At 50.0% G+C, this 43,445-nt stretch carries 36 protein-coding genes and 1 tRNA gene; 24 read left to right on the top strand and 13 right to left on the bottom strand.

What is annotated here, in order from left to right; translation table 11 throughout:
• Positions 1-296: 296 nt before the first annotated feature.
• The 4 genes from ABUL11_RS05020 (at position 297) to ABUL11_RS05005 (ending at position 5,191) form a co-directional block, all read left to right on the top strand.
• Positions 297-1,094, top strand: a complete 798-nt coding sequence (locus ABUL11_RS05020; protein WP_350282766.1) for a hypothetical protein — start codon at positions 297-299, stop codon at positions 1,092-1,094.
• A gap of 152 nt (positions 1,095-1,246) precedes the next feature.
• Positions 1,247-2,743 carry a DEAD/DEAH box helicase gene (locus ABUL11_RS05015; RefSeq protein ID WP_350282765.1) on the top strand — a complete coding sequence of 499 codons (1,497 nt, stop codon included), beginning with the start codon at positions 1,247-1,249 and terminating at the stop codon, positions 2,741-2,743.
• Positions 2,744-3,225: 482 nt separating this feature from the next.
• A complete protein-coding gene (locus ABUL11_RS05010) occupies positions 3,226-4,740 on the top strand; it encodes a peroxidase family protein (RefSeq protein ID WP_350282764.1) in 1,515 nt (504 codons plus the stop codon).
• A gap of 322 nt (positions 4,741-5,062) precedes the next feature.
• On the top strand, positions 5,063-5,191 hold the full coding sequence (locus ABUL11_RS05005; protein WP_350282763.1) for a hypothetical protein: 129 nt from the start codon (positions 5,063-5,065) through the stop codon (positions 5,189-5,191).
• An 8-nt stretch (positions 5,192-5,199) separates the two neighbouring features.
• Here the strand turns inward: ABUL11_RS05005 and ABUL11_RS05000 are convergent, their stop codons facing one another.
• Positions 5,200-5,421: a hypothetical protein gene (locus tag ABUL11_RS05000; protein ID WP_350282762.1), complete on the bottom strand. Its 222-nt coding sequence runs from the start codon at positions 5,419-5,421 to the stop codon at positions 5,200-5,202.
• Between the two features lie 72 nt (positions 5,422-5,493).
• Here ABUL11_RS05000 and ABUL11_RS04995 point away from each other — a divergent pair, with 72 nt between their 5' ends.
• Both ABUL11_RS04995 and ABUL11_RS04990 read left to right on the top strand, forming a co-directional pair.
• Positions 5,494-6,591, top strand: a complete 1,098-nt coding sequence (locus tag ABUL11_RS04995) for an efflux RND transporter periplasmic adaptor subunit (RefSeq protein ID WP_350282769.1) — start codon at positions 5,494-5,496, stop codon at positions 6,589-6,591.
• Positions 6,588-9,674, top strand: a complete 3,087-nt coding sequence (locus ABUL11_RS04990) for an efflux RND transporter permease subunit (RefSeq protein ID WP_350282761.1) — start codon at positions 6,588-6,590, stop codon at positions 9,672-9,674. The genes ABUL11_RS04995 and ABUL11_RS04990 overlap by 4 nt, the downstream gene beginning before the upstream one ends.
• 76 nt (positions 9,675-9,750) lie before the next feature.
• Here the strand turns inward: ABUL11_RS04990 and yedF are convergent, their stop codons facing one another.
• The 6 genes from yedF to glgC form a co-directional block, all read right to left on the bottom strand.
• A complete protein-coding gene (yedF, locus tag ABUL11_RS04985; protein ID WP_350282760.1) occupies positions 9,751-9,987 on the bottom strand; it encodes a sulfurtransferase-like selenium metabolism protein YedF in 237 nt (78 codons plus the stop codon).
• On the bottom strand, positions 9,897-11,216 hold the full coding sequence (gene yedE / locus ABUL11_RS04980; protein ID WP_350282768.1) for a selenium metabolism membrane protein YedE/FdhT: 1,320 nt from the start codon (positions 11,214-11,216) through the stop codon (positions 9,897-9,899). Before yedE ends, yedF begins: the two co-directional genes overlap by 91 nt.
• Before the next feature lie 202 nt (positions 11,217-11,418).
• Entirely contained in the window at positions 11,419-14,115 is a 2,697-nt protein-coding gene (locus ABUL11_RS04975; protein ID WP_350282759.1) for an MGH1-like glycoside hydrolase domain-containing protein, read from the bottom strand.
• 125 nt (positions 14,116-14,240) lie between these two features.
• Complete coding sequence (locus ABUL11_RS04970) at positions 14,241-16,253, bottom strand: alpha-amylase/4-alpha-glucanotransferase domain-containing protein (protein WP_350282758.1); 2,013 nt, start codon at positions 16,251-16,253, stop codon at positions 14,241-14,243.
• A gap of 70 nt (positions 16,254-16,323) precedes the next feature.
• Positions 16,324-18,045: a glycoside hydrolase family 57 protein gene (locus ABUL11_RS04965; protein WP_350282757.1), complete on the bottom strand. Its 1,722-nt coding sequence runs from the start codon at positions 18,043-18,045 to the stop codon at positions 16,324-16,326.
• A gap of 64 nt (positions 18,046-18,109) precedes the next feature.
• The gene (gene glgC / locus ABUL11_RS04960) at positions 18,110-19,411 is read right to left on the bottom strand and encodes a glucose-1-phosphate adenylyltransferase (protein WP_350282756.1); all 1,302 of its coding nucleotides are present in this window, start codon (positions 19,409-19,411) and stop codon (positions 18,110-18,112) included.
• A 131-nt stretch (positions 19,412-19,542) separates the two neighbouring features.
• On the opposite strand from glgC, the gene glgB reads away from it, so the two are divergent.
• Together glgB and ABUL11_RS04950 are read left to right on the top strand one after the other, a co-directional pair.
• Positions 19,543-21,747, top strand: coding sequence for a 1,4-alpha-glucan branching protein GlgB (glgB, locus tag ABUL11_RS04955; RefSeq protein ID WP_350282755.1), 2,205 nt, complete (start codon positions 19,543-19,545; stop codon positions 21,745-21,747).
• Positions 21,748-22,338: 591 nt separating this feature from the next.
• Positions 22,339-22,626, top strand: a complete 288-nt coding sequence (locus ABUL11_RS04950; protein WP_350282754.1) for a helix-turn-helix domain-containing protein — start codon at positions 22,339-22,341, stop codon at positions 22,624-22,626.
• 28 nt (positions 22,627-22,654) lie between these two features.
• On the opposite strand, the gene ABUL11_RS04945 is transcribed toward ABUL11_RS04950, so the two are convergent.
• Positions 22,655-23,515 carry a radical SAM protein gene (locus tag ABUL11_RS04945; protein ID WP_350282753.1) on the bottom strand — a complete coding sequence of 287 codons (861 nt, stop codon included), beginning with the start codon at positions 23,513-23,515 and terminating at the stop codon, positions 22,655-22,657.
• Positions 23,516-23,531: 16 nt separating this feature from the next.
• Between ABUL11_RS04945 and queD the strand changes: the two genes are divergently transcribed.
• The 3 genes from queD (at position 23,532) to ABUL11_RS04930 (ending at position 25,510) form a co-directional block, all read left to right on the top strand.
• Complete coding sequence (gene queD / locus ABUL11_RS04940; RefSeq protein WP_350282752.1) at positions 23,532-24,014, top strand: 6-carboxytetrahydropterin synthase QueD; 483 nt, start codon at positions 23,532-23,534, stop codon at positions 24,012-24,014.
• Between the two features lie 70 nt (positions 24,015-24,084).
• Entirely contained in the window at positions 24,085-24,849 is a 765-nt protein-coding gene (locus ABUL11_RS04935; RefSeq protein WP_350282751.1) for a TatD family hydrolase, read from the top strand.
• A 1-nt stretch (position 24,850) separates the two neighbouring features.
• Positions 24,851-25,510: an ankyrin repeat domain-containing protein gene (locus tag ABUL11_RS04930; RefSeq protein WP_350282750.1), complete on the top strand. Its 660-nt coding sequence runs from the start codon at positions 24,851-24,853 to the stop codon at positions 25,508-25,510.
• A gap of 67 nt (positions 25,511-25,577) precedes the next feature.
• On the opposite strand, the gene ygfZ is transcribed toward ABUL11_RS04930, so the two are convergent.
• Positions 25,578-26,627 (bottom strand): CAF17-like 4Fe-4S cluster assembly/insertion protein YgfZ, encoded by a 1,050-nt coding sequence (gene ygfZ / locus ABUL11_RS04925; RefSeq protein WP_350282749.1) that lies wholly within the window; start codon positions 26,625-26,627, stop codon positions 25,578-25,580.
• 46 nt (positions 26,628-26,673) lie between these two features.
• Between ygfZ and ABUL11_RS04920 the strand changes: the two genes are divergently transcribed.
• The 3 genes from ABUL11_RS04920 (at position 26,674) to ABUL11_RS04910 (ending at position 29,524) form a co-directional block, all read left to right on the top strand.
• Entirely contained in the window at positions 26,674-27,129 is a 456-nt protein-coding gene (locus ABUL11_RS04920; RefSeq protein ID WP_350282748.1) for a protein YgfX, read from the top strand.
• Between the two features lie 367 nt (positions 27,130-27,496).
• Positions 27,497-28,663 (top strand): UbiH/UbiF family hydroxylase, encoded by a 1,167-nt coding sequence (locus ABUL11_RS04915; RefSeq protein ID WP_350282747.1) that lies wholly within the window; start codon positions 27,497-27,499, stop codon positions 28,661-28,663.
• A 147-nt stretch (positions 28,664-28,810) separates the two neighbouring features.
• Positions 28,811-29,524: a DsbC family protein gene (locus ABUL11_RS04910; RefSeq protein WP_350282746.1), complete on the top strand. Its 714-nt coding sequence runs from the start codon at positions 28,811-28,813 to the stop codon at positions 29,522-29,524.
• Positions 29,525-29,602: 78 nt separating this feature from the next.
• Here the strand turns inward: ABUL11_RS04910 and mltA are convergent, their stop codons facing one another.
• Both mltA and ABUL11_RS04900 read right to left on the bottom strand, forming a co-directional pair.
• On the bottom strand, positions 29,603-30,925 hold the full coding sequence (gene mltA, locus ABUL11_RS04905; protein WP_396956524.1) for a murein transglycosylase A: 1,323 nt from the start codon (positions 30,923-30,925) through the stop codon (positions 29,603-29,605).
• 141 nt (positions 30,926-31,066) lie between these two features.
• Complete coding sequence (locus tag ABUL11_RS04900) at positions 31,067-31,813, bottom strand: Nif3-like dinuclear metal center hexameric protein (protein WP_350282744.1); 747 nt, start codon at positions 31,811-31,813, stop codon at positions 31,067-31,069.
• 37 nt (positions 31,814-31,850) lie between these two features.
• On the opposite strand from ABUL11_RS04900, the gene ABUL11_RS04895 reads away from it, so the two are divergent.
• The 3 genes from ABUL11_RS04895 to ABUL11_RS04885 all read left to right on the top strand — a co-directional run bounded on the left by ABUL11_RS04895 (position 31,851) and on the right by ABUL11_RS04885 (position 35,157).
• On the top strand, positions 31,851-32,984 hold the full coding sequence (locus tag ABUL11_RS04895; protein ID WP_350282743.1) for a Do family serine endopeptidase: 1,134 nt from the start codon (positions 31,851-31,853) through the stop codon (positions 32,982-32,984).
• A 40-nt stretch (positions 32,985-33,024) separates the two neighbouring features.
• Positions 33,025-34,641, top strand: coding sequence for an MFS transporter (locus ABUL11_RS04890; protein WP_350282767.1), 1,617 nt, complete (start codon positions 33,025-33,027; stop codon positions 34,639-34,641).
• A 69-nt stretch (positions 34,642-34,710) separates the two neighbouring features.
• Complete coding sequence (locus ABUL11_RS04885) at positions 34,711-35,157, top strand: universal stress protein (RefSeq protein ID WP_350282742.1); 447 nt, start codon at positions 34,711-34,713, stop codon at positions 35,155-35,157.
• Positions 35,158-35,189: 32 nt separating this feature from the next.
• Here ABUL11_RS04885 and ABUL11_RS04880 read toward each other — a convergent pair whose 3' ends face one another.
• Complete coding sequence (locus tag ABUL11_RS04880) at positions 35,190-37,391, bottom strand: primosomal protein N' (protein ID WP_350282741.1); 2,202 nt, start codon at positions 37,389-37,391, stop codon at positions 35,190-35,192.
• 85 nt (positions 37,392-37,476) lie between these two features.
• On the bottom strand, positions 37,477-38,859 hold the full coding sequence (locus ABUL11_RS04875) for an adhesin (protein ID WP_350282740.1): 1,383 nt from the start codon (positions 38,857-38,859) through the stop codon (positions 37,477-37,479).
• A 347-nt stretch (positions 38,860-39,206) separates the two neighbouring features.
• Between ABUL11_RS04875 and ABUL11_RS04870 the strand changes: the two genes are divergently transcribed.
• The 7 genes from ABUL11_RS04870 (at position 39,207) to ABUL11_RS04840 (ending at position 43,404) form a co-directional block, all read left to right on the top strand.
• Positions 39,207-40,313 (top strand): aromatic ring-hydroxylating oxygenase subunit alpha, encoded by a 1,107-nt coding sequence (locus ABUL11_RS04870; protein ID WP_350282739.1) that lies wholly within the window; start codon positions 39,207-39,209, stop codon positions 40,311-40,313.
• 20 nt (positions 40,314-40,333) lie between these two features.
• Positions 40,334-41,200, top strand: coding sequence for a DMT family transporter (locus ABUL11_RS04865; protein WP_350282738.1), 867 nt, complete (start codon positions 40,334-40,336; stop codon positions 41,198-41,200).
• 90 nt (positions 41,201-41,290) lie between these two features.
• Positions 41,291-41,635 (top strand): SpoIIAA family protein, encoded by a 345-nt coding sequence (locus ABUL11_RS04860; protein WP_350282737.1) that lies wholly within the window; start codon positions 41,291-41,293, stop codon positions 41,633-41,635.
• A gap of 46 nt (positions 41,636-41,681) precedes the next feature.
• A complete protein-coding gene (locus ABUL11_RS04855; protein ID WP_350282736.1) occupies positions 41,682-42,158 on the top strand; it encodes a hypothetical protein in 477 nt (158 codons plus the stop codon).
• A 2-nt stretch (positions 42,159-42,160) separates the two neighbouring features.
• Complete coding sequence (locus tag ABUL11_RS04850) at positions 42,161-42,544, top strand: SirB2 family protein (RefSeq protein WP_350282735.1); 384 nt, start codon at positions 42,161-42,163, stop codon at positions 42,542-42,544.
• A gap of 262 nt (positions 42,545-42,806) precedes the next feature.
• A complete protein-coding gene (locus ABUL11_RS04845; protein WP_350282734.1) occupies positions 42,807-43,037 on the top strand; it encodes a DUF3460 family protein in 231 nt (76 codons plus the stop codon).
• 291 nt (positions 43,038-43,328) lie between these two features.
• Positions 43,329-43,404, top strand: a tRNA-Arg gene (locus ABUL11_RS04840).
• The last annotated feature ends 41 nt before the right edge of the window (positions 43,405-43,445 follow it).

The raw sequence follows: 43,445 nt of genomic DNA, 5'->3' as shown, positions 1-43,445 counted from the left end.
TCAAGTTCCATGATGAATTCCAGGCCAGCGCCAAACCCGCCAAAAAAGGAAAATAATAACTATTTTTCCAAATTTGATTATTACTCTATTCCGGGAGAACAAATGTTTGTTCTCCCGGAATTTTGGTTGGTTTTTTAAGGCTATGAATATTTCGGATATTGTTCAGGCGGATCAACAGATATCTTGGGGTTGTCTACTTGCAGTTACTGACTGTATTTATTTTCAACTTCATAAACAAGACATACCGGGAGTCGGTATTCTCAACCGTCGGAAGAGACGGTTTTTTTATTTTTAATATGTTGAACATATTTCATAGATTCCCGGAAGTAACCGGAGATCCGGTTCACAGGAAACGTGATTATTTCATTGCGGCATTTACCTTCTTTTGTGTCGCAGTCAGCCTTGTGATCGATGCGCATGGGACCTTACTGCTTCAGAATGTGCTGGGTGTCATCGCTTGGATTTTTCTGATTGTATTACTTCGCGGTGAGAACCGGGAAATAAGGATGCAGGTGGTGATTGCAGTTGCTTTTGCAACGGCAGGCGAGCATTTTGCATCTGTTTACATGGGGGGATATACCTACCGTCTGGAAAATGTGCCGTTATACGTGCCCCCGGGCCATGGCATGGTTTATCTGACTGCAGTCGCGCTGGCCCGCTCTGGTTTTTTCCTCCAACACGCACGGAAAATTGCAGCATTCGTGGTGATTTCCTGTGGTTTGTGGTCAGCATGGGGTATCAGCGGGTTACCCGAACATGGTGATCAGGTAGGCGCACTGCTGTATGTGGTATTCCTGATTTATCTGTTCAAGGGCAGATCGCCGATGGTGTATCTGGCTGCGTTTTTCATTACAACCTGGCTGGAATTGATTGGCACCGCCGCCGGGACTTGGCGATGGGCGACGCTTGAACCGATATTCGAGTTGACACAAGGCAACCCGCCGAGCGGAGTTTCTGCCTGGTATTGTTTGGTGGATGCCGTTGCCATTAGTGGAGCACCCGTATTTCTGAATGTCTTCAACAGAATGAGTAGTTTGTTCAAATGGCTTAAAACCAATGGAATCAGTCTCAAAGTGATTTTGAGCAGGAAATGAGTGCGCTCACTTTCTTCTGGAACGCATAACTGTTATGGATTATTCCCAAACAGGTGTTGAAGATCAATGATGATTCAGGGCTCAATTCATTTGTGCGGTGGTAGTAATACCTGTAGATTTTCGTGTTTCATACTTATTGCAAAATATAGACTATGAGTAGTGATGTGACGTTTGCCCAACTGGGCTTGTCCAGTGAAATTCTCCATGCAGTTAATGATGAGGGATATGTGAACCCCACTCCGATCCAGGCCCAGGTCATTCCTTCGATTCTGGCCGGTAAAGATGTGATGGCCAGTGCGCAAACAGGTACCGGCAAGACAGCCGGCTTTACGTTGCCGCTGCTGTATCGTCTGCAAATACATGCCAATACGAGCATGTCTCCCGCACGGCACCCTGTTCGTGCCCTGATCATGGCGCCAACTCGTGAACTGGCAATGCAGATCGATGAAAGTGTCAGGAAATACGGGAAATATCTCGCCCTGAAAACAGCTGTCGTTTTTGGCGGTATCAATATCGATCCTCAAATCGCAGCGCTGCGAGTCGGAGTGGAGATATTGGTGGCTACTCCCGGTCGTCTGTTGGACCTGGTTGAACAAAAGGCAGTCAATTTTTCCAAAACTGAAATTCTGGTACTGGATGAAGCTGATCGTATGCTGGATATGGGTTTTCTGCCGGACATCAAGCGGGTGATGGCGCTGTTACCTCTGCAACGCCAAAGTTTAATGTTTTCTGCGACATTCTCCGGTGAAATCAGGAAACTTGCCGATAGCCTGCTGAAGCAGCCGATCCGGATCGAAGCAACAGTACAAAACACGGTGAATGAATCTATTTCGCATGTCATTCACTGGGTAAGGCCGGACAGCAAATTTGCCTTGCTGTTGCATCTCATCCGGCAGCAAAGCCTGAAGCAGGCACTTATTTTCGTCAAAACGAAACATGGTGCTTCTCACCTGGCGCAGATGCTTTCCCGCCACGAAATCTCGGCGGTTGCTATTCACGGCGATAAGAATCAGCAGCAGCGTACACAGGCGCTCGCTGAATTCAAGCAGGGTGATGTGCAGATACTGGTTGCTACCGATGTTGCCGCGCGCGGTATCGACATCGACAAGCTGTCACATGTCATCAATTATGAATTACCTGGCAACGCGGAAGATTATGTCCATCGGATCGGGCGTACCGGCCGAGCCGGCAGTAAAGGAAAGGCTATTTCGCTGGTCAGCGAACATGAAAAAGAATTGCTGGCCAATATCGAAAAACTACTGAATGCCAAACTGGAAACGGAGCAGATTGCCGGTTTTGATGCAGAACAGTTTGCCCGCAGCCTGCCGGACCGGAAAAACCGGATGGCGACTGGTAACTCCCGCTACGGCAATAAACCAACGGAAAATGGGAGTGAGAAAAGCAAAAGTGAGAAACGCGGTAAACTGCCATCATCTCCGAGACATTCTGGTTCTCGCCGGGGAGGAGCACAAAAATACAGCGATCCTATCTTTACCCAGCCTTACGTGCCACAGGCTAATTCGGCACAGTCAGCAACGCCTAGGCAACCGGAAATCCAATCTCTGTTCCTGACATACCGGCAGGAAAAAAAGACTGTTCCGGCATTGTTTACGGCCTTGTCAAAAAATAAAGCCGGCCAGGAGAGCTGAATACACCCCAATTCCCGGTTTCCCGCCTTTTTAATTCATTACTATCCGTTTCAAAGAATCGGCTATCTTCAGACTGCCCGATTCGTATCACCCAACCCCCTTTTCGTCATGCCGGGAGATTTTTCGGTATCTCAGTGCAGTTACTTTCGGTACCGCAGTAGCACCCCTGCCTGAAATCTGAATACAAGTAACCGCGTTGTGAGATTGATCACAGAGCAACATTGTTGGTGTGGCTATGCTTCCCGCCGTACATCGAGTATTGATGTCCTGTCAGGGATATGTGCGAAACAGGAGTGGTTCGATGACAGAGATGTGTGCGAGGTGATGGAGTGCTCATCCGGTACGCGCACGAAATGACTGTTTTCGGGATCAGGTACTCTCAAATATACGAGGGATCGCATGAAAGATTCAATCGGGAGATTCTGTCAAATAGCCTGATCATTTTTCACCGATCAATGATTCAATTGGAGAACGAATAAAAAATGACATGGCACGGCTCGAATAAATCCGCTGGGTATAACCCCCCGAAATCCACCTCCTATGACGAGGGTAAATTCGGCCGGATGTTTCCCTCCCTTCCACCCCTTGCGCAGGATACCCGGCAAATCAGGGATGCTTTGAAAGAACTTGGCAGGAAGGGCGGTATCATGGATGCCAGAGAAGATACAGATATTGCTGTCAACCCCAATCTTGCCCGCGATCTGATCATTGATCCTGCGTTGAGCCTCATTAATCCGAATAATCCGAATCTTGTGGCGGGTATGACTTTCCTGGGCCAGTTTCTTGATCACGATATCACGTTTGATCCGACCTCCGACCTGGAAAGACAGTCAGATCCGGAATCCATTCGCAATTTCCGCCGGCCTTTGTTTGAACTAGACAGCATGTATGGGGCTGGGCCGGGTACCTCGCCCTATTTATATGACCAAAGTGCTGATGGAGAAGGTATCAAGTTCTATGTTGAGGAGATATCTGGTGCAGCTGCAGTTTCTGCGGGTGGCTTCGTACGTTATGATTTGCCGCGCAACGATCAGGGAACGGCGCTACTGGGTGATGCGCGCAATGATGAGAGTCTGATGATTTCCCAATTACATCTTGCTATGTTGCGTTTTCACAATGCAGTAGTGGATTATGTTAAAGCAGAATCCGGCCTGACGAACCCGGATGAAATATTTATCGAAACACAACGGTTGGTGCGCTGGCATTACCAGTGGATCATCATACATGAGTATCTGGTAAGAACTGTTGGCAAGCCGCTGGTTGACAATATCCTGATCAATGGTCGTAAATTTTATAAATGGCACAACCAGCCTTTCATCCCGGTTGAATTCTCGGTGGCTGCTTATCGTTTCGGCCATTCGCAGGTTCGTCCCTCATATCGTTCCAATTTCGGGCCGATACCTTCTGATATCAATTCGCAAATCTTTAAACTGATTTTCAACAATAATCTGGCAGACGGACCTGATCCTGATGACTTGCGTGGGGGAAAACGTGCTCCATCCCGTTTCATCGACTGGCAGACATTCTTTGATTTTGGTGATGGCAAAGTGCGCCCAAGTAAAAAAATCGATACCAAACTTTCTACTATCCTGTTCGATTTGCCGGGTATGTGTGGAGATATCCAATCTCTCGCACAGCTCAATCTGCTCAGAGGATTGACTTTCAGCCTGCCTTCCGGGCAAAGCGTGGCAAAAGCAATGAATCTGCCGATACTGAATACCACCGACCTTGCAGATCTGGTCGATCTCAAACTGCACCAGCATACGCCACTCTGGTTTTACATTCTGCGTGAGGCGGAAGTGAAGGAGAACGGGGAGCGACTGGGACCGGTGGGTGGACGTATCGTCGCCGAGGTGTTTCTTGGTTTGTTGCAAGGAGATTCTATGTCTTACTTGCGCCAGGATCCGAGATGGATACCCACGCTGCCGAGCGCAATAGAAGGCACTTTCAGGATGACCGATCTGCTCAGGTTTGCTAGTGTGGTAGCTCCGTTATAAGGGCAAACCATCCAGCAATCCATCGATATTATTCGTATCTGGCTGATTGCCGGGTGCCAGTGCTTCAGCCTGCCTTATTAGTCCTGATCGGTGTGGCCGTTGTCACGTCAATTATGGTGAGGATCCATTAATCTGCGCTGTTCTGACGACGTTCAGGAACGGTGGCACAAGCCACGTTATTCTCCATTCCTGTTTATCTGGTCATTTGATAAAGCTCCTGCAATGTTGTCCCCTAATACATTTATTGACATAAATCAATGAAATGTGAGCTGATCGGGTGCATGATTTTCTTGGGTTTTCAAACAAGAAAGGAGTAGCCGAGATGAGCGAAATAGTAAAAGGTAGTGATACTGAAACCTTCAGGAAAATGATGGTTGCTGTCGTACTTATTATGGCAGTATTGGTTTCATTGGTTGTAGTTTCAGCATATTTTTCGCCAGTTGTACACTAAACAGGGCTTTATTGGAGTATTGCTCCCGCCGGTTTTTCTGACTGGTGGGAGTATCCCCTGTAAAATCCCGCAGTAAACGGTTTTTCCAGGGCGTACCTCTTTCCGATACAGTCTTTTTCCCATCCTTCCAATCCTGTTTTCCCAGTTAATTTCATTTGTCGAAAAGGCAGATAGGACATTTGCTTGTTTTTAAGCAGATGGAAGGCAGATTTTGATAATATCTCCGTCATTTGCCTTTGTCCGGAAGAAAGTTCCGGGTTGCCGATTTGTGCATGTGTGTTGCAAGGAGAGGGTCGACTGTGATGTTGAATAATGGAATAGGAAAATTGCTGTGCATGGCTCTGGTGCTATTGCTATCTGCCTGCAGCAAGCAGGAGGAAGCGGTAAGAGCTGCCAGCCCGCCCTCGGTCAGTGTGATTACCGCTGAACAAATCTCGATGGAAATGCGTGAAGAAACCATTGGCTCGCTGGAGGGGATGATGGATCCGACTGTTGCGGCGGAAGTTTCCGGGAGGGTACTCAAGGTGCTGGTGCGTCAGGGTCAGCATGTGAAGAAAGGGCAGGAAATTGCTTTGCTGAACCCGGTCGATTACCAGTTGCAGCGACGGGAAGCACTCAGTGAAGTCGCCCGGCTGGAAGCCTTGCTGGAAAACCAGAAACGTTCGGTTGAGCGTAATGCCCGGCTGGTCGAGCGGAATTTCATTTCCCAGATCGTGCTGGATGATGTCAAGACTCAGGAGATTGCTTTACACCGGCAGCTGGAAGGTGCCAAATCCCGGCTGGCGTCGATCGTGCATAATCAGTCCAAGACACGCCTGCTTTCCCCTGTGGATGGGACGGTTGAATCCCGGCTGGTTGCTGAGGGAGATTATGTCAAGGTGGGTGATCCACTGTTCCAGATCATCAGCAATCAGCGTTTGCGTGCTCATCTGCCATTTCCCGAAAGTATTGCTTCATTAATCAGGCCAGGTCTGGAAGTTAGGCTGAATACGCCTACTTCCAGTGTTGAGATCATCTCTCGCATCAGAGAATTGAAACCTGCCATCGGTGCAGGTAACCGGGCGATAGATGTACTGGCTGATGTGGAGGATCAAGTCGGTTGGCATACGGGTGCCAGTGTTAGTGGTGTGGTCGTGCTCGGCGTGCGCGAGAATGTGGTGGTAGTGCCGGAGCAGAGTGTGGTACTGAGGCCGGCGGGTGAAGTGGTTTATGCCATCAGCCAGGATCAGGCACAAGCTCATCAGCGAGTGGTGCGTACCGGCTTGAGGCAGGATGGTATGGTGGAAATCATCGATGGTATACAAGCGGGTGAGCAGGTCGTGCTCGATGGTGCTGCTTTTCTGACGGATGGTGCCAGAATCTCCATACAGAAAGAAATGTCAGTACAGGCAGATTCATGACACTGCCGGAACTGTCGATCAAACGTCATGTACTGGCGTGGATGGTTTCCGGGTTGCTGGTATTGCTGGGTGTAATCAGTTATCAGCGTATCGGTGTGGATCGCTGGCCATATATCGAATTTCCCATGATTTCGGTGACGACGACTCTGATCGGAGCCAATCCCGATATCGTCGATGCCAGTATTACCAGTATTATCGAGACAGCGATCAACACCATCCCCGGTATCGAGCATGTGCAATCTAGCTCTTCACCGAGTGTTTCGGTCACCACCATTACCTTTAGTCTGGACAAGAACATCGACGTTGCTTACAACGAGGTGCAGGCAAATATCAGTCAGATTTTGCGGCGACTGCCGGATGATACCGAACCGCCGGTCGTGCGCAAGATCGAAACTAACGCTCAGCCGGTGATGTGGCTGTCACTGCAGGGGGATCGCACCCTGCAGCAGCTCAATCTGTATGGTTTCAACGTTATCAAGAAGAAACTGGAAACGATCGATGGTGTCGGGGAGGTTCGTCTTGGCGGGCGTCGTGATCGTACCATTCGTATCAATATCCTGCCTGAACGTATGGCTTCCTACAATCTGGCTGCCAATGATGTCATCAGTGCTTTCCGGCGCGAGCACATTCAGCTGCCCGGTGGTTTTCTGGTGGGCAAGAATACGGAAAGGCTGATCAAGCTCGATCTGGAATTCCATAATTTAAAAGATATGAATAACCTGATCGTGGCTTACCGTGATGGTGCTCCGATCCGGCTGAAGGAAATTGCAGAAATCGAAGATGAACTGGCCGATTATCGCCAGGTGGCACGCTTTAACGGCCAACCTTCTCTGGGAGTGGGAATCGTCAAGGTTTCAAATGCCAACACAGTGGCCATCATCGAGGAAGTCGAACGCAGGTTGAAAGAAGATATCGTTCCCAGCCTGCCACCCGGAATGCGTATCGGTGTTTCCACCAGTGATGCGATCTTTATCAAGGAACTGGTGAATTCACTGCAGGAACATCTGATCGAGGGGACGTTGCTGGCTGCGCTGATCGTCTGGTTGTTCCTGCGTTCGATCCGTTCCACGCTGATCATTGCGACGGCCATTCCGGTATCACTGCTGGGAGCAGTTGCAGTGATGTATTTCTCCGGATTCACCTTCAATACCATGACATTGCTGGCATTGCTGCTGCTGATCGGAGTGGTGGTAGATGATGCCATCGTCGTGCTGGAGAGTATTTTCCGGCACATGAGCCGGGATCAGGCCAAGTATGGCAAGGTGGATACGGCGGCTGCGTCGGTCAGAGGCAGTCAGGAAGTGGTATTTGCCGTGATTGCAGCCACACTGTCACTGGCTTGTATATTTGCACCGGTTATTTTCATGGACGGTATCATCGGCAAATTTTTTAAATCATTTGCGGTCGTCGTCACATTTGGTGTGTTGATTTCCCTGCTGGTTTCCCTGACACTGACGCCCATGCTTTGCTCGCGTTATTTGCGAGTCGATCGTAAACACGGGCGCCTCTATCACTGGCTGGATAACTGGTTTCATCGCATGGATCGGGTATATGGCTCGTTGCTCGAGTTTTCCATCCAACATCGCTGGAAGGTCATCCTGATTACTACCATTACGGTACTGAGCAGCAGTTTCTTTTTTGGCAAGGTGGAAAAGGAACTCTCCCCGGAGGCCGATGAAGGGGTATTCATGATTACTTTCAGAACACCGCTGGGTTCGAGTATCGACTATACCGATTCCCGCCTCAAGTTGATCGAAGGTGTACTGGCTTCCTATCCTTCGGAAGTGATTAGTTATCTTGGCATGATCGGAGCCGGGCAGGATAGCCAGGTTAACAGAGGATTCGTCAATGTTCGTCTATATGACCGCAATGATCGTACTATGACCCAGAAAATGCTGATCCGCGAACTGAGGGAACGTTTCGACAAAATCCCGGGTGTACGGGCATTTCCCGCACCGGTTGCTATCGTGCGCGGCCAGCGCCCGGAGAAATTGCAGTTCAATCTGACCGGCCCCAATCTGCAGGAAGTGGGTCGACTGGCCAAGGAAATGCAGCGACGGCTCGGCGAAATACCGGGAATGGGTAAGGTAGATCTGGATCTTGACCTCGATTTGCCGCAACTGGTGGTGGATCTGGATCGGACACGAGCCGCCAGTCTCGGTATCTCGGCTACTGATGTCGCCATGGCAATCAATATGTTTACCGGTGGGGTGGATGTGGCTCAGTTCAGTGATGAACCAGGGGATGGGCAACGTTACCAGATCAGGATCAAGGGTAAGGAAAGCCGATTCAACCAACTTGAAGATCTGAAAAAGGTTTATTTGAGAAGTGCAGGGAACGAGCTGGTGAGGTTGGATACGGTTGCTAAATTCCGTGATAACCTCGGTGCTGCGGTAATCGGGCGATTCGACCTGCAATATGCAGCAATGTTCTATGCCAACCCGGCATTCTCGCTGGGCAATGCGGCCGATATGGTATTCCAACAGGCCGCCGAGTTCATGCCGGTGGGTTATATGGTGAAAATGACCGGACAGGCAGAAGAGCTGGCCAAAACAATGACGAATACACTGTTCATTTTTACGCTCGCCCTAGTCCTGCTCTATATGGTATTGGCCAGCCAGTTCAATTCCTTTCTGCAGCCGCTCATCGTCATGGTGGCACAGCCATTAGCGATCATTGGTGGTATTTTTGCCTTGTGGCTGACGGGGAACTCACTCAATATATTTTCCATGATCGGTCTGATACTGCTCATCGGTCTGGTGGCAAAAAACTCGATTCTGCTGATCGACCTCACCAATCAACTGCGTGAGCAGGGTAAATCTGTAGATGATGCACTGAGAGAAGCCTGTCCGGTTCGGTTGAGACCAGTATTGATGACCTCACTGACCGTCATTCTGGCATTGTTGCCTGCAGCGATGGGGCTGGGTGCCGGTGCTGAGACCAATCGTCCGCTTTCCGTTGCGGTGATCGGCGGCATGATTTCCTCGACACTGCTGACACTGGTGGTGGTGCCTGCGGTGTATTCTCTGGTGATGCAGGCAGTGGATAAATTACATACATCTATCCCGACACAGACCGGCTGACTGATCTGGGTATGAATTGTTGCTGGCTGAAACGGTATTTATCCTGATTTTCTGATTTGTATCACACTGTGAGTAATTAACCGGGCACGCGGATCAGAAAGCGAAACAGAGGGCCGTGCTGTTCTACTGCCAGGCAATCGTAGCCTTTGGCGCGCGCATCTTCGGGGATGCCGTTGACCGATTGGGCACAGTCGGTGATGACTTCCAGCATCTGGCCAGCTGTCATGTCAGCCAGGGCTTCAAGGGTGGCAATAGCGTTGTACGGGCAATGTTCCCCCCGTAAATCCAGTGACAGATCCGGTTGATCATCCATCGTGCAAGTCCTTCTCTGACAGCAAAACGTCGGGCGTTGAGGTATACCAGCAGCATCGCCAGCATCAGACCGGCCAGACTGAGTAACAGGCCGGTGCCCGCCCCCAGGTACTCCAGCAGGTTGATTTTCGGATAGGGCAGGGCCAGTGCACCGCCCAGCTCATCCCAGAAGATGGCTACCAGAGTGCCACCGATGATGTTGCCGATGCCGACCACCCAGAAATGTACCTGGCCCTCCATCGCCCGGTACATCCAGCCGGTTTCGCAACCACCGGCCAGCACGATACCGATACCGAACAGCAATCCACCGAGGGCTGCATTGGGGCCCATCCAGAAGATTTTGGGTGTTGCGCCCAGGGCAATTGCACCGAAGGTACCGAGGCAGGCTACCACCATGCCCAGCAGGATGCCATAGGCGATACGGGTACGCCCGGTAGTCCACAAATCACGCGCGGCGCTGGTAAAACAGATCTGCCCGCGCTCGATCACTGCTCCGAAAAATATCCCGAACAGTACTGCCAGACCCAGTACCAACGATGCCTCAAAGCGCCAGACAGCAAAACCCAGTACCAGTACGGCGACCAGCAGACCAAGGCGATTTTGCAGGCGAGCACGTCGCGCCAGCTTGGCAGTATCAGCGAATAGTGAGCTGGGTGCCGTATCCAGGCGGAGTGGCGTGCGCAGAAATGGTAACAGGCAGAGTTTTACGCCAATCCAGGCACCGATTACCGTGGTCAGCATAAAGGCCCAGGCATGCAGTGAGAACATGGGGATACCGGTGAAAAAGGCTGCCAGATTGCAACCCATCGCCAGGCGTGCGCCAAAGCCGGCGATGATTCCGCCGATCAATCCCTGCGCCAGTCGGCGCTTACTGGTCGGCCAGCGCAGTTGCACATTACTAGCCCACAGTGCGGCACATAACGCACCGGCAAACATGCCGATGATCATGACGCCATCGATGCGTTCGAGTGGAGAGCCGTTCAGGCCAATCAGTTGAAAGTAACTCCATTGCTGCGGGGAAAAGCCGAGCAGCGCGGCAATATGCCCGCCCCAGCGGGTGAATTCGCCGGTGACAGCCCAGAAGGTACCGGTGATGGCAAAGTAATAAGCAGAAGCCACTCCCAGTGCCAGCAGCGCTGGAATGGGAGACCAGAAGCGCACCAGATACTGGGTACGAAACTCGGCAAAGGACATTTTTAAACTCCAATCGTGGGACTGTAAACGCCGCATCATAGCGCGGAAGAATGATTATTTTAACGGTAACTTGGCGCGTGCGAAGCTGTTTATGCTGCTAATGGTTGTTTGAATAGGAACGTGAGATTCAGTGTTTATCCATACGGATCATAGTTGCCAGCAGTATTCTTTTGTGATTGTTTATATTCTGATAAAAGCCATTCCGGGCAGCAGGAAAAGATTGATTGGCTGAATGGCATCAGATACTGTTGTTCCCTGCCAGGATGGCTGAAATTTCCTGCATACCCAGTTCTGTCAGCTCTTCCTGTTCCAGAGAGCCGAATAGAGTGAGCAGGGCGGCCAATACGCCTGTCCAGCCGGTCTGGTGACTGGCTCCCAGCCCAGAGCCGTCTTCACCATGGAAATATTCATAAAACAGCAGATTGTCCCGCCAGTGAGGATCGATCTGAAATTTCTCTGTGCCACCAAAAACTGGCCGCCTGCCTTGTTCATCCGGTAGGAAGATATGGAGTAATCGCCCGGCAATCATTCTGGCGATCTGAAACAAATTGTATTGTTTGCCCGAGCCAGTGGGGCATTCCATCTGGAAATCTTCTCCATAGTAGGCGTATAGCGTTAGCAACGCGCGAATGATCAGAATATTGATTGGCACCCAGATGGGGCCACGCCAGTTGGAATTGCCTCCAAACATGTTTGAAGTGGATTCACCCGGCTGGTAGTCTGCGGTGAAAGTCTGTCCGTTCCAGTGGAACTGGTAAGGGTGTTCCAGATGGTATCTGGAAAGTGACCGGATTCCGTAAGGACTCAGAAATTCCTGTTCATCGAGCATTTTCGACAGGATGCGGCGTAATTTCCCTTCATCCCCGATCGCCAGCAGGCGACGGCCTTCGACTCCAGGTGTGGTCGGACAAAAGATGTGATCAGCCAGGAATTTCCTGCGCCGGATCAGATGCTCAAAATGTTTTGCCACCAGTGGCAGTTTGTCCAGTGTGGTTTGTTCGATGACAGTCACAGCACACAAAGGCAGCAACCCAACCAGTGAGCGTACCTTGATGCGAGTCGAGTGGCCATCCGGAAAACGCAGGACATTGTAGAAAAAGCCATCCTCGTCATCCCACATATCCCGGTGTTCATCACTGATATCCTGCATGGCTGCAGCAGTTGCCATGAAGCGGTTCAAATAGGAAAGCACTCTCTGTTCGTAATCCGAGTCATGGAGACTCAGTTCTAGTGCAATCTGCAGCATATTCTGCGAGAACAGGGTCATCCAGGCAGTGGCATCCGATTGTTCCAGATGACCACCAGTCGGTAGTTCAACGCTGCGATCGAATATACCGATGTTATCCAGGCCCAGGAATCCACCTTCATATACATTCTTGTCCGGTTCACGATGCGTTTCCCACCAGCTGAAATTCCGTTCCAGGCTGGCAAAGGCAGATTTCAGAAATGACAGATCATTCTGGTCATGGTAATTCTGGCATATCTGATAAACCATGTAGACAGCCCAGGCATGAACCGGTGGATTCACATCACTGAAATTCCATTCATAGGCTGGAATTTGCCCGTTCGAGTGCTGGTAGCGGTTTTCCAGGAACAGGCCGAGCTGCTGTTTGGCAAAGACAGGGTCTATCATCGCCAGCGGCAGAGTGTGGAAAGCCGTATCCCAAACAGCAAACCATGGATATTCCCATTTATCCGGCATGGAAATGATATCCCGGCATTTCATGTGCACCCAGCTGGCATTGCGTGCATTGTGCCAGGGGTGCTCGTTCAGCCAGCGTTCCATATCGAACTCGTAATATTGTTTGGTCCATATCATGCCAGCCAGTGTCTGCCGCAGAATACGCTGCTGTTCCCTGTTCAGCTTGTCACCAGACAGGGAAGCGTAAAAATCATCTGCTTCCTTTTTCCTTTGATTGATAAGCGCATCGAAGCCGGTAAAGATTTTGTCTGCAGCGGGAGCGGGAGATTCAGCGTAACGCAGACGCAATCTGAGCACGCGGGTTTCTCCGGGAGGAATATTCAGGGTATAGTCTGCCGCCGCTTTGGTACCGTGGTTGGCGGGGTTGATGGCATCTTTCTGACCGCAGACGATATAATTATTGATACCATCTTTGGTGTAGGGGCTGGTGTTGTCAGTGCGAAAGAGTCGCCAGGCGTTGGTTTCGTTTTCACAAAACAGCAGAGTGGGTGCATCTGCACAATACAGCCGGTAATCTCCCGATTCATTGTGCCGGGTATGGATGATCCGGCAATCGCCCTGGCTTTCTTCCTGATACAACTTCGGTTTGGTCGAACCCGGTGCCCATGACCAGGTATTGCGGAACCAGAGTGTCGGTAGTATCCGCAAACCTGCTGTTTCAGGGCCGCGGTTGATGGCACTGATCCGGATCAGAATATCTTCCGGATCAGCCTTGGCATATTCTACAAAAATATCGAAATACCGGTTTTCATCGAAAATCCCGGTATCCAGCAACTCGTACTCCGCTTCCTGCCGGGAACGCCGTTCGCTGGTGGTAACTAGATTTTCATAAGGATAAGCGGCCTGCGGATATTTGTAGAGGTATTGCAGATAGCTGTGGGTGGGCGTGGCATCTAGGTAAAAATAATATTCCTTGACGTCTTCACCGTGGTTGCCCTGCAGATTGGTCACGCCAAACAGGCGTTCTTTCAGCACCGGATCGCGCCCGTTCCATAATGCCAGTGCGAAACATAGCAGTTGCCGGTCATCGCTGATACCTGCCAGGCCATCTTCCCCCCAACGGTAAGCACGCGCACCTGACTGGGAATGCGGAAAGTAATTCCAGGCATCCCCATTGTCACTGTAATCCTCCCGCACCGTGCCCCATTGTCGCTCGCTCAGATAAGGTCCCCATTTTTTCCATGGGGTTTTGCTTTCATCACACTGCCTGAGACGACTGGATTCTTCTGACATAGTGTTGCTCTTGATATTGTTTTATCCGGTTTTATGACCTTCACAACGGATTTGGCGGAATTTTTACGGAAAGAAAAGTGCTTGCTGGATAAAGAACCGGGAAAAAATATGATTCCGGTGGCGGGTTACCTTTTCTTATCGAAACGGAGGGTAATATGTTGTTTGCGGGTAGTTACCGGCCAGGCCAGTGTCAGCTTAGCTGCCTGCATGATTTTCTCAAACCCGCCTTCTGATTGTGAAACCGTGAAATGAGGGCAAGCATGGAATGCTGCCGCAGGGCTGATTTCGAGTGACAGATTGCCGCCCAGTGTGTCATCTTCCAGTGTGAGTGAGGCCAGATCGTCAAGTGCGACAGCGTTTCCGAAGCCGGACAGAGCAATGTGATCTTTGACATAACGTCCCCCTGGTCCGTCACAACTGGGCATGGCTAGGTTGATTTCTGTCTGCATACGTCCCACTACTTCATTTGTGCATGCATATGTTACCCGTAACCGGTTGCCGGAAATCTGGAAACATTTGCGTATCAGACCGATGCTTGCCACTGCCTGGAAAATGATTTCATTCTTTCGGTCAGAGGGTTGCAACTGGTAATGTAACGATTCGCCGTTCAGACGGTCGATGAAGAGAGATTGCGCATCCAGATCCGGTTCTAGATCAGCATGGCTGATTTCATGCTTGAAGCTGACCCGGTCATGCGCTGAAGCGATCCCTGATTGGTCATGTGCCGGGTTTGCTCCGGAATTCAACCGGATTTTACGGTAGTAATGTTCTGTCTGGCGGGTGAGTGTGTCAGCAAAATTATGTTTGAGTGGATAAGCATCGAGTTCACAGATACTGGCATTGCCATCCAGTTTCAGAATGATTTGTATGATTCCGTTTTGCAGATGGATTTCCTCCGTGCCATCCAGATCGGTGTCTTCCTGATACCAGGCAGCGCGGGGTATGCACTGGTCAAGCAGTGCTTCCAGTTCGACCAGATTGTTGTAAATGGCGCGCCGCAAATGAGGGAGATACAGGCCGCCGAACATTCCGTGCCAGTAGGCATCGTTGGCCTGGGCAGCATACAGGCATTGTCGCATGGCATCTGTACGCTGGCTTGCCGGTAATTGCGCATAACGTACAGAAAGACCGAGCATACGCTTGTGCATCCAGTTGGATTCAGGATAGCGCGAAAAAAAGTTTTTCCAGATCCCGCCGCGCAAAAAAGATTTGTTTTGCTCGTACCAGCCTGCTGATTTGGCTTGTTGAACTAGATCGGCATAGATATGAGCCGGTTCGGCGGGCAGTGTCCACTCGTTCATCTCGATGTAGGATGTGGTGGGAAGATAGATGATGCCACGGGTTTTTTCGTCGGCATGGTAGTCCCGGTAGTGTTGCATCCGGATGCGAGAGGAAGCGAGCACCCCCTGAATGAATTGTTCCAGCCAGCCTTGCTCGTAAACCCATTGGTAGGTCTCCGGCCAGATACCAAATTTTTCGATGTCATCAAAGTAGACTGTAGCAGGCTGACGTCCGGCAGTAGCCTGATCAGCCAATGATTCGATGAAGAGAATGGCTTCCTGTGCGGGAGAAAACGGGAGACGGTAGCGCAGAGCCTCTGAGATCGGGAAAAGATCCAGAGGGTGACCGTCTTCTTCGGTGGTGAAAAAGCCATCCAGTTCCGTTTTACGTTTGCCGGCACAGATAAAGTGGTAGTCATCCACGATCACGTAACGAATATCGCATTTTGTCAGTGCGGGGACGACCGTTGATTCCCAGACACGCTCGGTCAGCCAGGCACCTTGTGGCCGCTGACCCAGTTTTTTCTTGAGTTTGGCCGAAAAGGTCCTGAGTTGGCCAATCCGGTCGCGCTCGGGGATGGCTGCCAGCACCGGTTCGGTATCTCCCGCGCCAAACAGCTCGACTTGCCCGCGTGTGACCATTTCACGCAGTAACGCCATGTCATGTGGATAATGCTCGAACAGAAAATCCAGTAACCAGCCTGAGAAATGGACAGCGAAACGAAATTCCGGGTAACGATACAGAGTATGCAGAAACGGCTTGTAACAGCGTTCATGCGCGTCGATGACGACTTCCGGAAAATTACCGATTGGCTGGTGGGCATGAACACCAAAAAGGAATGATACGGATGAAGTCATCGGAATATTCTGCGGGTTAAGTGTTTATCGGTTGTTCCATGTTGTCTGCCCCAGGTTTTATGTATCCGGATCAGGAGGCGGCGTGTCGCATCGTGCCGCTTTCGCCGTTAGATGCTCCTCCCCGGCTGATGGGTTCGAGTATGGTGATTGGAGCGGGGATTTTCAGCAGGCGATAAAGATTGGAGAGATTCTTGCGGAAAGCCAGATCAAAGCTTTCCACTGAATGCGGTGAATTGTAATCACCAAACCACCAAAACCAGTCTGAACTTTCACATGAAGCGAGCTGTTTTCCGGCCGCCATCTTTTCTTCGTCCGTCAGACGCGGGCTTTGCATGACGAGATCGTAACTGTGTTTGGCGGCACACAACAATTCCCAGGCAAGGTTTTTATCGTGATCACCAATCCAGGTGGAAAAGCTGCCGTATACCCAGCTTCCGGCAGTAAGCACCGGTAAACGGGTTACTTCAACTTTGCTCTTGGCCAGTCCAATGCTATATTCATGGAAGGTCGTCGTACGGATATCAGGATTTTTCTCAAGCATTCCATACAGATCGTTCAGAAAGTAATAGCCGTTGTAGGGATAGGATTCCCAAGCATTTTCGCCATCCAGAATGACACTGACAACCGGGGAAGGGTTGTTACCGGTCTCGTTGCGAATCTGTTCAAGTCGTTGCATGAAATTTTCCGCAGCATCATGTCCGAACCATTTAGAGTATTCGAATCCGATCATGTCGGATAACTGGTCATCCCGGTAAAAGCACAGAATGCTGCTATTTTTGGTTTCAAACCGGTATGGTCGGTAAAGGTATGCGTTGCGGGCCGGCAAAGGTTGATCCGGGCAGGATTTGCGCAGGCTGTTAGCTAGAACGCTTTCGCCGCTGGCACACCACTGGCGGTCGTGTTCAATAAGAATGTCGAGCAGCGGTTCCGATACAGCACCTTCGGCTGGCCATACGCCAGAAGGATCACTGCCGAACCGTCTCCGATGGCTGTCAATGGCGGATTGCAGATGGGATGCCACTCGCTTGCGTCCGCCCGGATAGACGGGACTGGCAGGCAGCATGGCTTCAGGCAGGCTGTCCCGAGCGGATGTGAAATCGATCAGCAGAGGCGCAAGCGGATGATAGTGCGGTGTAGTGGAAAGCTCGATCTGTCCAGATTCCGCCAGTTTGCGGTAGCGCGGGATGATATTCTGAATGAGCCTGCCGATGAGGTGAAACAGCAGCATTCGGTCGCCATGGCTGAACAGCTTTCCCTGCGACATGAGGTTGACGATACATTCATTTTCCCGGCGTACACTTTCGCCTGTCCAGGCAAGGTGATACCACACCAGCAGATCAGCCAGATATTGGCCGGAAATGTACATGAGCTCCTTGTCACCCATTTTCTGTAGATGATCGTACAGATCCCGCAAGTACTGATAGGATGAATAAGGTCTGAGCATGGTGTCATGATTGTTCAGGAAACAGCTGTCCAGGATCAGTTGGCGCTCGGCGGGAGAAATCCGGTCGAGATCAGGTACCGCGAGCAGACGTAATAACGGATCACGAATCTTACCGTGAATAAATTGATCAGCGTAGTCTTCCAGCTGATCCAGCAGGACAGGAACGAAATTGACTACCAGTTTGATATTCGGGTGTTTTTCAAGATGGTGCGCCATGTCGGTATAGTCTTTGATGGCGTGCAGATATACCCACGGCAGCATGAATTCGCCGGTTTTATAGTCCCGATAATCTGGCTGGTGCATGTGCCAGAGCAGTACGAGATCAAGAGTGGAAGAACGTCTGGTCATTGTATATCAGTTCATGTACAGAAGTTGATGATGGTTATCCGGCTTTCCAGCCGGACTGGAAAATTCAACGGATATAGTGGATACGCTGCCTCAGCATTTCCGGTGTGATCAGCGTAATCCCGTCATCCGTGACATAGAAGTGTTTCCTGTCTTCATCAGGATCGAAACCAACTTTGAGGCCTTCAGGTATCTGGCATTCCTTTTCCACCACTACTCGTTTGAGATAGATATGCTGGTCAATATTGACATTGGGAAGGATGACCGAATCTTCAATGGTGCTGTAGCTCCGTATCTGAACGTTGGAAAACAGCAGGGAGCGGCGTACCGTTGCACCACTGATAATACATCCGCCGGATACCATTGAATCCAGTGCCTGACCACGGCGATCATCGTCGTCAAATACAAATTTGGCAGGGGGCAGTTGTTCCTGATATGTCCAGATCGGCCAGTCTTCATCGTACAGATTCAGATCCGGCGTGACAGTCGTGAGATCGATATTGGCTTTCCAGTATGCATCTACTGTACCCACATCACGCCAGTAAGGCACACCTGAAGCCATATTGACACAACTGTTCTGGAAGCGGTGTGCGTATACCCGGGCATTAATTGCCACCAGACGGGGTATTACATCCTTGCCGAAATCATGTGAGGACTGATCCATGTCGTGATCCTGGATCAGTTGTTCGTACAGGAATTTTGCATTGAAGACATAAATGCCCATACTGACCAGAGAATGACCGGGTTTTCCGGGAATCGGAGCCGGGTGTTCAGGCTTTTCGGCGAAGCTGGTGATACGCCAGTTGTCATCCACCGCCATGACACCGAATGCACTGGCATCTGCAACCGGTACTTCCAGGCAGGCAATCGTCAGATCTGCCTGTTTTTCGACGTGTTCTGCCAGTATCCGGCCATAATCCATTTTGTAGATATGATCACCGCCGAGGATCAGCACATAGCTGGGGTTATGTGTGCGGAGAATGTCGAGATTCTGGAAGACTGCATCAGCCGTGCCCTGATACCATGTTCCATCTTCTGTACGTTGCTGTGCGGGTAACAGTTCAATGAATTCCTTGAAGCGGCCATCGAGGAAACTCCAGCCGCGCTGGATATGACGTATCAGACTCTGTGCCTTATATTGCGTAACGACACCAATGCGGCGGACACCTGAATTGACGCAATTGGATAGCGTGAAATCGATAATGCGGAATTTTCCGCCGAACGGAACAGCTGGTTTTGCACGCCAGTCCGTCAGATTTTTGAGCCGGGTTCCCCGGCCGCCTGCCAGAATCAGTGCAAGTGTATTACGGGTAAGTGTACTGACGAAACGCGGATTATCATTCGCCTGGACAGCTGGTTGAACTTTCATGGTCTCCTCGCTGATTTGCAGTGTTCTAAAAAACCGCATACCCTATTCGTCTATTCATCTTACTTGATCCGAATAACCATTACCAGCCACCATTACCGGCCATCATTGCAAATATTGGCAAATCCATATCAATGAAATCCTTATCTTTTCCATTCTCGGGTTCGGCAGAGGATTCTGCACGATCATTGTTACTGGCTGGCAGGCTGTACAATCCCTGTTCCTTTCTGGGAATGCACTCTGTTCCAAATGGGAAGCTGGTCAGAGTGTTTCAGCCTTATATGTCAAGGGTGTGGCTGCGTACCCTGTCAGGCTATCAGCTAATGCGATGCGTACATCAGGACGGGATCTTCGAATGGGAAGGCGAAGGTATTATGCACCCCTATTTGCTGCGGATGGAAAATGCATCAACCAAGATGATCGAAGAACGGCATGATCCCTATGCCTTCCCTGCACAGATCTCAGGTCATGACTTGTATCTGTTCAATGAAGGGCGTCTGCTTCAAGCTTACCGTATGCTGGGCGCTCACCAGGTCAGGAATCATGGTGTCACTGGCATACGTTTTGCCGTATGGGCGCCCAATGCTGAACGGATCAGTGTCGTTGGGGATTTCAATCACTGGGATGGAAGAGTATGTCCTATGACAGTGCATGACCACAGTGGGGTGTGGGAGCTGTTCATTCCAGATTTACCCGAAGGAGCAGTGTATAAATACGAAATCCGCAGTCGGATTAGCGGCGAGATCCTGCTCAAGACGGATCCTTATGCAAACATATATGAACTACGTCCTAATAATGCAGCACTGATCCCGGCCGAGCAAAAATACAACTGGAATGATGATGACTGGATGGCCCGGCGCAAGGGGTGGGACTGGCTGCATGCCCCCCTCAATATCTATGAGTTGCATGTAGGCTCGTGGAAACGCCATCCGGATGGCAGATTCTATTCCTACCAGGAGCTTGCCGATCATTTGATTCCTTATCTGCAGGATATGGGTTATTCCCATGTTGAATTGCTGCCGATATCGGAACATCCACTGGATGAATCATGGGGGTATCAGACAACTGGCTATTTTGCGGTAACGAGCCGCTATGGCAGCCCGGAAGCGTTCATGAGTTTTGTGGACAGGTGTCATCAGGCCGGGATTGGTGTGATTCTCGACTGGGTTCCCGCACATTTTCCGCAGGACAGTTTTTCACTGGCACGGTTTGATGGCACGGCCCTGTATGAGCATGAAGATCCACGGCTGGGCTACCACCACGACTGGGGAACGTATATTTTCAATTACGGCCGCAACGAGGTGAAATCTTTTCTGCTCTCCAGTGCCCATTACTGGCTGTCTATTTTCCACATCGATGGTTTACGTGTGGATGCAGTGGCTTCCATGCTTTATCTGAACTACTCACGCAAGGAAGGAGAATGGCTGCCAAACCGCTATGGCGGACATGAAAATCTGGAGGCGATCGAGTTTCTACGGGCGCTGAATACTATGGTGCACGGGGAATTCCCGGGAGCACTCACATTTGCTGAAGAGTCTACCTCCTGGCCGGCAGTATCTCGCCCGGCCTACCTTGGCGGACTGGGCTTCTCCATGAAATGGAACATGGGATGGATGAACGATACGCTGGACTATATGCGGCATGACCCGATACACCGGTGCTACCACCACAACGAGCTGACATTCAACCAGCTCTATGCTTACACCGAAAATTTCGTACTGCCGTTTTCTCATGATGAAGTCGTGCATGGGAAAAAATCTTTGCTGGACAAGATGCCGGGCGATGGCTGGCAAAAATTTGCCAACCTGCGCCTGCTGTTTACCTATCAGATGACCTGCCCGGGTAAGAAAATTAACTTCATGGGGAATGAACTCGGCCAAGGGCATGAATGGCGCGTTGGCCATGAACTTGACTGGTATCTGCTGGAACGTGGTCCGCATAGTGGTATGCAGGCTTTGATGCGGGATCTGAATCATCTCTACCTGAACACCCCCGCTTTGTACGAGCTGGATTTTTTTACCGAAGGTTTTTCCTGGATTGATTGTCATGATGTGGAACAATCGGTCATCAGCTACCAGCGTCGCGCCAGAGATGGATCCTTTATGCTGATAGTGCTCAACTTCACTCCTGTGCCGCGTACCGGTTACTGTGTTGGCGTGCCGGAATCCAGAATCTACCAGGAAGTATTCAATAGCGATTCAGTCCACTATCACGGCAGTAACATCGGTAATCCAGGAAAAATTAACCCGACCAGGCAACCATGGTCCGACCAGCTTGATTCCATCATCATTACACTGCCTCCGCTGGCAGGTATTATTTTGAAAACCGCAGATGACTAACCACCTTGGTTTGTACAGGAAAGAGTGCCAAAGATACCATTTTCGTGAGGTCACAGGATCCAGTGCTTTTATTACCGCTGGTGCTCGATGCTTCACACTTTGAAGTTCGCAAAGATAGCAAGAGTAGAAACTCGAATTGCCTTGATATGCCACTTTCGTAGAGAATAAGAATCGTCGTCATTATGGGTGGCGATCCAGTCGGTCGGAGAGTCAATAATAACTAAGATTCGGATTGTTTCAGGCTTCGTGGCGAACTTCTGCCTGATATTCCAATCTCATAGCAGATAGTGTGTATGTCAATCTGTTATCTGAATTAAGTTCTTCTGTAATCTGTTTCAATTGAGTACCGCATTGTTGAATTTTAAATTGTTCTCAAACCTTTGATCTGAATGCGTTAACTTACTGCTGGCCATATATTCTTTGGGAATAACTACTCTGGTTGGGAATCCCGCTAAAGGATAAAAAAGCGGGTAAAAATATTCTTGATGGATGAATAGGTGAGCTTAAGTTAAACCATTTTATGACGATAACAAAAATATGATGTTGCACTGACTAACCATCTTATATTTTTGATATTCAATAAAAAATAAAATGAAACTTTTTAAGAGCATACCTAACCCGAGAGAAATTCGTCAGAAATTGGGATTGAACCAGCATGAGTTCTGGAGCAAGGTGGGTGTCACCCAGAGTGGTGGTTCGCGCTATGAAAGTGGGCGGGAAATGCCGAAGGCAGTGAGAGAGTTATTGAGGCTGGTCCATATTGAACATGTCGATCTGACTAAAATAAAGCGGGATGATCTGATCGTTGCAGCAATGCTGAAGGTCCAGTATCCCGATTTATATAAAAATCTCAAGAAATCAGCCAAGCAGTTGAAATGATTATGATATTTTCAAACCACTGCTGTTTTTAAAAGGCGGTTTTTACAGGTATTCCAAGCATCTGGATTTTGTCAGCGAAAGTCTTTATCCAATCCGGATCAACTTTCGATAGGTCGGATGCTTCGGGTTGTAAAGCCGGGCGCGCCAGGGTGTACAGTAATACTCCCTGAATTCGGGTTCCTTCCTGTAAAAGAGTGCGGACAAAGCTGATATACGCATCAGTTTCATGAATATCCGGGTGTACCCCTTTCAGTTTGAATACACAGGTCTGCAACCAGGTCGGACAGAGTGATGCAGCTGTTTGCAGATTTTCGCGCATACGTTGCAGACTTGCGCGGGTGTTGTTGATGCGCAGGCGTCCGGTTTGCGTAACGCTGTCCAGCTTGAACCAGACTTCACCATTGAGCTCCGCCATCAGTCGCAACCCCTGTTGTACATACATTCGGTTGATCAGGCTTCCATTGGTGATGAGCACCAGTTTGAGTTCTTTCGGCAGAGGGAAGTCAGCTTTTACTCTGCCGATGATCTCGATGATCTGCTCAAATTCTCGTGCACTGGTCGGTTCACCATTTCCGGATAAGGCGATATCTTTGATTATTCTGGTTTCAGGCGGGACTTTTTCCTGCATGAAGTTTCCATGAACCAGTTCGTGCAGAAAATCACGCAGCTCCTGCTCCAGCCTGACCAAATCGATGGCAGGTGCAGTGCCACGCTTGAGATCGGGTACCTGGCAGTAAATGCAGCGCCAGTTGCATGCGTTGTTGGGGTTGAGGTTGATACCGATGGATACGCCACCTGCGCGGCGGGAAACGACCGGATAAACGTAAGTTAGTCCGGCGCTGTCACGGCTGTGGTCATCCTGGCTTAATCGTCCGGTAGAAGGTGACAATGCTATAATTTCCGGGATGTTGATTACACGAAAATTTGAATTCGATGCGGGTCATCGTATCTCCACACACCTGAGCCAATGCCGCAATCTGCACGGGCACCGTTATGTATTGGAAGTTACGATTTCAGGGGGTATTATCGCCGATGCCGGGGTGCCGGAGCAAGGCATGGTTATGGATTTCTCCGATGTCAAACGCGTTATCAGAGAAGCCTTGGTGGATCGGTGGGATCATGCCTTTCTGGTTTACGCTGGTGATACTCGCGTGCTGGAATTTCTGCAATCGCTGGAAAATCATAAAACGTTTGTCTTGGAAGTGCAGCCCACGGCGGAGAATCTCGCTCTGATTGCTTTCGATATATTGCACCACACATTCCAGAGCAGATACGCGGGTAGGTTGGAGCTGGAGCACGTACGTCTGTTTGAAACTCCCAACTGCTGGGCGGATGTGGATAAAGCTGTCTTCAAATCTGCAACAGCCGGGAGGATCACGGAATCATAGACAGAAGCGTTTATATTTTTCCGATACTATTTCTTAACTGTAAAACCAGATAGCGTTAGTTTTAAATCCTATGTTTGTCGATTCTCATTGTCACCTTGATTTTCCCGATCTTGCCAGCAGCCTGGATGAGTTGCTGGCAAACATGCAAACCAGCCAGGTCACTCATGCGCTATGTGTGGGCGTTAATCTGGAAAACTTTCCGCGTGTGCTCGCTCTGGCTGAATTACATCCTAATCTCTTTGCTTCGGTGGGCGTACATCCCGATTATGAAGATACGGTGGAGCCAGAGGTAGAACAATTGCTGAAGCTGGCGGATCATGCAAAGGTCGTTGCGCTGGGGGAAACCGGTCTGGATTATTTCCGGCTGAAGGGTGATCTCGATTGGCAGCGTGAGCGATTCCGGCGACATATCCGTGCCGCCAGGCAGTGCGGCAAGCCTTTGATCATCCACACCCGTGCTGCTGCAGAGGATACGTTGCGTATCATGGAAGAAGAGGGAGCAGCTAGCGTCGGGGGTGTCATGCATTGCTTTACCGAATCCTGGGAAATTGCCAGACGTGCGCTCGATTTGAATTTTTATATTTCATTTTCTGGAATCGTGACATTCAAGAATGCGGCAATCATCAAAGAGGTAGCAAAAAAAGTACCTGCTGACAGAATGCTGATCGAAACAGATTCACCCTACCTTGCTCCTGTTCCTCATCGGGGCGAAACTAATCAGCCTGCATTCGTCCGACATGTCGCCGAGGAAATTGCCCGTTTGCGCGAAACGACACTCGCCGAAATTGCTGCGGTAACGACAAATAACTTCTTCAACTTATTCAAGGTGGTTTGAGATGAACAGATCCCTGTGGACACAATGGAGTATTGCATCAGTCATCGTTCTGTTTTGTGCCTTTTGTCTGTATTCACCTGCCCATGCCGGGGTTGATGAGGATTTGATTCGAGCGGTCGAAGACAATAAGACTCACCGTGTCAGAGATTTGCTAATGAAAGGCGCAAGTCCGGATGTGCGTGATCTGCAAGGTGAAACGGCTCTGATGCTGGCGGCCCGCAATAAAAATCCGGAATTGGGAGGATTACTGCTGGAGGCCGGTGCAAATCCGGATCTTCGCAATAAATATGGTGAGACGGCTACCATGCTGGCGTGTTATTACGGGCAGCTGGATCTGGTCAAGCGACTATATGCAAAAGGTGCCAAAATCGACCATGATGGATGGAACCCGCTGATCTATGCCGCCAGTAAGGGCTATAAGGAGATCGTTGAATTCCTGCTGAATTACGGAGTGAGGATCGATGCTACGACCGATAACGGCACGACAGCACTTATGATGGCAGTGCGTGGCAATCATTACGATACCGTAGAGCTGCTGCTGGAACACGGTGCAAATGCATTGGTCCGAAATGAAGCTGACGGTACGGCCCTGGGCTGGGCCAGGAAACAAGGACATACCAGCATTGTACAGTTGCTGACGCGTAACGGTACAGCGGATTGAGTGTTTACTAACGTATGTAGTTCGTGGTCGCAAATCAGTATATTGCAGTACTGCTTTGGCTGGAGTATCAGGTGATGGAGTAGGGGAGAGGTAATATCGCCAACTGCGGGCCACTCAGTGTTTTCCAGTGGATGGGGCCGGCTTCCACGCTGCTGGTCTGAATTACAGCAAGAACATCAACTCCACCCGCAGGTGCAGGTGCAGCGTGAGCAATCATACCGCATGCCTGATCACCAGTATCTGTACCGAACAAACTATCACCTGCTGCAATATCCTGGGATGAATCTATATCCAGATGAGCCAAGTACATACGGCGCTTTATTTTGCCGAGGTATTGGGTGCGAGCGACGATTTCCTGCCCGGGGTAGCATCCTTTCTTGAAACTGACTCCGCCAATGATATCCAGATTGACCATTTGCGGAATGAAATGCTCCTGAGTGGCATTGAAGATGGCGGGGATTCCTTCACGAATTTCCAGCCAGTCCCAGACTGCAGCACCCGCACGATGTGTGTGTTTGTTCAGTCGTTCCCACAATAAGGGTGCCTGCGTTGAAGTTGTTATGATTTCAAACCGGTTTTCACTGTGGCAAATGACCTGCCCGTCCAGAATGGAGGTTACGGCCAATGGCACCGGTGAAATGGCCGTATCTGGCAGTGTACCTTGTAACAATGCCAGTGCATTCTTACCGGCAATCCCCATACGGATGAAATCATCAGTGTTGTCCTGGATCGATACTTTTGCCCGCAACACAAACATTTTCAGGCGCCTGGCCATCGTTTCTACCTGTTCGACCGGGAGTTGCATCAGATAACTGTTATCAGAAACATCTTGCCACATCAGGAAACTGCCCAGCAGACGGCCTTTGGGCGTACAGTAGCCGCCGTGACTGGCTTGTGTGGAATCAATCGAGCGGACATCACAACTCAACTGCCCCTGCAGAAAATTTTGTGCATCCTCACCAGAAAAACGGATCAGGCCAAGGTGAGAGAGATCGATCAATACCGAGCCCGATGCTGCTTGTGCCAGTTCGGCAGCAGGTTGTCCAAAATGTAGTACCCGCTTCTGCTCGATATGAGCATTACGGTGGGTCAGAAATGTAAACCAGTCGGGATTCATGGGTAAGTGTGAAAAGCGTTATGTTGGGTGATCCGGTAACCAGTCAATGAATGTACTCTCAATCCAGTTGCAACCCTCCAGTCGCTTGGCTGTGCTGCTGAGTCTCGCGCATTGTACGGCAGCCGGCGTATTCTGGCCATTGGCACTACCTGTGGCAATGAAGCTTATCATCGCTCTGCTGCTGGCAGGCAGCCTCTATTATTACTTGCGACGCTATGCATGGCTCATTTCACCGCGATCCATCACCACCCTACATCTGACGGGTAGAAACGGTTGCAGAATAAAAACACGTACAGATGAATATATCGACACTGTCATCGATACCAGTACTTTTGTCGCACCTTACATGAGCGTGCTCTGCCTGCGGAAGGGACGAACCAGGCATTATTATACGGTGGTTATCTTGCCGGACAGCATCGATGCAGACAGCTTCAGACGATTGCGCGTCTGGCTGCGATGGAAATGGCAGGATGGCTCTTCTGATAGAGAAAAACGGAGTTGACGGAGCTTATGTGGGGCACTGTTTTACAGATGTATTGCAGCGTTGAGTTCGGTGTGAAGGGGCCCACCATTCACCGCTTACCTGTGTTTTGCATTTTATCTGCAAAACACAGTGTGTGGCCATGTGAGACTTAATCAGAGGCTCCTTAATCTGTAATTTGCTAGCCAGGGCCCGTTTTCTGAGGATCATGAAAACAATAATCCGGGCGGGAGTTCCTTAGTATAATCCCGAAGATTCCGGTCAGTTGTCAGGCGGAATTCGTAACCTGCTGAAAAAATCATTATCCCGTGGTTTTGCGTATGCATGTTTTGCGGGTGTACAGCGAGCCGGGCGGTACACCCCACATAGTTTTCAGGATGATCCCGTAATGAAATTCGATATCGTGGTGATCGGGGGTGGGTTGGCAGGAGCTGGTTTGCTGGCTGCACTCAAGGGTAGTGGGCTCAGGCTGGCGCTGATCGAATCACGGTCGCCTGCGCCAGTGCCCGATGATGATAGCTGGGATGCGCGGGTGTATGCGATTAGCCCGGGTAGTGTGAAGTTCTTGCAATCTTCTGGTATCTGGCAGGGGATGGACGCAGCGCGTATTACGCCCATCCATGAAATGCGAGTGTATGGGGACGATAATGCGGCCAGAATCGATTTCAGTGCTTATGAGAGCAGCGTGCCGGAACTGGCCTGTATCATTGAGAATCGCCAGTTGCAGCATGCCGTTTGGGAAGAATTGGCCGGTGAGGAAAATGTGCAGATTTTTTGTCCCGCACAATGCGTATCGCTTGCCTGGCACGACTCTCATGTCGAGCTGATTTTGGCGGATGGAACGGTTTTGCAGACGGATTTGCTGATCGGTGCAGATGGTGTCAATTCCCGGGTACGTGCGCAGGCAGGAATCGAGGTTGACCGTCATAGTTATTATCAGACGGGCGTGGTTGCCAATTTCGAGACAGAACGGGCGCATCATCACATTGCGTATCAGTGGTTTCGCCGTGATGGCATTCTCGCACTTCTGCCGTTACCGGGGAAACGGGTTTCCATGGTCTGGTCGGCGAATACGACATTTGCAGAGGAGTTGCTCAATCTGCCAGCTGAGGCGTTATGCGCCCGGGTTGCCCGGGCAGCAGAGCATGAGTTGGGGGACATGCGGCTCGTTACCGCCCCACTCGGGTTTCCGTTGAACTTTGTGCGTGCCAGATCACTCATTAAGTCAAGGTTAGCCTTGATTGGTGACGCAGCACATGGTATTCACCCGCTTGCCGGCCAGGGAATAAATCTCGGATTGCGCGATGTCCGTGAACTGGCCCGCCTGCAGCAGCAGTTTGGTGGAATAGGGGATTGCGGTGAATTTTCTTTGCTGCGTTGTTATGAGCGCAATCGCAAGGAGGATATTCTTGCCATGGGATGGGTGACGGACGGACTGCAGAAATTATTTGGCAGTGAGGATGCAGCGATCATGCGCATCAGGAATCTGGGACTCGGGATTACTAATCGTCTGCCATTTCTGAAAAACAGATTGATGCGTCATGCGCTGAGCTGATGAATTTTTATGGGTATTGGATTTTTATTCCAGTTCCAAATCAAAACTTACTTTGTCGGCTTCCCCTTGCCGTATTGTTCATACTGTCTGCGGCTCGCCTTCTCGTCATTTTTGATTTGGAAATAAAAATTACACTGGAGAAATGGTATGCATGTGTTGTTACGTTCGCTGGTTCTGCCGGGCTGGTTTTTTGCCGGAATCGTCCTGGCAGATAGTGCTGGATTGAAAGAGACCATTCAGGCCCATTTTCCGGAAAGCAAGATTGAAAGCGTGGCCCAGACACCTTATCTGGGGTTGTATGAAGTCGTGATCGACGGAGAAGTGTTTTATACGGACGAGAAGGCCGACTATTTCTTTATGGGACATGTGGTCGATGCCAAACGACGGGTCAGTCTGACCAGCGAGCGTATGCAGCAGATCCGTGATGCGCGGCGGATTGCAACTGATACCTTACCGCTGGAACATGCGATGAAAACAGTTAAGGGGAATGGTAAACGCATGCTGATCGTGTATTCCGATCCGAACTGCCCCTATTGTAAAAGACTGGAAAAGGAGCTGGTCAATGTGACGGATATCACCATCTATACCCTACTTTATCCCATTCTCAACGGCTCTATGACAACGGCTGAAGCAATCTGGTGTTCTGAAGATCGGGTCAAGGCATGGGATGATTTCATGCTGCGATCAGTTGCTCCTGCCGGCAAAGGCTGTCAAACACCCCTGCAAAAATTGCTGGAATCAGGCCGGGAAAACAGAGTTACAGGAACACCCACTCTGATTTTTGCTGATGGTTCGGTGGTGCCCGGGTTTATTCCACAGCAGGAAATCGAAAAACGGCTGGATCAGGCGGCGAGTAAATAACCTGGCATTCGCCCCGACTTTTAACGCAGAACGGTAAGGCAGGTAGCTTTTTAGAGGTTTCCTTATTGTTCTCTGCCGTTATTCCCGATATTGTTTGGGAAGTAAAACCCACATCTGGGCCTGCTGTTTCATCTTTCCAGCCTGAACCTGAGCTTCCGGGCTGTGCCCCCAGAAAAAATCGGCACGTACCCCCCCTTTGATGGCACTACCGGTATCCTGGGCGATCATCAACCGATTGAGCGGCTGTGCTGTGTTAGGCCAAGTAGTGGAAAGATAAACCGGTGCACCCAGCGGGATGCTTTCCGGGTCGATAGCCAGGCTTCTGCCGGCAGTCAAAGGCACTCCCAGCGCACCGATCGGCCCGGTGAGATCAGGTGGCAGTTCACGAAAGAAAATGTAACGTGCATTTTGCTGGAGCAAAGGTTTCAGCTTGGCAGGATTTTGCCGTCCCCATTGTTTGATGGCTTGCATGGATACTTTCCAGGCAGGTAGCTCGCCCTGATCAATCAATATTTTTCCGATGGAGCGGTAGGGATATCCATTATGATCGGCAAAGCCGATTTTTACAGTTTTGCCATCTTCCAGCACGATACGGCCGGATCCCTGTATCTGGAGAAAGAACAGTTCTACTTCATCTTCAACCCACAACAGCTCTTTTCCCTTCAGCAGGGTGCGGTTATTCTCGATTTCGGCACGGGTGTAGTAAGGGATAATTTTTCGCCCCTGCAGGCGACCGCGTAATGAGGTCTGACCTGCTCCGGATTGCGTGTCTTTCAGTTCAATTGTCAGCAGATTATCCGGCGCAGAATAAATCGGATAACGAAAACGGCTGGAGTATTTGCGGCTGCCTTTGAGCAATGGCTCGTAATAGCCTGTTGCCAGCCCGGTAGTGGTGCCATCCTGGTTGGTCACCTGATAGGGGGCAAAGTGGTTTTCAAGGAAATTCCTGATAGCTCGTTCATTGGTGGGCCGGATGGTAGTAGCTTGTGCGCATACTTCCTGCCAAGATGGACGTCGTTCGAGCGATTTGCAGCTTTGTATGAAAGTATTCCATGCCGGAATCAGGTTTTCGTGCTGCCAACCCGGCAGCATTGACCAGCTGGCAGCCTTGAGTGATCTCTTTTCTACTTTGTTTTCCGTATCCCGGGTGGATTGTGCCGGTTGTGGATCAGCGGGAAGGGTAGCCACCTTTTCAGGGAGGGTAGCAGGCCGGGCGGTGATGGTTGTTTCAGTTTTGCAGCTTGTCAGACCGAACGAAATCAAGATCAGCAGGGCAGTAAATTGGGTTTTCAGCAGATATCGGTTAAAGTAACTGCTTTGTAAAAACATTTTATGTGGAAAGAATATGTGGGTTTTAGCAATCGAAGGAGCATTGGCGCTGGGATTGTTTATTTTTCTCATCTGGTGGACGCTTCCCCGTAAAAAAAGCAAGAAGTTGAATGATAAAGATGAAAACCGGTAGGTCGTACTCTCTGTATTGTTTAAGAATGGCAGGCCGTTTCTATTCATGATTTCTGTATTTGATACATGTCCGGTATACAGTCATACCGGATTCTCCACTTCGATGAAATGATGTGCAATACCGAATTTCTGCGAGATATGCTCACCCAGCGCTTGTATCCCATAACGCTCGGTGGCATGATGCCCCGCTGAAATAAAGGCGGTGCCGGATTCTCTGGCTGTATGTACATTTTGCTCGGAGACCTCACCGGTAATGAATATATCCACGCCCAGTTTGATTGCTTCCTCGAAATAGCTTTGCGCTGCCCCGGTACACCAGGCGACATGCCGCACAGATCTGGTCGGGTCACCAATGATCAGCGGTTTACGGCCAAGCACCGAGTTCAGCAGGTTGCTTAGTTCATCGAGGCTGACCGGTTCCGGGAAATGGCCGTAAGCGGCGATATTTTGTTCACCGAAGCGACCCGTTTCTACTATTCCCAGTTTTTTCCCCAGTACGGTATTGTTACCCAGTTCAGCATGTGCATCCAGCGGCAGATGGTAGGCATAAAGGTTGATGTCATGCCTGATCAGTGTGGCGATGCGATGACGTTTCATGCCGCGCAGACAGGCATCTTCCCCGCGCCAGAAGTAGCCATGGTGTACGATGATTGCATCTGCACATAAATCCACTGCTGTCTGTATCAGAGCCTGCGAGGCGGTTACGCCGCTGATGAGTGTCTGTACCGAAGCGCGTCCTTCCACTTGTAAGCCATTGGGGCAATAGTCGCGAAACTGCTGAATGCTGAGCAAGTCATTCAGATAATTTTCCAGTATATTTTGATGCATAATACCTTTTCTGTTTATTTGGGATGCAGGATTCTCCATGCAAAGACTCTGGCTGATTTTTACACAAACCGTAACGGTTCTCCTTGCCGTTTTTTTCGTTGTTTCGACTTTACGTCCCGAATTGCTGCCCTGGACTCCACGCGGAAAGCTCGCAACCATCCGTGAAGTGACCAAGGCAAATGTCGAACAAGCACTGAGTGCTGGCGGATTCCATACAGCAGCGGAAGTGGCCATGCCTTCCGTGGTGAATATTTTTACCAGCAAGGAAGTAAGAGCACCTTCCCATCCATTCATGGATGATCCTTTCTTTCAGCGGTTCTTTGGGGATCGTTTTGGTCCAAGAACCGAACGCAGTCTCGGATCAGGGGTCATTGTCAGCCCTGAAGGTTATATTCTCACGAACCATCATGTAGTGGAAGCAGCCAGCGAGATCCAAGTGGCCCTGATGGATGGAAGGAATGCCGAGGCGCGTATTATTGGCTCAGATCCTGAAAGCGATCTGGCCGTGCTGAAAATTGATCTGGATAAATTGCCGAGTATTACCTTTGGTGAATCCGAAAAAGCCAAGGTGGGGGATATCGTACTGGCAATTGGTAATCCGTTCGGGGTGGGACAAACGATGACCATGGGGATCATTGGTGCATTGGGGCGCTCTCAGGTGGGTATCAATACATTCGAGAATTTTATTCAGACCGATGCTGCAATCAATCCCGGTAATTCGGGTGGAGCGCTGACCGATACCTCCGGTAATCTGATTGGGATCAATACGGCGATCTATTCACGTTCTGGTGGTTCGCTGGGAATTGGATTTGCTATTCCGGTAGATGCTGTCAAACAGATCATGCAACAAATTATCGAAACAGGGGGGGTAACGCGCGGCTGGTTGGGGGTGAGCATGCAGGATCTTACCCCGGAGCTGGCTGAATCGTTCGGCTTGAAGAAAGCGGGAGGGGCACTGATTGCCGGTGTACTCAAAAACGGACCGGCTGATGATGCTGGAATTAAACCTGGAGATGTTCTGGTGGCCGTAAATGGCAAACCCATCTTCAATTCATCTGAAATGCTGAACATGGTGGCATCGCTTGCACCTGGCAAATCGGCTGCCCTCACTATCCTGCGCAATGGAGGCCAGCAGGATATCCAGGTTCGTATCGGTAAACGTCCCGGCTAATTACGTGAATATCCGGCTTGCCGTGACAAGACTGCCTGTCATGGTGGTGCGGTGGATCGATGTCAATCTGCTGGCTTTGGGCCGGGAGATGCGGCTATCCTATCTACCGCCCTTAATGGTTTATGTGGCGGCTGGTATTTCCAGCCTGACGGAGATCGTCGGTACCTTTTACGTCAAGGAAAGGCTAGGGTTGTCAGCAGAATTTCTGGCAGCACTCGGTTTCTGGATGGCCCTGCCTTGGGCGCTGAAAATGCCGCTGGGCCATCTGGTGGATTTGATGTGGCGCTGGAAGAGCCTGCTGGTTTATCTGGGAGCAGGATTGATCGCGACCAGCCTGCTCATCATGATCGGTTTACTCGGGCATGATGAAGCCATGCGCGAGTTTGCGCCACTGGCGCAGTGGTATGTACTGGCATCCCTGCTAGCACCTCTCGGTTATGTGCTGCAGGATGTGGTGGCCGATGCCATGACCGTGGAAGCTGTACCGCGGGTTGAGCCGAATGGCCGGCTGATTAGTCCGGAAGAACGCAAACAGATGCATATCACGATGCAGACGCTGGGTCGTGTTGCCATTATTGGTGGTGGTGTCCTGGTTGCAGTCGCGAATGTCGTTCTCATGAAAGACGTTGCCTCTTTCTCGGATGTGGATAAAGCGGCGGCTTATCTGACTGTTTATCAGCTTGCACTCGTGATTCCACTTGTTTCCGTTTGTGGGATCTGGCTGGCAGGATGGTTGAAATGGCGTGAGCTGAAACAGCATGCTGCCCGGGGGTTGGATCGCAATGAAATCGATATTCTGCTGGGGGTGCATAACGATGCACCTCCTGTCAACTGGTGGATACTCGGTGGTGGGCTGGCTTTTACAGTCGTTTCCCTGGGAGTCGGGCTCGTGCAGATTCCCTATGCTGAGGAAATCATATTCTGCCTGTCGATGGTGATCGTGCTATTTCTGATCCGGCAGCTTACTGCTGAGCTGGACAGCGATGCTCGCAACATTCTGGTAGGAACTGCTTTGCTGGTGTTTGTGTTCCGTGCCATGCCCACACCAGGTGCAGGTTCGACCTGGTGGATGATCGATGAGCTGGGTTTCGATCAGCAGTTTATAGCAACACTTTCACTGATCAGCTCTGTATTGACGCTTGCAGGTATGTTTATCTTCAGGCGTTTCATGGCTGAACGGTCAATGGCGTATGTCATTGGTGCGCTGACTGTGGCTGGCACCATTTTATCGCTGCCGGTTATTTCCATGTATTTCGGTTTGCATGAATGGACTTCGGCGCACACTGGTGGAGTTGTCGATGCACGCTTTATCGCGGTGATCGATACTGCTCTCGAATCGCCATTGGGGCAGATATCGATGATTCCGATGCTGGCCTGGATTGCCAATTCTGCGCCTGAAAAACTCAAGGCAACTTTTTTTGCTGTTATGGCATCTTTTACCAATCTAGCTTTGTCCGCTTCAAAGCTGGCAACCAAATATGTCAATCAGGTGTTTACGGTAACCCGTGAGGTAAGGGATACGGAGACTGGTGAAATACTGGTTTCTGCTGATTACAGTGAGCTGGGTACTTTGCTGATTACGGTCTCGATTTTGGGTTTCGTACTACCCATGCTGGTTGTGATAATGATCAGATACACCCGTTTGCGCAGTGCCTGAGATGATGGCAGGCGAGTACAAGCGTGTAACAGGAACGTATTGATTCAGTCAATTTCTGCAGGAGGTGTGATGTACCAGAAAATCCTGGTTCCGATTGATGGCAGCATTACTTCCAATTTTGCTTTGCAGGAGGCAGTCAAACTGGCGAAGCGGTTGGGTGCCTGCCTTGAGCTCGTGCATGTTTACGAGGATGCAATCTATCTGGTCGATGAGAACTATTTCAATTACGAGGAACTACAAAAAACGATCCACAACAGTAGTGAAAAAATACTTGCCGAAGCTGCCGCAGGGGTCAGCGCATCCGGTATTCCAGTCGAAACCCGGTTGATTCAATCGAACAATGAGCGAATCGCCAGTCTTCTGGTGGAAGAAGCGGAACGCTGGCTGGCAGAATTGATTGTAATCGGTACACACGGTCATTCGGGCTTCAGCCGGTTGCTGCTTGGCAGTGTGGCTGAGGGAGTGGTACGGATGGCGTCGATTCCCGTGTTATTGATTCGCGGCACTAAGGATTGAGGAGAATCGCAGATTATTACCCGGACTCAATGTCAGAGTGTCAGCGGGTCGACATCCAGATGCCAGCGTATTTTGTTGTGGGCTGGTAATGTGGTGATACCCTGATGCCAGTTCCTCAGAAAGGTTTGCAAATACCTGCGTGAGCGGGCCTGAATCAGCAGTTGGGCACGTTCCAGCCCCTTGAGCCGGGTCATGTGAGCAGGAACCGGATCGAAAAGCTGGATATGAGTGTAATTTTCCATAACGGTTGCGAGTGCAGCTGTCTGGCGTAAAAATTCCAGGGCATCTGCGAGTACCGGTGCTTCTGCACGCAATATCGCCAGGTAAACAAACGGGGGAAAGCCGGCGGATCTGCGTTCTTTCAGATGAACCTGCGCGTACGTTGCAAAGTCTTGTCGTATCAATGCCTGATAGAGCGGATGTTGTGGAAATTCGGTCTGAATCAGAACGCTACCGGGCACATTTGCCCGGCCGGCACGACCTGCTACCTGTATCAACTGTGCAAAGAGGTGTTCTTCGGCACGAAAATCGGTGCTGTAAAGCGATGCATCGGCATTGAGCACGCATACCAGCGCAAGATTCGGGAAATCATGCCCTTTTGCGAGTAACTGAGTGCCGACCAGAATATCTGCTTCTCCCCGGTGAATGCGATCTAGCATTTTCTGCCAGGCGCCTTTGTGGCGAATACTGTCGCGATCGACGCGCAAGATGCGCGCTTCCGGGAAATGCCTGACCAGTGCTGCCTCTATTCGTTGTGTTCCGTGACCAAACGGCAGGACATCAGGATCTCCGCATTGCGGGCATGCCGGTGAGACGGGTTGCTGGTTACCGCAATAATGGCAGCGTAGTTGCCGGTCACGTAAATGGACGACCAGACGGCTGGAGCAACGGTTGCAGGTTGCAATCCAGCGGCAGGATTTGCAGAGTAATACTGGAGAATAGCCACGCCGGTTGATGAACACCAGGCTTTGCTGTTTTCTGGCAAGACAGTGGCGCAGGGCATCGAGTATTGACTCCGACAATCCTTCCTGAACTGGGATGACACGTAAATCGATACAGCGAATGGCTGGCAGTGTGGCCTGGCTGATTGCCCGTGAGTGTAGTTGCAGCAATTTGTAGCGGCCAATACGCGCCTGGTGATAGCTTTCCAGAGAAGGAGTGGCTGAGCCAAGAATGACCGGTATATTGGCTTGTCTGGCCCGATAAATCGCCAGATCGCGTGCTGAGTAACGCAACCCATCCTGCTGTTTGAAAGAATGATCCTGTTCTTCATCGACGATAATCAGGCCCAATTCAGGCATAGGAGTAAAGATTGCCAGGCGCGTACCCAGAACGATTCCAGCTTCTCCCCGTTGTGCCTGCAACCAGCTTTGTAAGCGCTCACTGTTATTTAATCCGCTATGCAGACTGACCAATATTGTTGCCGGGAAGCGTTTCCTGAAAACTGCTTCCAGTTGCGGGGTGAGATTGATTTCGGGAACCAGAATCAGAACTTGCTTTTGTTGTGCCAGTAATGAAGCAGTCACCTGCAGGTAGACTTCTGTTTTGCCACTGCCAGTAATGCCATTGAGTAACCAGGGGGTAAACGTTCCGGTTCTGTCAAGGATTTCGAAGATGGCCTGTGCTTGTTCAGCAGTTGGGACAGGAGCAGATGCCGTACTGAATACAGATTTCTCTGATAAGGCAGTGAATTGTTCTACCCAGCCCAGTTCCTTGAATTCATGTAACAGCTTGCGAGAATGCGATGACATAGTCTTGCAGGTGTCAGCGGTGATGATTCCGTGTTTAAGCAGTAAGGAGATCAACTGGCGTTTTGCCTTTGCCCGGACCGGAAGATCGGCAAGGATGATAGATCGACCTGTATCGGTCAGTCTCCAGCTCGGGGGCTGCTCTGCTTTCCTGATGGTAATATGTTTGAACTTTCGCAGTAATATGGGCAAGCCATTCATGATGACCTGCCCGATCGGGTGATGGTAATAACGACTGCAGAACTCGAATAACTCGAGCAACGATTGAGGCAGGGGAGGGGTTTGGCGGTCGATCTGACCGGCGTGTTTCAGTTTCTCTTCTGGAATGGACGAAGTTTCGCAGACAGAGATGATGATTCCGGAAATTTGTCGGTTACCGAAAGGAACGTATACACACCGGCCGATATCTGTCGTGTCTGCATCCGGGGCGAGATAATCGAACAGCCGGTCAATCGGAACATCGAGAGCAACACGAACGATTACCATACCGGAAATATCCGGGCTTGATCTACCGGAAGAACATTGTGCTCAGAATATTCTTCCGGTAGATCAATGTTTCTCAGAAATAGTGTCAGTTGGAGAGGCGTTGTAATGTGATGGACGTCAATCCTGTTCCAGAGATCGTTGCGCTTTGTGTATCAGTATCAATTTTGAAGGTGATCGATTTTCCACTGTACTCCGATAAACCCGCACAGCCAGCCGTATTGTAGGTAAAGCTGGATAATTTGAGCGTACTGTTGGCTGTATCAAATGCATAAGTAGCCAGCTCGACCCCGGGCTTTGCGCATGCAGGCGGTGTGGATTGCGTAGCACTGCCAACCGGGTCAACCAGCATGTAGCGGTTATCGGGGAAGAACAGGAAGACAGGCGATTTGATCGAATTCTTGTCTACTGTCCAGGCGCCCACGATACTCTGGGAGTTATCCATTTTGTGGTAACGGATTTCCTGCACCGTAGTCTCGGCTACTTCATCATCAGAACTGAGTTCAATCGGTTTGGAGATATGGAACAATTCACCGAACAGACTTGCCTGTTCTCTTTCGCGTTGCACAATGACGATATCGGAGATGATCAGCTCATTTCCGGTGGTATAAACACGCCAGTTGGGGCGAGGATGAGACAGGCCTGACTGAAGATCGGTATCGACCTCGGGTGTGCTGACGAGTTTGAAGCCTCGTTCGTCGTATTCGGTCGCTTTGGCTGTTCCATACTCTACACCGGCGGTAAATACCAGTCTGCTGCCGCACGCACGGTTTGCATCACATGAATCGTCCGGTGTGGCGATTCCATGCAGATATTCTCCGCTGCCATCGGTTGAAAAGCGGAAGAAGTTTAAACTGGTATCATCCTGATTCACCCAGAGGTGACCGCCCAGCAGGTTGACTGCCTGCGACAGAAAATGTGCATTGGCCTCATCCGCTGTTTTGATGCTGCCGGATATACCAGCGGCTTCCCGGGCAGTAGCGAGCGCAGGAGAAGAGGGAAAAGTGCCGGGATCTGCTTTCAGATCAAGTGAAGCATCCAGGGCGTCAGCCGCAGTTTTGGATATGGAAATACCGTTTGCGGGGTTGTTGTCAGCATCGAGTGACTGGAACAGAACCAGTAGATTGAGCAGTTTGTTCCGATCACCCGCAGCCAGTTCGATTGGTGTAGTGAGACCTGTTCCGGGAATCTTGCCAAGATTCAGTTTCCCGATATGAAATTCGATGTTGTCACCATGATTGAACTTGTAAAGGCCGGTTGCATCAGTCACACCTGATGTACCTGAAGAGGCAGAATAGGACACCCCTTCTACTGCTGAATCGGCCAGTATTCCGGTAGCGGGCCCCTGAGCCTGTGCAACCGGTTTTTTATTTGATGTGGTTTCCTGTTGACTGTCACAAGCTGTCAGAGTTAACGCGAACAGGCCTGTGATGAGCAGTTGAATGGTTGTTTGCTTGTTATCTGTTTTCATCTTATTGAAGTGGTGCGAGTTAGATCATTTGTGACATGACAATCCGCTCGTTGATGGCATATTGCAATTGTAATCCTGTAATAGAAGAGGATAATGCGCCACTTTAACGGTCTTGCAGATTGCGGACCTGGTATCAGTGGCGATTATAGTCGATGAGTAATGCAATGTGGTTTAAATCTTGAAGTGGTGGAGGCATTTACAGGTAAGGGACATCTTTTGCCATTGCGATTTGATTTTGTGGAAAAAGATCATATTCACTGCTAAGGTATTCTGTTGCGACAAAATTTAATTCTTTCCCGGTTGGTTCTGATATTTATTTCCTGATTGAGAGGTGGTACTGAAAATATATGTCCAGCTTTGTACAAACTCCTGATACTGCTGTTGCACAATCGCAACTTTCTGTTGACTGGTATTTAGATCCGCGGATATTTGAGCTGGAAAAGCAGTTGCTGTTTGACCATGGGCCTGGGTATGTTGGGCACGAATTGATGGTACCGGAGACGGGTGATTACTATGTGCTGGCCACACAAAACAATGCCAGAGTCCTGGTTCGTAACGAAAGCGGTATCGAACTGCTGTCGAATATTTGCCGCCATCGTCAGGCGGTCATTTTGGAGGGACGTGGCAGTTCCAGAAATATAGTGTGCCCGATTCACCGCTGGACTTATGCAATGGATGGCAGATTACTGGGAGCGCCGCATTTCAGCAAAAATCCTTGCCTGAATTTGGATAAAACAATTTTGCAGCATTGGAATGGGATGATTTTTGCCGGCAAGCGTGATATTAGCCAGGACCTTGCAGGTATGAGATCACATAGCGAGTTGGATTTCTCAGGGTATGTGCTGGATCGTGTTCAGATCGACCACTATCAGTGCAACTGGAAAACCTTTATCGAGGTTTATCTGGAAGATTATCACGTTGATCCTTTTCATCCGGGACTGGGCCATTTTGTGGATATCCGACAGCTCGAATGGGAATTTGGTGACTGGTACAACGTGCAGACCGTTGGTGTAAATCCTGATTTCAGTCATGCAGGCTCCGAGGTTTACCAGAAATGGCATGCACAGGTGCTGCAACAGAATAATCAACAGATTCCCCGGCATGGTGCGATCTGGTTGCTCTATTATCCGAACATTATGCTTGAATGGTATCCGAATACACTCGTTGTCAGCACGTTGCAGCCAACTGGAATAGAGCAATGCATGAATATCGTCGAGTTTTATTATCCGGAAGAAATTGCATTATTTGAACGTGAATTTGTGGAAAGAGAGCAGGCTGCTTACCGGGAGACAGCCAGAGAAGATAATGAAATCTGCAGGCGGATTACGGCAGGCCGGCGTGCGCTGTATGAGCAGGGGGTGAATGAAACAGGCCCATATCAACAACCGATGGAAGCAGGAATGGAACATTTTCACCGCTTCCTCCGTCGTGAAATCGAGCCTCATCTGTACTGAGCGGGGGTTTTGCAACCAGAATGGCCTCATTATGGATGCTAGTGGCAGGTTTTATGTTCGCCTGTATGGGGGTACTGGTTAAACTTGCTGCAGCATTCTTTTCCAATACCGAGTTGGTATTTTACCGTTCGCTGGTGGGGGTGATTACAACTTTTCTGGTCATGCGTGCTTATGGTATGTCCCTCATGACAGCACACTGGAAGAACCATTGCTGGCGAGGATTGTTTGGGCTGGGCGGAGTGTTGCTGTTTTTTTACTGTATTTTGCAGTTGCCACTGGCGACTGCGATTTCGTTAAACAATACTTGGCCCCTGTTTCTGGCATTCTTGGCCATGATACTGCTGAAAGAGGAATTCAGCTGGCTGCTGGCAGGGGCGCTGGTAGTCGGTTTCATAGGAGTTATCTTTCTGCTCAGACCCACTCTGACGGAAGGCCAATGGTATCTGGCGCTGATCGGTATTGGTTCCGGCCTGTTTGCAGGCATTGCGCACTTTCATGTTAGACAGTTGAGTGAGCTGGGTGAATCCGACTGGCTCACCGTGTTTTACTTTACACTGGTATGTACAGTTGCCACCGGCTTATGGCTGACATTTACCGCGTTCAGCCCGGTTAGTCTGCAAAGTCTGACACTGGCGCTGGGTATCGGAGTAACGGCAACTCTGGCGCAACTGGCTATTTCCCGTGCACATCGGGGGAGCAATATTCTTATTGTTGGAGTACTCTCGTATAGTTCTGTGTTGTTTGCAGGGTTGATAGATCTGTTCTTCTGGGATGCACGCCTACCCGTTTCTGCTTGGGTGGGAATGGGGTTGATCATACTGGGGGGATTGCTGAGTATCCGAGGAATCCCGGTGCGGGATTCGAGCATCGTTACGCTGGATGACTGACATTCTGTGAAAGGTGGGGGAGGAATATTGGGTGACGCCAGCGTTGTTGTTTGTCTATGATTAACATTCATCACTTGGAGCTTATGATCAATGATCAATATTGAAGAAACCGGCAATCTTATTGTGGTCGCTATTATCGGAGAGTTTACGCTGGATGATTTCAGACAGTTTGAAGATCAGGTGCTCTACCAGTTTCACTTCAATGGCGAAGCTAATTTACTGTTGGATTTACGTGATATGGTCTCTTACTCGGTGGATGTTGCCTGGAAGGAAATCAGGTTCATGCGTGAGCATGGTAGTAAAATCAATCGAGTGGCAGTGGTGACGGACAGCCAGTGGCAGGCATGGAGTGCTTGGGTTTCCAACTTGTTTACCGACGCGGATGTCGTCGTGTTTTCTGATTATGATGAGGCGTATGGCTGGGCCAGGGTCTAATCGGATAGAGAACTGTATTCGGTTTAGATAGCCGGAGGGTGGCTAAATGGATGATTTCGTGCTGGCAAGGGTGCTGCATGTGCTGGGAGTCGTGTTGTGGATAGGCGGTGTTGCGATGGTGACGAGTACGCTGCTGCCGGTAATTGCAAGAATGCCACCGGTTTTTGACCGGATGGATATCTTTCATCGTATTGAGAAACGTTTTGCACGTCAGGCACGGTTCACTACGCTGCTGGTCGGGTTGACCGGCTTTTATATGGTTCATGTTCTTGATGCCTGGCATCGCTTTACTGAGATCCACTTCTGGTGGATGCACGCCATGGTGCTGGTGTGGGGTATATTCACCCTGTTTTTGTTCGTGCTGGAACCGCGTGTGATGCATAAAAAAGTCAGCGAAAGTACACAACAGGATCCCGAAGCTACACTGGCCAGAATGCAGCGCATGCACTGGCTGCTGCTGAGTCTCAGTCTGATTACTGTTGCTGGCGCCGTTGCAGGAAGCCATGGCTGGTCATTTTTCTGAAGATGATGATCGATTATCTGATACTGAAACATCTGCATGTGACGTCTGTGGCCATCAGCTACACGTTATTCGTACTGCGCGGGATATGGATGCTGGATGCTTCCTCTCGCTTACGGCAACGTTGGGTAAAAATTGCTCCTCATATCAATGACACGGTTTTACTGCTGAGTGCCATTGCATTGGCGATTTTGACTCATAGAAACCCGCTTGTCGAAACCTGGTTAGCCGCTAAAATTGTCGGCTTGCTGATTTATATCATGCTCGGCCTCATTGCTTTTAGATTAGGGAAGACACGTCGGGTAAAAGTTACGGCCTGGGTACTGGCGCAAATTGTGTTTGCCTATATCGTATCGGTTGCTCTAACAAAAAATCCTCTTTTGTTCTGATATCGAACTGACAGCAACTGGTAATACCGCAATCATTGCGTCATAGTTCCTGGGCTGCTGCTGCGGATTTAATCAGATTTTTTAGCCTGATCTCAATTTATCCGGAAATAAATCCGCTTATTTTCCTCTCTGATGATTTTGTTACTGATACTGATTTATAATGGCCAGGAGCTCAGGATATGCGGGCGTAGCGATAAAAAGCTGTTACCGGAGAGATAAAAGGAGCAGATTGCATATTTAGTGATTTAAGGGACAAATCAGGATGGATTATTTCTACGAATCGGAACACACCAAATTTATGCGGGAATTGTTTGCAAAGCGCCCCGAACTTATCGAAAAACAAAAAGAAGCGCGTGCAATCTGGTGGGATAAAGAGGTGGATCGTGAAGCTTTGAAGCGTTTTAAGGAAGCTAAAGTACCACAGAAGGGGTATGTATACTTTTCGTGGCCAGATCAAGAACAAGAAGCAGAAAAACAGGGAACAGAAAAATAATCGCTTGCTTCTTGTGTCTTTCTGCTGCAGTACATTCAAACGGCAATGGGAAGGTAGTATAATTGCGGCGGTCTGTTTTTTGTTATAGGTATTACAGTGTCCGATTACTGCTTGCTGGGCCAGGAATGTTGGTTCAATTCGGAGCCTGATTTTATCTGATGGCTTGAAGTTGTTCCCGGTTCAATGTATCTGACGGTAATATTTTAGATCAGTAATGAGGCAATCAGGGCCTACTGTTTCTTTAAGCTTCCTCCATGAAATGAGAAACAGAACACCAGCAGCTTCTCCCAAGCGCCCATAGCTCAGTGGATAGAGTACTGCCCTCCGAAGGCAGGGGTCACACGTTCGAATCGTGTTGGGCGCGCCACCCTTAAAATCCGGCCCTTTAAGGTTACCTAAAGCCTTGAA

It is taken from the genome of Nitrosomonas sp. (genome assembly GCF_040256045.1).
In the GTDB taxonomy this organism is placed as follows: domain Bacteria; phylum Pseudomonadota; class Gammaproteobacteria; order Burkholderiales; family Nitrosomonadaceae; genus Nitrosomonas.
This window is presented reverse-complemented; position numbering and strand designations above follow the sequence as displayed.

Bases quoted from the DNA above. Each gene is read 5' to 3' on its own strand.
- ABUL11_RS05010 (WP_350282764.1), top strand. From the start codon at position 3,226: ATGACATGGCACGGCTCGAATAAATCCGCTGGGTATAACCCCCCGAAA.
- ABUL11_RS04870 (WP_350282739.1), top strand. From the start codon at position 39,207: ATGTCCAGCTTTGTACAAACTCCTGATACTGCTGTTGCACAATCGCAA.
- yedE (WP_350282768.1), bottom strand. From the start codon at position 11,216: ATGCGGCGTTTACAGTCCCACGATTGGAGTTTAAAAATGTCCTTTGCC.
- ABUL11_RS04920 (WP_350282748.1), top strand. From the start codon at position 26,674: ATGAATGTACTCTCAATCCAGTTGCAACCCTCCAGTCGCTTGGCTGTG.
- ABUL11_RS05015 (WP_350282765.1), top strand. From the start codon at position 1,247: ATGAGTAGTGATGTGACGTTTGCCCAACTGGGCTTGTCCAGTGAAATT.
- ABUL11_RS04965 (WP_350282757.1), bottom strand. From the start codon at position 18,045: ATGACCAGACGTTCTTCCACTCTTGATCTCGTACTGCTCTGGCACATG.
- ABUL11_RS04975 (WP_350282759.1), bottom strand. From the start codon at position 14,115: ATGTCAGAAGAATCCAGTCGTCTCAGGCAGTGTGATGAAAGCAAAACC.
- ABUL11_RS04995 (WP_350282769.1), top strand. From the start codon at position 5,494: ATGTTGAATAATGGAATAGGAAAATTGCTGTGCATGGCTCTGGTGCTA.
- ABUL11_RS04910 (WP_350282746.1), top strand. From the start codon at position 28,811: ATGCATGTGTTGTTACGTTCGCTGGTTCTGCCGGGCTGGTTTTTTGCC.
- ABUL11_RS04880 (WP_350282741.1), bottom strand. From the start codon at position 37,391: ATGGTAATCGTTCGTGTTGCTCTCGATGTTCCGATTGACCGGCTGTTC.
- ygfZ (WP_350282749.1), bottom strand. From the start codon at position 26,627: ATGAATCCCGACTGGTTTACATTTCTGACCCACCGTAATGCTCATATC.
- ABUL11_RS04845 (WP_350282734.1), top strand. From the start codon at position 42,807: ATGGATTATTTCTACGAATCGGAACACACCAAATTTATGCGGGAATTG.
- ABUL11_RS04885 (WP_350282742.1), top strand. From the start codon at position 34,711: ATGTACCAGAAAATCCTGGTTCCGATTGATGGCAGCATTACTTCCAAT.
- ABUL11_RS04900 (WP_350282744.1), bottom strand. From the start codon at position 31,813: ATGCATCAAAATATACTGGAAAATTATCTGAATGACTTGCTCAGCATT.
- ABUL11_RS04990 (WP_350282761.1), top strand. From the start codon at position 6,588: ATGACACTGCCGGAACTGTCGATCAAACGTCATGTACTGGCGTGGATG.
- ABUL11_RS04855 (WP_350282736.1), top strand. From the start codon at position 41,682: ATGGATGATTTCGTGCTGGCAAGGGTGCTGCATGTGCTGGGAGTCGTG.
- ABUL11_RS05005 (WP_350282763.1), top strand. From the start codon at position 5,063: ATGAGCGAAATAGTAAAAGGTAGTGATACTGAAACCTTCAGGAAAATG.
- glgB (WP_350282755.1), top strand. From the start codon at position 19,543: ATGAAATCCTTATCTTTTCCATTCTCGGGTTCGGCAGAGGATTCTGCA.
- ABUL11_RS04850 (WP_350282735.1), top strand. From the start codon at position 42,161: ATGATGATCGATTATCTGATACTGAAACATCTGCATGTGACGTCTGTG.
- ABUL11_RS04865 (WP_350282738.1), top strand. From the start codon at position 40,334: ATGGCCTCATTATGGATGCTAGTGGCAGGTTTTATGTTCGCCTGTATG.
- ABUL11_RS04860 (WP_350282737.1), top strand. From the start codon at position 41,291: ATGATCAATATTGAAGAAACCGGCAATCTTATTGTGGTCGCTATTATC.
- ABUL11_RS04875 (WP_350282740.1), bottom strand. From the start codon at position 38,859: ATGAAAACAGATAACAAGCAAACAACCATTCAACTGCTCATCACAGGC.
- ABUL11_RS04895 (WP_350282743.1), top strand. From the start codon at position 31,851: ATGCAAAGACTCTGGCTGATTTTTACACAAACCGTAACGGTTCTCCTT.
- ABUL11_RS05000 (WP_350282762.1), bottom strand. From the start codon at position 5,421: ATGACGGAGATATTATCAAAATCTGCCTTCCATCTGCTTAAAAACAAG.
- ABUL11_RS04890 (WP_350282767.1), top strand. From the start codon at position 33,025: ATGGTGGTGCGGTGGATCGATGTCAATCTGCTGGCTTTGGGCCGGGAG.
- queD (WP_350282752.1), top strand. From the start codon at position 23,532: ATGTTGATTACACGAAAATTTGAATTCGATGCGGGTCATCGTATCTCC.
- ABUL11_RS04915 (WP_350282747.1), top strand. From the start codon at position 27,497: ATGAAATTCGATATCGTGGTGATCGGGGGTGGGTTGGCAGGAGCTGGT.
- ABUL11_RS04935 (WP_350282751.1), top strand. From the start codon at position 24,085: ATGTTTGTCGATTCTCATTGTCACCTTGATTTTCCCGATCTTGCCAGC.
- glgC (WP_350282756.1), bottom strand. From the start codon at position 19,411: ATGAAAGTTCAACCAGCTGTCCAGGCGAATGATAATCCGCGTTTCGTC.
- mltA (WP_396956524.1), bottom strand. From the start codon at position 30,925: ATGAGAAAAATAAACAATCCCAGCGCCAATGCTCCTTCGATTGCTAAA.
- ABUL11_RS04950 (WP_350282754.1), top strand. From the start codon at position 22,339: ATGAAACTTTTTAAGAGCATACCTAACCCGAGAGAAATTCGTCAGAAA.
- ABUL11_RS05020 (WP_350282766.1), top strand. From the start codon at position 297: ATGTTGAACATATTTCATAGATTCCCGGAAGTAACCGGAGATCCGGTT.
- ABUL11_RS04930 (WP_350282750.1), top strand. From the start codon at position 24,851: ATGAACAGATCCCTGTGGACACAATGGAGTATTGCATCAGTCATCGTT.
- yedF (WP_350282760.1), bottom strand. From the start codon at position 9,987: ATGGATGATCAACCGGATCTGTCACTGGATTTACGGGGGGAACATTGC.
- ABUL11_RS04970 (WP_350282758.1), bottom strand. From the start codon at position 16,253: ATGACTTCATCCGTATCATTCCTTTTTGGTGTTCATGCCCACCAGCCA.